Raw genomic sequence first — 57,671 nt, forward strand, 5'->3', positions numbered from 1 at the left:
ATCCCCAGGCCGTAGAGGACAGTGGACACCGCAAGTGCCAGATGACCGGACATGAGCGCGGACACTACGACACGCCTGTGCCGCAACACTTTCGAGCGATATCCCAGGCAACTCTTTCGGGTGAATGCCGGTGAGATTCGATCGGATTCGTCAAGATCGATGAAGTACCTTGCCGCGGTGCGGGAAACGAACATCGTGACGATCGTCTGCGGCACCAGGCCGGAACTGATCAAACTCGCGCCGCTCGTCGAACACTTCGGCAGCGCGTGCACCATGATCTACACCGGCCAGCACTACGACCGCTCGATGTACTCGCTCATCCGCCGCGATGTGCCGGAACCGGGCGGCTTCCACGAACTGCGGCTGGGCGGCCTGCGCCGGGGCGACCAACTCGGCCGTGCCGTCTCGGCCGTGGACGAGGTGCTGGCCGCGGAACGCCCTGCCGCCGTGATCGTGCAGGGCGACACGACCTCCGCGCTCGCCGGCGCGCTGGCGGCCAACGCCTGCGACGTGCCGCTGGTGCACGTGGAGGCGGGCCTGCGCAGCTACGACCGCGCGATGCCGGAAGAGCACAACCGCGTGCTCATCGACCACCTCTCCGATCTCTGCTGCGCGCCGACGTCGTTGAACCGCACCAACCTCCTGGCAGAAGGCGTCGCGGACGGCCGCATCGCCGTCACCGGCAACACCGTCGTGGAGGCACTGGCGCACGCGTTGCCGTCCGCGGACGAGGAGGACGTGGTCCTGGGCGACCTCGGCCTCAAGCACGACCGCTACGTCCTCGCCACGATCCACCGCCCGGAGAACGTCGACGACGCGGGCAACCTGGAGACCGTTCTGCGCGAGCTCGGCCAGCTGCCACTACCGGTCGTGCTGCCACTGCACCCGCGCACCGCGCAACGCGTAGCCGCCTTCGGTCTCGATCACCTGCTGCACGGCCTGCAGGTGATCGAACCCCAGCCGTACCGGACCTTCCTGGCCCTGGCGCACGGATCCGCGGTGATCGTGTCGGACTCGGGTGGCATCCAGGAGGAGGTGAGCGTGCTGAAGCGCCCCGTCGTCGTCGTGCGGCGCAGCACCGAACGGCCGGAGATCGAGGGCACGTTCGGCACGCTCGTTCCTCCCGGCCCGCTGGTGGGCGACTCGGTGCTGGCGTGGCTGGACGACGTGGAAGGGCATCGCGCCGCGCTGCGGGAGATCCCGTCCCCGTACGGCACCGGCTTGCCGTCAGAACTCATCGCCTCGGCCGTGCGCACGATGCTGGCACAGCCGGGCAGGTGAGCTGGGCGGTGTGGCCGCGCCCCCCTTTGCCGCGGCCACACCTGTTTCAGAGCCGCACCAGCTTCATCTGCTGGCCCGGTTCGGCCTCATCGGCGGGAGGTTCTTCTCGCGACGGCAGGCGCAACGCCCGCCCGGTCACGACGACCGACTGCCAGGTGTCCCACACGGCGATGAGCGCCGCGGACAGCACCACCGACGCCGCGACCGCGAGCACGCCGTCGTCCTCGAGCAGCACCACGGCGGCCACGACGGCCCACAGTTCGACGCTGGTGAAGATGACCGCGAACACCACCCGTTCCGTGTGCTTGCGGCGGGCGCGCGCCATCTGCTTGCGGGAGTTGGGTTCCGGCAGAGTGTGGCGCTTCATGACGGCTCCTGGTGAGTGCTCGGTGTCCTGTGCACCAAGGGAATCGCCTTCGGGCCGGAACGTGTGCGTCAAATGCCACAGAGGGAGCGCAGTTCGTCCTCACGTAGAATTTCTATGCTGGTGCGGTGAGTGGCGATGATCCCCGCGTCCCGCAACGTCTTCAACGCCCGCACCGCCGTCTCGCGGGAGATGCCCGCGATGCCCGCGAGCTCGCGCTGACTGAGCGGCACCGTCGTGATCATGTCACTGGTACCCCGATGCGCGAGGTCGAGCAGCACGGCGCCCACGCGGTGCAGTGAAGGGCCGACTCTCAGATCCTGCTGATCGCCCGTGGCCCGCTGGCGCGACACCACGACGCACAGCACCGCCCACACGATCCGCGGGCGCTCCTCGCACAACCTCTTCAACGCACGAGCGGAAATCACCATGCCGCGCACGGCATCCACGGCGGTGAGGGTCGCGGAACGCCGCCCGCCGTCGATGGCGGACATCTCACCGATGATCTCGCCGGGCCCCCGGACGGCCAGCACCGTCTCCTCGCCGCTGAGCGTGAACCGGCTGACCCGCACGCGGCCGTGCGACACGACCAGCATGTTCCGCGACTTGTCACCCTGGTGGCAAATGACCACGCCAGGCTCGAACGCCACGCGGGTCGCCGCGGCGCGCAGGGCCGTCTGGTCCGTGTCGTCGAGCATCTCCCAGAACGACTGGTCGATCCCCATGCTTCCATGATTCACGGGTCGCGGCGGAGATCCGGCTCGTCTCATTGGCTGAATCTCCGAGCGGGCAGGCCCGACCGCTCGTTGGTGTGCTGGTGTAGTTGCGCGCGAACGTCTGCCGGGCGAGATCCCGAGGGGTGGAACTGGGCCTTGTGCGTCAGACAGCACACTGCCCGGCCGGTCGGTCTGGTACACGACAGATCGGCTCGCCGGTAGGTGCCGGCGTGATGTCGTGGGAAGGAAGGTCGTGCCACTTTCGCCACCGACTGAACACCGGACGATCGTCGTGGTCGACGTCGCCGAGTTCACCCGGCCGGACAGAACCGTTCCGCACCAGCTCGCGGTGCAGGAAGGTCTTCACGACGTGCTGAGGGCCGCGCTCGCCGCCGCCGGTGCCGATCCCGCCGGCTGCGCCATCGAGGACCGTGGTGACGGTGCGCTGATCCTGGTGCCGTCCTCCGTGCCGAAGAGCGAACTCGCCGAGAAGCTGCCCGATCGCCTGGTCGCCGAGATCCGACGCCACAACGCGACCCGCGATCGAGGGGCCCAGTTCAAGCTCAGGGTGGGGCTGCACGCCGGCGACATCCGCAGGAACGAGCACGGCTGGGTGGGCAACGCGGTGAATCTGGCCTGCCGGATCCTGGAGTCGGAGGAGGCGAAGGCGGAGTTGGGCAGATCCGAGCAACTGGTCGCTCTCATCGCTTCCTCGCACTTCTACGAGGAAGTGATCGCGCAGGAGCCTGCCAGCGCGCCGGAGTCGTATCGGCGCATCAACGTCGTCGTGAAATCCTTCGAGGGCCACGCGTGGCTGCGACTGCACGGCGAAACGGGGCCGCCGAGCGCGTCCCTCCAGGCCGCGCGGCCATCGGAGGAGGACCGGCTCGTTCGCAGCCTGCTGAACGAGGACGAGCTGAAAGTCCTGCAGGGCCTTCTGTCGGACGTGGAGACCACGCGGTTGCCGATGCTCGTGAGCCGGGCCACGCGCGCTGCGATCCCGGTGCGCCGATTCGGCTCTGTCTGGGACGCATTCGATTACTTGGCCGACGTCAACGCCGGTCCGGACGGTATTCCTCCCGCAATCGAATTCCTGGAACTGCTCGCCGCGGACCTCGGTGACGAGAACGGCTCCGAGCTGACGGCCTGGGTCGCGCAGAAGATTCACACACTGCGGCGCGCCACGGAGCAACAGGAACGCCAGGAGGGCAGATTTCCGGTTCCCGCCGAGCCACGACTGCATCTGATGATCGTGATCGAGCTCGACGCCATCGACGACAGCCGCTGCGTGCTTTCCTGGTGGCGTCAGGACGATCCGCTGGAGTGGCCCCCGTTGCGCGGCGGAGTGTGCGAACTCGCGGCGGACGAGTTGGAGCAGCGAATCGACGACGTGATCATCGAGGCCGAAGGCGTGTGGTCTGACCAGGCTGTTTCAGTCGCATTGGAATTCGTGATGCCGCGCTCCCTCCTGCAATTACCGATCATGGGATGGCGGAAGGAACACCGGTCGGGGGACCCTCGGCCGCTCGTATACGATTATCCCCTCGTGCTCAGGTCTCTGGAACGAATGCGGTCAGCACACTGGCATCGGCTGTGGCGCAGGAGGTGGGATTCGGCGCTCGATGACCATCCCCCATCGCCGCGAAGAATTCACCCATACGGATTAGCGGAAACCAAGGAGAATCCGATCGACGCCGTGCTGAGTGAATCCACGTGGGTTGGGTTGGTCATGGACGAACCACCTTCCGCGCATCCGGATCCGAGCGCCGGGCCCGATGCGCTGACCGCCGCGTTGCGAGCGGGACTGCCCTTGATCCTCTGGCATCCTTCGGCGAGCGCCGAGGACCTGCGTGAGCTCGTCAGCCGGCTCGTCACCGCCGACGGTGGCCTGTCCGGCCTGCCGGGCCGTCATCGGGCAGCCAGGCTGGCCGCGACCGAGGACGACCTCATTCGGAACCTCGTGGTGCTGCTCGACGATCCGGATCGGAAAATCGTTCCCGGCGGACCTTTGTCGCCGACGTCGAGTGGGGGCCGGAAATGAGCGTGCACGAACACGGGACAGCCGACCGGCGGGTGGGTGCCGACGCACCTGACTGGTGGATCTACCGCGGCACCGGACGCGAAATCCACGACATCGATCTGGCGGAGATCCTTCCGCCACCGCCCCCGTGGCGTGATTTCGGTGGCGGACCTCTTCCGGAGAACGACGTGCCGCCGGAGGACGACCGCGAGGCGGATCGCAGGCTCGGCCCGGAAATCCACCTCGCCGAATCGGACGTCGACGCTCACGAACTCGACGTGGTCAACGCCGCTTTGTACCTGCGCAGGCCGCTGCTGCTGACCGGAAAGCCCGGCGTCGGGAAGTCCAGCACCGCCTATCGCATCGCGAGGGAATTGAGGCTCGGACGGGTGCTCAGGTGGTCGATCACCAGTCGCACCACGCTGAACTCCGGCCTTTTCGATTATGACGCGATCGGCCGGGTTCAGGCGGCTGCCACCGGTCAGCCGCGATCAGACGCAGGGGAAGACACCTCCATCGGTGAATTCCTCCGGCTCGGCCCGCTCGGCACCGCGTTCTTGCCGAGCAGGCTTCCGCGCGTCGTTCTGATCGACGAGTTGGACAAATCGGAGTCCGATCTCCCGAACGATCTCCTCAGCATTTTCGAGGACGGCGAGTTCGTCATTCCGGAGCTGGCTCGCGTGCGCAACCAGATGCGCGAGGTCGCGGTCCACACGAACGACCCCAACGGGACGGCGACCGTCGTGGACGGCAGGGTCGGCTGCCGTGCGTTCCCGATCGTCGTCATGACGAGCAACGGTGAGCGCGAGTTCCCACCCGCGTTCCTGCGGCGCGTGCTCCAGCTGGAGATCAAGGAGCCGACCGTCGAGCAACTGGCCGCCATGGTGGCCAACCACCTCCTGGACACCAGGGGAGAACACCGCGAACGGCTCGTGCGCGAGTTCATCGAGAAGAGCCGCGCGGAGGGCGGGCTTCCCGCCGATCGCCTGCTGGACGCCGTTTTCCTGGCCACCTCCGGTGCGTACCAGCCGGACGGCGTCGCGTGGCAGCGTCTGCTGGACGCGATCTGGCGCAGACTGACGACGGGGCAATGACGTGGACGGCCTCGAGGGCCTGGACTGGCCCGAAGTAGCGGACATCGTCTGGCTGGCCGTCGCGATGCGCGGCGGGACAACGGAAAGCCCTGCGCGTGAGCACGGCGATCCCGACCCGCCCGATCCCGTGAAGCCGCCACTTGCCGAGGTCGTGACCGACGAGCCGCCCTCTCCCGCACAGCCGGTTCAGGACGAACCGAAACGCGAACCCATCACCGAGGCGACGCCTGCGGAAACCGCCAAGCCGCCGGGGCGTGACGAGGTGGAGCACGGGGAACTGCCGTCGGCCGCCTTCGCGGGCCCCGCCCTGACCGAGACGCTGGAGTGCTTCCGGGCGTTGCGGCCGCTGAAGCGTGAAGTCGCCTCTTTCCGCGACGGTGCAACGGTTCTGGACGAGGTGGCGACCGCGGAGCAGGTGGCGCGGACCGGCACCTGGTGGCCCGTCACCCGTTCGAGTCCGGAGCGTTGGCTCGATCTGACCGTCGTTTTGGACGACAGTCCCTCCATGTCGCTGTGGCGGCCGAAGGTCGTCGCGTTCATGGAGATGCTCGCGCGACTGGGCGCCTTCCGCACGATCCAGTTCCGCTTGGTCGACGTCGTCCGGAACGAGGACGGCACGGAGGTTCCGGTTTTGCGCGGTGGTACGCCTGGCGCGCCCGCGCGCGACCCCGCCGAGGTGCTGGACGTCTCCGGGCGCCGAGTCGTGCTGCTCGTGACGGACGGGGTCGGGGGCGTCTGGCGGCCGGGCGTGCTGAATCCGATGCTGGCGCGGTGGGCGCGATCCATGCCGGTGAGCGTTCTCCACCTGTTGCCCCAATGGCTTTGGGGCCGCGGCGCGGTACCGCTGCACCGGGCGAACCTCAGCGTGCCGGCCGCGTTGCGTCCCAACAGCCGCTGGACGTTCGACCTGCCGGACGCCTGGCTCGACGAGGACCCGGCGGCGCACCTGAGCGACGGCGCCGTGCCGGTGCCCGTGATCGAACTGCAACCGCGGTGGCTGCGCTGGTGGGCACGGCTGATCACGGCAGGCCACCGCGGGCCGGCCGCGGGGACGGTGCTGCTGGCCACCCAGGAGACGAAGGCCCGAGTGCCGGACGGCGACGTGTCGGCGAAAGAGCACGTCGGCAGGTTCAGAAGCCTGGCTTCACCGCCCGCGCTGCGCCTGGCGACGTTGCTCGCGGCGGTCCCGGTCCACCTCGAAGTCATGAAACTGGTGCGTCAGAGGTTCGTGCCGGAAGCCGGGCCGGAGCACATCAGCGAATTGCTTTTGAGCGGACTCGTACACTATTCTTCGGCTCCCAACGATGGCGAGTCCACTTGGGACTCCGGTGCCTTTGTCCTTCCTGAGAAAGTGCGTGAGCTGTTGCTCAGCGGCGCCCGTCGGTCGGAGACCGCCGGGGTCGTCCAAACGGCCGCTGCCGAATTCGGGGAGCGCATTCCGGTACTCGGACGTCTCAGAGATGCCATCGCGGATCCGGACGGCACGGCGGATCCGACGCCCTCAAGTGCCAATGCTGCAGAAGTCGGGTTGCAGCGCGTGGTGATGAGGGCGTTGTCGGGGCCGTATCTGTCTCGCGCGGATCGACTGGGGAATGCAGCAACGCACGGGATCGTGTCATCTTCTGAATCAATTAAGTCGACAAGGATGGCGAGCGAGGACATGCCCGACACGGCCGAGCGCCCCAGCAAGTCAACGATATCCGAGGCTCCGGCGCATTCCGTATCGGACACGTCGTATTCTGCTCGGCCGCGTGACGTCGACCTTCCCGAGACCAGTGGTGAAACGGCTTATCCCGCGTTCGGCTCTCGGGTGTTCCCCGAACGAAGGTCGGATGATCCGCCCACCATCTGGGGAAATGTTCCGCCAAGGAATCCGAACTTCACCGGACGGGTGGAACTGCTCGAACAACTGGGCAAACGCCTGACCGCAGGTGGCGCCACCGCCGTGCTCCCGTCCGCGCTGCACGGCATGGGCGGTATCGGCAAGACCCAGATCGCGACGGAGTACATCTATCGCCATCTGAACGACTACGACCTCATCTGGTGGATCGAGGCGGCCCGTCCGACCCAGATTCGCGCCGGTCTGACCGAACTGGCCCGTCAACTCGGACTCCCCGGCGCCTCCGAGGCGAACACCGCTGTTCCGGCCGTGCGCGAGGCACTGCGCGTCGGACGCCCGTTCCGCCGCTGGCTGCTCGTCTTCGACGCCGCCGAGAGCCCTGAGGAAGTGCGCCCGTTCTTTCCGGCGAACGGTCCCGGCGAAGTGCTGATCACGTCGCGCAACTCGGACTGGGCCGGGGTGGCCCGGCCGCTGGAACTCGCTGTGTTCGACCGCGCGGAGAGCATCGAACTGCTCGGCAAGCGCGGCCCGGAGATCGACGAGGCGGACGCGAACGTGCTCGCGGACAAGCTCGGCGACCTGCCGCTGGCGATCGAGCAGGCGGCGGCCTGGCGAGCGGTCACCGGCATGCCCGTGAGCGAGTACCTGCGGCTGTTCGACGAGTCGGTCGCGGAAATCCTCGACACGTCCACCCCGACGGACTACGACCTGTCGGTCGCCGCCGCCTGGAACGTGTCGTTCGACGAGTTGAAGGTGCGCAACCCCGCGGCGCACGACATCCTGCACGTCTGCGCCTACTTCTCGCCGGAGCCGATCTCACGCGACCTGTTCACCGGTGTCAGCCGGGTGTCGATCTCTCCCGAACTGGACGACACACTGCGCAACCCGATCAAACTCGCGAGGGCGATTCGCGACATCAACCGCTACGGCCTCGCGAAGATCGACCACGGCAACAACACGCTGCAGCTGCACCGACTGGTCCAGTTGGTGCTGCGCAACCGAGTCAAAGCCCAGCAGGTTCAGGCTCAGATGAAGCACGGCGCGCACCAACTCCTGGCCAGCCTCGACCCCAACGACCCGGAGTCGAACCGCTACTGGCCGCGCTACCGCGAGCTGATGCCGCACGCCTACGCGGCCGACGTCGTCGACTGCGACGACAGCTGGGCGCGTCAACTGCTCATCAATCTGATGCGCTTCCACTTCGCGTGGGGTGACCACGAGGAAGCCGCACGTGTCGCCCAGCGAGCGAGTGCGATCTTCGAGACCAAACTGGGGCCCACACACCCGCAGACGCTCGACGTGGCTTCACGACTCGGCGTTTACCTGTGGGCGCTGGGCCGGTACGAAGAAGCCGCGCGCGTCAACCAGCTCACTCTCCAGCGCCGGATCCAGGTGTCCGGAGAGGACAGTGAAGAAACCCTCGCCCTGCAAACCAACATCGTGATGGACCTGCGGGCGCAGGGTGACTTCGCCGCCGCGACCAAGCTCAGCGACGAGATCCACCACAAGTCCAACCGGCTGTTCGGTGAGGACGATCCGGAAACTCTCAACGCGGCGTACCAGCACGCCATCAGTCTCCGGCTCTCCGGGGAGTACCAGGCGGCGGCCGATCTCGACTTCGACACCGCCAAACGCCGGCACAAGGTGCTGGGGTCGGACCACCAGAAGACGCTCATCAGCAACGCCTCGCTGATCGTCGACCGGCGTGAGGCCGGCGAGTACATGCGTGCCCGGATCGACCAGGAGAAGTTCACCGAACTCTTCCGGGCACGCTATGGCGCGGACAACCCCGACTCCGCGACGTTCGCGTTCCTGTTGTCGGTGGCAAGGCGCAAGGACGGTGACCACGTGCGAGCACTGGAGTTGTCCGCTCCGGCATTCGCGCAGTTCACCCTTGTCTACGGAGCCGGCCACCCGACCACCATGGCGTGCGCGCTGGCGCACTCGATCGACCTCCGTCACAAGGGGGACCTGAGCGCGGCGAAGAAGCTGGGCGAGGAGACGTTCGAGCGCTACCGGGGCAGTCTCGGAGAAGACCACCCGCACACCATCGCGGCCACCGTCGACCTGGCGGTGACCATGCGACTCAAGGGCGAGACGGCCGAAGCGCGGGCACTCGACGAACGAGCACTGGAACTCTTCCGCAGCGGCATCGGCCCGAACCACCCCTACGCGATCATCGCCGCGATCAACCTCGCGAGTGGTCTCGCAACGCTGGGCGAGATCGAGCAGGCGATCGCGCTGGGACAGGACGCCGTGGAGCGCGCCGAGCGAGTGCTGGGTGTCAACCACCCCACCACGTTGGCCGCTTCGCTCAACCTCGGTCACGATCTGCGGGCCGCGGGCCGGCTGGCGGAGTCCGAGTCCTATCGCGGGCCGGTTCTGGAGAAGTACCGCAAGGTGCTGGGCGAGGCGCACCCCGGAACCATCGCGGCGGTCAAGGGAGCGCGAGCCGACTGCGACATCGACCCGATGCTGATGTAGGTGCCGTCATCCCGAGACGAGCTGGCCGAGCCACCAGGCCAGCTCTTCCGGTGTGGGCACCTCACGTGCGGTGCGCCTGAGTACCCGATGCACCGCACGGACCATCTCCGGACAATGCAGCAGTGCGCGTGCGGCGGGGTTCGGGCCGGTCCCGGCGAGGGCGAGCCCCAGCCCGACCAGCGAGGTCGGCTGGTCCGGGTCCGCCCGCAGTTCGGCGCGGTAGCCCTTGGCGGCGTCGGTGGCACGGCCGGTCGTCAGGGCGAAGTCCGCCTCGGTGGCTCCGGGAACCGCCGGCCAGAGCGCTCGGACGTCCGTGTGCCCTGGCTTTCCCAAAGCGAGGCGCACCAGCGTCGAACGGCTTCGTGACCACGGCCCGTCCGGCACCGGTGTGGGCGGGAGATCGGCTGGAGTCAGGAGGACGACCGGTGGCCTCGCCCGTCCGGCCAGCCAGGCCTCCGCTGCCGCGGCGACCATCGCGGGATCCGGTCGCAGGTGCCGCAGCCGCCATCCCGCCCGGTGGTCGGCGGCGAGGGCGTCGGCCAGTTCCAGGACGTCCTCCGGTACCGGTTCGTGCTGCCACGGTTCGAGCACCTCCGCGACACCGGCGAGAAACCGTTGCCCCGCAACGGTCAGCGTGGCATCGCGGCGCAACGTCTGCAGCGTTCGCCAGGTCTGCCCGCGCCAGTGGGCGAACTCGAATCTCGCGCGCCGCGACTCACCGGACTCGGCCCTGGCCAGTGCGCGCCAGAACGCGGTGACGCCGAAGAACGCGTAGACGCCCTGGACAGCGCCACTGAGAGGGCGGGGGTCGTCGCGCCACGGCACGTAGATCCGTTCGGTGCGGTCGTGCTCGTACAGCCGTGCCAGATGGAGGATGCCGCCCAGAACGATGTGCTGGAACTCGTGCACCAAAGTAGCCGCGAGGTCGACGGAGTCCGTGGGCAGCCCGATCACCGCGCTGCCGAAGGCCTCGCCGGTCGACGCGCTCGGGTTCTGGAACGGCACGTTCGGCTTGGGCACCACCGAGTCCAGACCGGCGGCGACCACACCGGCGAGGTCCGGCGTTGCATCCAACAGCAACTCCCATGCTTCGCCGAGCAACTGCCGCCACCTGCCGGCCTCGGCGGTCTCCAGTCGTTCTGGGAGCAGGGGTTCGTGGAGTCCTCGATAGGGGTCGAGGTCATCCAGACTCACCGCGAGCCGAGCGCCATCCGTGCCCACCGCGCACTTCCGCAGGCCCCACCAGCCAGGCGAATCGGAGTCGAGTCTGGCAGGCAGCCGAACCTCGTCGTTCCCGTCGGAGACCACGTACCTGCCGCGCCGGCCCCGCACCTCGGCGGTGGAGAACGGTGCGGAGCCCGGCAGTCGAGCCGTCCCGAGCGGTGGCAGGACCGCGTAGCCCTCCCACAGCGGCACGGAGATCTCGAACTCCAGGTCTGCCATGATCGCCGCGGCCGCCGCGAGCGCGTGCACATGACCGAGATGAATCCACAGTGGACATCTGTCGTCGATGCCGTTGTTCAGCAGCCGGGTCGCGTAGCCTGCCCAACTCCCGGTGTACGGATGCGCGAACGCTCTGTCGAGGGCCGCGGGTGACACGTTCTCGACCCGTGCGAGCAGATCCCACACCGCTTCGAGGGGCGGCAGCGGACCGTACGCTTCCGGCGTTTTCGCGGAGGATTCGAGCAGTGCGTGCAACAACAGCTTTCGCCTGCTGTGTTCGGCTCCGCGCAACCGGCCGATCATGGCGGCATCGCCGTTCAGGCGCGCGAAGGCGTCGAAGTCGTTCCACCGCATGCGGTGGAACGGGCTGGAATGAGGCATGATCAGTCGATCCGCTCACCGCCGGAGGCGTTGGTGCTTCTGTAGCCCGTGCTGACGTGGCCGGCTCGTTCGACGACGTGGCGCAGCGACTGGCGTAGAAGATCGCTGTCCAGCTCGCGCAACCTGGTGAACGGAACGCCTTCCAGGTCGATCAGTGCGGATTCCAGGTCCGGCTCCAAGCCTGATGAGCTCATGGTGTCGATTCCCCTCGCGCCGCGTGCCGGTCAGTGCAGGCAATCTCATGATGACGCAACAATGAGCGGTTCAGGTAGGCCGTTGCCTGGCGTTTCCTTGCGCCGAAACGACCAACAGCCGTGGAGTTCGAGCGCCGGACGGCACTTCTGGGCTGGAATTGGCCAGAAAATGGAAACTATTTGGCCGAAGGGGGTCCGGCGTCGTGCGACCTGCCTTCCGCTCGGTGCCGTCGCAGACCAGCGTGAGTGGCGTTGATGTTGGTCGTACTGGGAGGAGCGGACCGTGAAGCGTTTCGCGAAGCTGGCCGGTGAGCGGCTCGTCGGACTCGTGCTGCCGAGCATCGATGCAGGTGCACGAGCAGTTCCGTGCCTCGCTGGCCTCGCTGGTGCCGTTGCCTGCCCGCGTGGCTGCCGTCGCGGTGCTCAGAGCGGGAGGCGGTGGTCGTTGTGCTGCTCGTACCGTTCTGCGGCGGGATCGTGCTGGCCACCGGCGGCTTGAAAGCCTTGCAGTGCAACTGTTCTAGCGCGGTTGGCGACGTGGTGATCAGGCTGTTCTCGGTCGTGGAACACAAAGCGTGGAGCTCACCGAGGCCGGTGTCGCAATTGCTATCCTTTGTGGACGGTGATACGAGTGATCTCGAGGCGACGGCAGGCAAGAGCACTCTGGTGAAGCTGTGTCGGTTCTACGACGACCCGCGGCGGGTTCGATCACTGGGGACGACCTGGATCTTCTCGTCCTGTTCGACGCCGAGCCCCGTCCTGCCCCTGAGGTCATCCAGACTCCCGTGCAGTGGGCGTCTCCTCTTCAGTCCGCTGCTCGCCGCGGCCACGAGGCTGATCATCACCAGTCCGAAGCTCACGAGGCCGAGTGCGAGGACGATGCCGCCGTGCAGCACGACGGCGAGTGCGAGGCCGATGCGGCGCAGCCTCGAATTGCCGAGCACGCAGACCACGATCGCCGATTCGAGCAGGATCGTGCCCCACGTGACCGACGTTGTCAGGACGTTCCATTCCAGTAAGCCCGTGAGTTCGGAAGCGACTCCGAAATACGCGTCCTGCATGACATGGCGCATCGCGCTGCCGTCACGCCATTCCGGCTCGACGACTTTGAGCCAGACCGCCTGTCCGTAGACGAGCACGACCTGCAGGCGGATTGTCAGATGAGTGACGTAGGCGCTGCCTCGCGACCACTCAGGTAACGGGGTGGCGGGACGTCTCCAGTGCCAGATCCGGTCGTCGGCGAGGCACAGCGGGACGAGCAGCAGAGTGAGGAATCGGGCCACGTTCTCGCCGCCGTTGGGCACGTGAATCGCGGCCGCCAGGCTGAAGGTGGCGTACCAGTGCGGAATGCACGTCCAGCGCGGGCGGTAACCCGAGGCGGCGAGCACGAGTGCGGCGATGGTCACGAACCGGGAAATGGTCTGGGCGGTCGCCGACGAGTCGAAGCACCACAGAGAAAGGACGCGCAAACCGTCGCAGCGAGGGCCCGTTGGTCCATTCGGCACGACGGGGAACAGGTCGGTGTCCGAGGTGAACACGAGTACGGTCAACTCGGCGATCGCGACCAGTGAACGGGCGATGCCGAACGCCGGCGTCCTGGGTTCGAACGCCAGCGCGCGGGCTACCGGGGTGCGCACGTGAGGTCCACGGCGGCGACGCGGACGACGTGTCGCGACGAGGTGTCCCGGCTCGGACGCTCGATCGCGAACACCGTCGGTCCGCAGGGTGTATCGGTGGGAAAATAGCTGGTCAAAGCTGCTATCGGGGCCTGGGAGAGAACGGCGGCGCAGTCGGAGACGGTCGCCGCCGCGCAGTCCTGCCAGGACTCGCCGGGAAGCTCGTCCACGGTGGCCAGCAGCCTGGTCAGGTCGGCGTACGACCCTCGGTCGAGACCTGCCAGGTAGTCCCGGTCGCCCGCGGTCCGGGTGATCGGGACGAACGTGCCTGCGGCTTTGTCGTGGTGGTACGCGACCGTGAACTCACGCCCCGCCGCATTCGTGAAGAGCTTCATTCCCTGCGGCCAGAACAGCCGGAAAACATCCCGCTGGGCGCCTATGTGCGGCCCGACGACATCGGTGGGCAGCTGGGCGACGGTGGCCGCGAGGAGAAGTATCCCGAGTGCGGCACCGGTGAAGGCCATGCCTTTCGCGGCACGAGCCTGGGAATCCATTTCGGCGGACATCGGACCGGTTTCCCGGTCGGTCAGCACTCGCCTGTCGTGCAGGGCCCGATGATGAGTGCGGTCCTGTTTCCTGAATCAGTGGGTTGAACGTCCGACGCGGAACTCGCGATGGTCACGGCGACAAGTGCCGCGGCAGCCAGCAGCGCGCCAAAAAAACCGGCCCGTCTCATCTTTCCTGATCCCCTCGTGGATGCGACGAGGAACCTCCCTTCCTCATCGCTGCGGAGGGAATATGGCAGCGTTTGTCCACTTCGTCAACTGATAACGGGCCGTGTTCGACCGGCTGCTCTGCGTGATTCCACGTGACACTGAATCGGTACAGGGAATCGGGCGTATCTTTCCGCCTCAAGCCGACTCTTAAAGGTGATATCTCATATCACCGCTGCGGTGCCACTGGTGTCTCCGCCGGCTCCACCGTCGTACTCCGAGATGGAAGCGTGCGTCCGAATGGATTATCGCATTTTGGGCCCGCTGGAACTGCGGTCCGCCGGGCGCCCCGTCGCGCTCGGCGGAGAACGTCAGCAGAAGCTGCTGGCGCTCCTGCTGCTCGGCACGGGCACCGTCGTGTCCTTCGACCGCCTGATCGACGAACTGTGGGAGGACCCGCCGCAGACCGCGCGCCGCCAGGTCTGCAACGCGGCGGCCGCGGTGCGCCGCGTCGTCACCAGGGGCGGCGGCCGGCTGACCACCAGCACCCACGGCTACCGGCTCGACCTGCCGGACGGGCGGCTCGACGCGGATCTGTTCCGCGCCCAGGTCCGTGACGCCGAGGTTGCCGCACGGGAGGGCACGCCGGCTCAGGCCGTGGCGCTGCTGCAGAGCGCGCTCGACCTGTGGCGAGGACCGGTGCTGGCCGGGCTCGGCTCCGCGTCGATCGACGCGGCGGCGGAGGGACTGCGCGAACAACGCCTCCAGGCCGTCGAACGACTCGCGGCACTGCGCCTGGAACTGGGGGAGGTCGCCTCGCTGCTGGGCGAGCTCACGGGCCAGGTCGCCGAACATCCGCTGCGGGAGTCGTTGCGCGCCACACTGATGCGCGCACTGGACCTCGCCGGTCGCCGGGGCGACGCGCTGACGGTGTTCGAACAGGGGCGGCGAGCGCTCGCCGAAGAACTGGGCGCGGATCCCGGTCCCGAGCTCCGGAGCCTGCACGCGGAACTCCTCCGCGCGGAACCGAAGCCGGAACCGCGAAGACCGGCCGCGCAGATCAGCCGGTCGTCGCTTCCGTTCGACATCACCGACTTCACCGGCCGCGAGTCCGAAGTGGACTCACTGGTCGAGGCGATCGGCACGAGGTCGCCCGCGATCGTCACCATCGAGGGCATGGGCGGCATCGGCAAGACCGCGCTGGCCGTGCACGTGGCACACCGGCTGGAGAACCGCTTTCCGGACGGGCGCTGCTACGTCGACCTGCGCGGGTTCACCGCGGACACGCCGCCGATGACCGCGGGTGCCGCGCTCGAATCGCTGCTGCGCCAGATCGGCGTGCCACCGGAGGAGATCCCGGCCGATCCGGAGGCGCGCCGCGACCTCTGGCTGACCGAGACGGCACACCGGCGGGTGCTGGTGGTGCTGGACAACGCGGCGGACGCCGGTCAGGTCAGGCCACTGCTGCCCGGTGCGCCCGGCGCGGTGGTGCTGATCGTGAGCCGGTGCCACCTCATGGCGATCGAGGGTGCCGTCCCGGTGTCGCTCGACGTGCTCCCCGCCGCCGACGCGGTGGCGCTGTTCCACCGGATCGCCGGCCCCGAGCGGGCGGACGCCGAACCGGAGGCGGTCGCGGACGTGATCTCGTTGTGCGGCAGGCTGCCGCTGGCGATCAGGATCGCCGCCTCCCGGTTCTGCCGAAGACCGTGGAGCGTCGCCCACCTCGCCGAGCAGCTGCGTGACCGGCAACGCCGTGCCCGCGCGTTCACCGCGAACGACCTGAGCGTGGCCGGCGTGCTCGCGCTGTCGTACCACCACCTCGCCGCGGACCGGCAGAAGCTGTTCCGGTCGCTGGCCCTGGTTCCCGGCGCCGACTTCGACGCGTACGCGGCGGCGGCGCTCGCCGGGGTGCCGGTCCACGACGCGCAGGACGTGCTGGAGGAACTGGTCGAATGCAACCTGCTGATGCAGCGCAGGTCCGACCGCTACTGCCTGCACGACCTCGTGCGCGACTGCGCCCGTGACCTGGCCGACGCGGCGGATCCACCGTCCGAACTGGACACCGCTCGCCGCCGGTTGTTCGACTACTACCTGCACTTGGCGGACGTGCGCGGCCGGCGCAGCCTGCCGGGACGGCGTGGCTTCGAGACCGGGCTCACGTGGGAGCCGGAGATCCCCGCCTCGGCGTCCGAAGAGGACGACATCCGCCAGCTTCGGTGCGAGTACAAGAACATGGTGGCGGTGGCCGACTACGCGAGCGCGCACGGCTGGCACGTGCACGCGTGGCAGCTGCCGTGCCTGCTCACGCCCTACCTGACCCGCGTCGGACTGCGTTCCGGTGTGCTCGAACTGTCCCGCAACGCGTTGAAGGCCGCGCAGGCGCTGGGCGATCGGTGCGGCGAGTCCATGGCGCTGACGAACATCGCGTTCGCACTGCGGGAAGCCGGTCGGCACGGGGAGGTGCTGGAGTTCCTCGACCGGGCCATCGCGATCAGCCGCGAGCTCGGCGACCTGCCCGCGGCGATCGGCGGCCTGCGCGACCTGGGCGCGTCCCAGGTGCAGGCGGGCATGCTCGACGACGCGGCCACCAGCTTCGCCGAGGCGGTCGCGCTCGCGCGGTCGATCGACGACCAGCGGGCCGAGGTGAACTCGACCATCGACCTCGGGTTCGTGGACTGCAACCTCGGCCGGTACCGCGAGGCCGACGCACGGTTCCGCGACGCGCTCGCCATGCACCAGCTGGGCGGTTACGTCGGCGGCGAAGTGGTGGTGCTCATCAACATCGGCTGGCTCGCGCAGCTGCGGGGACGCGACGCGGAGGCGGCCGTCGCACTGGAACGGGCTGTGCGGCTGAGCCGGGAGATCGGCATGAGCCGGGGCGAGGGGATCTCCTTGGCGTGGCTGGGAGTCACGTACCGGCGGCAGGGCAGGATCGCGGACGCCCTTGCCGTGGGCAGGGAAGCACTGGAGTCGGCGCGGCGCATGGACCTGCGAGAACCCGAGGGCGACGCGCTGAACGGGCTCGCGGAGACCTGCCTCGCGGCCGGACGGCTGCGCGAGGCGGAGGCGTTGCTGTGGGACGCCGAGGAACTGGCGATGGCCGGCGCCTTGCCGATGGTGCGGGCGCGGGCTCATGAGGGACTCGCCCACGTCGCCGCCCGGCGTGGGGATCAGGACTGGGCCCGCACGCACTGGGAGCGGGCTGTCGCGCTGTATCCGGACGGTGCCGTGGACGCGGAGAACCCCCGCGCGCACCTGGATGATGCCGGCGCACAGTGCATGCGCTGTGTCAGCGGCCAGGAGACGCCGAGGGCACTGACGGTCGTGCGCGAGATCGCGTCAGTGGGCTGACCAGGCACGACATCCGTGCATCGGTCGTCGATGCGGCACGGATGCAAGGCATTGATGCACTCCTCGCAACAGGTTGAACGGCGAGGAAGTGGTGTTCGAAGATGCTGCAGCCCGCGTTACCCGCATGGCTGGTGGACAGGCCCGCGCTGATCGCGACGCTCGACGCCGCGTCCGCCCACAAGGTGGTCGTGGTGAAGGCAGGACCTGCTTGGGGGAAAACGACTTCGGTGGCCGCGTGGGCGGCGACGCGACGTGCCTGCTGGTTGAACGCCGCGGACGCGGGCACCTCGCTCGAACGCCTGTCGCGCGGACTGCTGGGGGCCTTGCGCCAGCGGTTGCCGCGCCTGCCCGCGGAACTGATCACGACCACCGCCCAGGGCGCGGACACGGTCGCGAGCCTGATCCGAGGGCTGTTGGACGTGCACCTCGACGAGCCCGTCGTGCTGGTGGTGGACGACGCCGGGGCGCTGTCCGCCGGTGGTGACGCCGCCCGGTTGATCGAGTCGTTGTGCCTGCGCGGCCCGGAACTCCTCAGCGTGGTGCTGCTGACCCGCGGCGAGCTGGGGTTCGATCCCGGACCGGCCGTGGTGCTGACCGGCGAGGGCCACAGCGAGGACGAACTCGCGGCGTCCACGCTCGCCGCGGAACCCGAGGAGAACCGGGAACTGTTGCGTGCCATCGCAACGCTCGGCCGGGTGAGCACGGCGCTGTGCGTGGCGCTCGGGTTCACCGACGTCCGGGAGACGCTACGAGGACTCGCCCGGCGCGGTCTGCTGACCGGCCCGGACTGGAGCGTCGTCGAACCGATCGCGGAGTTGGTGCGCCGCGACACCGAGGACCCGGAGATCCGCGTCAAGGCCGCCCTCTTCTGCGAACGCACCGGCGCGCACGCCGAAGCCCTCAGACACCTGGTCGCCGCGCGGAAGTGGGATCTGGTCGCACAACTGCTGCTGCGCAGGGACGAGCGGATCGTCGCGGGCGGTGACACCGACGCGGTGCTCGCGGCCCTGGAACAGCTGGAGATCGACGACTCCCGCCTGTACCTGGTGTGGGGTTTCGCCCTGCAGCACAAGGGCGACTGGCTCGGGTCGCTGCACTGCTACGAACAGGCGGGCGAACGCACCGTGAGGTCGTCGTGGCGGATGGGGCAGCTGCACGCCCTCACCGGGCACACCGACAAGGCCGTCGAGGTGTTCGAGCGCACGGTGTTCGACGACGTCGCGTCGCTGGACGAGGTGCGGCTGCTGTCGCTGGCCGTGCGCTGGTTCCGCGAGACCGGGCGGCACGAGAAGGCGCGGGAGCTGGCCGGCAGGTGTGCGGAGGCTGCGCGCCGGTGCGGTGGCCACTCCGCGTTCGCCTGGAGCAGCAGGGCTTGCGGGCTGCTCGCCGGGTTCGACGGCGACCGGGCGGCGTTCGAGATGCACTACAGGCAGGCCGTGGACCGGGCACGACGGGCGGGCTGCCGGATGCTGGAGCTGACGATCCGGTCCGAACGGGCGTGGTTCCTGGCGGGCGAGGCCGGTCCGGCGCAGGCGCTGGCCGAGATCGACGAGGTGCTGGTCCTCGGCAGGCAGGCGGGTCTCACGGGCCACGAACCGGACTGCCTGGGCATCCGGGCGCTCGCCGCGGTCAGGCTGGGGAGGTTCGACGAGGCTCTGCGCGACGCCGGCCAGTGCCCGCGCCACCTGGTGATCAGGGCCGAGGTGCACCGCCGCCGTGGCGAGCCCGGCCAGGCGCAGGCGTTGCTGGACGAGGCGATGGCGCTGCCGGGCACCGATCCGCTCGTCTGCGCCACGCTCGCCAGGGTCGTGGCGGCCGAGGACCTGGACCGGGCACGACAGCTCGCGGAACAAGCCGTTGCCACCAGCCAGGTTCTGCGGTTGCGGGAAGTGCCCGCGTTGCTCGCCCGCGGCTGGGTCGCCGTGCTGGCGGGCGATCGGGAGACGGCGCGGGCGGACGCGGCCACCGCACGGGCGTTGGCGGGCCGTCGCGGCGACAAGGCAGGACTCGCGGACGCGTTGCAGCTGGCGGCGGCGACATCGGCCGATGGGAAGGCGTTGCTGGCCGAGGCCGTGATGGTGTGGCGGGCGGCGGACGATCCGGTCGGCGCCGCGACCGCGGAACTCGCGGTGGCCCGGCTGACCGGGGTGGACGTGGCCCGGTTCGAGAACGTGGTGCACGCGCACGGAGTTCGCACCGGCGTGTCGATGGCCGACGTACTGGGTGCGGGGGCGCCGAGGAGCGCGCGGATCGTCGTCCGGACGCTCGGCGGGTTCCAGGTGCTGCGCGACGGTGTTCCGGTGCCTTCGGCGTTGTGGCAGTCGAAGAAGGCGAGGGATCTGCTGAAGATCCTGGCGGGCAACAGCGGGCGGCCGGTGCCCCGGCCGCAGCTGGTGGAGCTGCTGTGGCCGGATGACCTTTCGGACCGCAAGGCGAACCGGCTGTCCGTGCTGCTCTCGACGTTGCGGACCGTGCTGTGCGTGCCGGGGCTGCCCGCCGACGCCGAACCGCTGGTCGCCGACCGCGACACGGTGTCGCTCGACCTGTCCCTTGTGGACCTCGACGTGGCTGCGTTCCTCGGCGCCGCGAGCACCGCGCTGGTGGCGCACCGGCGAGGCGACCAGGCCGCAATGCCTTTGCTGATCGCCGCGGACGAGCTGTACCTCGGCGAGTTCCTGGCCGAGGAGCCCTACGAGCAGTGGGCGATCCAGGTGCGAGAGGAGGTGCGGGGCAGGTACACCGCCGTGCTGCGCGCGTTGGTGCAGCTCGTGCGCGATCCCGATCAGCAGGTCGGGTACCTGATCCGGATGCTCGAACTCGACCGCTACGACGAGGGTGCCCATGTGCGGCTGGTGAGAGCGCTCAGGGCGGCCGGTCGGCACGGCGAGGCGCGCCGGCGGTATCAGGTCTACCTGGAGCAGATGCGCGAGATCGGCGTGAGGCCCACGGAACCGGATCTGTTCGGCGACCGGACTTCTGAGGTTCTCCGGGCGGGCTGAGCTGCGCTTTTCGGTGGCGGTAAGGGAACCATCACGTTTCCCGAAGGCTGCGCTAAGGGGCACTTCGTAACTTCCTCGCGGTGAAGGAACACGGGGGTGTTACGGGTGGGGAGTAGCTGGCTGATCTGTCCTCGGCCTCGGCCGGAGGCGGCACTGCGGGTGGTGTGCGTTCCGTACGCCGGCGGTGGTGCGTCGGCCTTCTGGGACTGGCCGGACCTGCTGGGCGATTCCGTCGAGCTGTGGAGCGCGGTGCTGCCGGGCAGGGAACGGCGGTTCGGCGAACCCGCGGTCACCGACGCGGCGCTGATCGCCGCGCCACTGGCCGAGGCGATCCGCGCGGAGGTCCCGAAACCGCTGGTGTTGTTCGGCCACAGCATGGGCGGGCTGCTCGCGTTCGACCTCGCCCGCAGGCTCGGCGACCAGGTCGGGCACCTGTTCGTGTCCGCGGCCAAAGCCCCGCACCTGGCGTTCGGTGGCGAGCCGCACCTGCTCGACGACGACGGCCTGCTCGACTGGATGACCACGCTCGGCGGTGTGCCTGCGGACCTGCTGGTGCACAAGGAGATGCTCGGCCTGCTCCTGCCGACGTTGCGTGCCGACCTGACCGTGTGCGCCGGATTTCACGGCACACGAGACATGATCGACGTGCCCATCACCGCGTTCGCCGGCACCGACGACCCGCTGGCGAGCGTGGCCGACGTCGCCGCCTGGCAGCACCACACCGTCGCGGGCTTCGACCTCGTGGTCCGGCCCGGCGGCCACTTCTACCTCAAAGACGATCCGGCAGCGGTGACGAGCGTCCTGCGTTCGGCGACCGCCAGGGAAGGTGTGCAGTGACCCAGCAGCACCCCGCGGCCACCCGCGGTCAGCAGCAGATCTGGTTCTCCGACCAGCTCGCGCCGGACGCCACGTTCAACACCGTGCCGGTGTACGTGGAGATCACCGGCGAGCTGGACACCTATGCGCTCGCCGCCGCGCTGACCGCGGTGGTGAACCGGCACGAACCGTTGCGCACCAGCTACCGGCTCGACGGCACCGAGCTCGTACCGGAGATCGCGCTGGAAGCGCACGTGTCGATCGCGACGCGCGACCTGCGTGCTCTTCCGCCCGCCGAACGCTCGGCACGCGCGGAGGCGTTGGTGGCGGCCGAACTCGCCCGCCGCGTCGACATCTCCAGCGGACTGCCGCTGCGCATCGTGTTGCTGCGCCTGGAGGACGACCGCCATCAGCTCGTCCTGCTGGTGCACCACATCGCGATCGACGGCGCGTCGGTCGCGGTGATCCAGGACGAGTTGCCGCGCTGCTACCAGGCCGCGGTGGACGGACTGGAAGTTTCGCTGCCCCGGCCTTCGGTCGCCTTCCGCGACATCGCGCCGTTGGCCGGAGAGGTCGAGCACTGGTGTTCGGAACTGGCCGATCTGCCGGAACCGCTGGAGCTGCCGGGGATTCGCACCCGCCCGGCCCGGCCCGACTTCGCCGCCGAGGCACTGCCGCTGGTCGTGCCGGAGGAGCTGGCGAACGCGGTGCGGCGCGCGGCGAGCACGCACCGGTCGTCGTCGTTCATGGTGCTGCTGAGCGCGTTCTCCGTGCTGTTGCACCGGTTGACCGGTTCGTCGGACATAGTGGTCGGCTCCCCGTCCGCCGGACGTGAGCACGCCGACACCCACGACCTGGTCGGCTACTTCGTCAACATGCTCGCCTTGCGCGTACGGCTCGGCTCCGACCCGACGTACCGCGAGGCGATGGATGTCGTCCGCGACACCGTTCTCGACGCGCTCGACCACCGCGACGCTCCGTTCCACCAGGTCTGCGAGGCGCTCGGGCAGACCGGCGACGTCGACCGGCACCCGATCTTCCAGGTGGTCTTCGCGTCCCCGCCGCCGCTGGCCGGTCCGCTGGCCGCCGGTGGCTGCGTCTTCACGTTCACCCAGGGCACCAGCGATCAGGGGATCTACGACCTCGAACTGCAGCTGCCCGACTCCGGCAGCGGCGAGATGCGCGGCTGGGTCAAGTTCCGCACCGCGCTCTACCGGCGTGCCGACGTCGTCGACCTGACCGAGCGCTTCGCCACCGTGCTCGGCCAGCTCACGACCGCACCGGACGTGAGGCTGTCGAACCTCTCGCTGCTCTCGTCCGACGAACGCGGCCGGATCGTCCGTGACCTCAACGCGAACGCGACGGCGTACCCGGCTGACGCGACGCTCGTCGAGCTGTTCGAGCAGACCGTCGACAGGTACTCCGGCGACATCGCCGTCGAGTTCGGCGGCGTGAAGCTCACCTACGCGGAACTGGACCAGCGGGCCAACCGGCTGGCCGCGCACCTCGGCACGCTCGGGGTCGGCACGGGAACGCCCGTCGGCATCTTGATGGACCGCGGCGTGGACTGGATCGTCGCCGCGATCGCCGTGCTGAAGGCGGGTGGCGCGTACCTGCCGCTCGACCCGGCGTACCCGCTCGACCGCCTGCAGGCGTTGTGCGGCGACGCTTCCGCCGCTGTCGTCGTCGCGGACCGGTCCGTCGAGTTGCCCGGCGTCGAGCTGGTCGACCTGCTGGCCATGGTCCTCACCTGTCCCGCTGACCGTCCACAACGGACTCTGGTCGCGGACGACCTAGCGTACGTGATGTACACGTCTGGTTCGACCGGCATGCCGAAGGGCGTGTGCGTCAGCCATCGCAACGTCGTCCGGCTCGTTCGCGACACGAACTACGTCGACTTCGCGCCTGGTGACCGGGTCGCGCAGGCGTCCACGACCACGTTCGACGCGGCGACGTTCGAGATCTGGGGCGCGTTGCTGAACGGCGGCCGGCTGATCGGGCTGCCCAAGGACGTCGCGCTCGACCCGGCGGCGCTGGGGGAGTGGTTGCGGGCCAACGAGATCGACACGTTGTTCCTCACCACCTCGGTCGCAATGCACGTGGCACGGGAGATGCCCGGCGCGTTGTCGGGGTTGCGCTACTTCGTGTTCGGCGGCGAACAGCCCGACGAGCACGCGATCGCCACCCTGATCGCGCATCCCGGCGGTCCCCGGCACGTCGTGAACGGCTACGGGCCGACCGAGACCACGACCTTCGCGTCCAGCCACGAATGTGAGCGCGCGGAGGGCCGAATCCCGTTGGGGCGCGCGCTGAGCAACACGCAGCTCTACGTGCTGGACCAGTACCTCGAGCCGGTGCCGCCGATGGCCGTGGGCGAGCTGTGCGTCGGTGGTGACGGCGTCGGCCGTGGTTACGTCGGCAATCCCGCTCTGACCGCCGAGAAGTTCGTGCCCGACCACCTCGGTGGCAAGTCCGGCGCGCGGTTGTACCGGACCGGTGATCTGGCGCGGCTGTTGCCCGACGGGACGTTCGAGTACCTGGGACGGGCCGACCGGCAGGTCAAGATCCGCGGGTTCCGGATCGAGCCGGGCGAGGTCGAGGCCTGCCTGCACTCGTCGGGACTCGTCCGCCAGGCCGTGGTCGTGCCGCGCGAGGACGCCGCTGGGGACGTGAGCCTGGTCGGCTATGTCGTGCTGGAGCAGCCGGCCGAGGAGCAGCTCGACGAGCTGATGCGGCACGTGCGGGACGCGTTGCCCGCCTACCTGGTGCCGTCCGCGCTGGTTCCGCTGGACGCGTTGCCGTTGACCCGCAACGGAAAGCTGGACCTGCGGGCGCTGCCGGACGCGGAGATCGCCGCCGAGGTGCTGGAGGAGCCGCAGACGCTCACCGAGGTCGCGGTCGCGAACCTGTGGCGGCAGGTGCTCGGCGCGGAGTCGATCGGCCGGGACAGCGACTTCTTCGACCTCGGCGGACATTCGCTGAAGGCCGCCCGGATCCTCTCGCGCATCGAGAGCGAACTGGGGGTCCGGCTGCCGATGCGGTCGTTGTTCGACCACCCGACCGTCGCCGGCATCGCCACCGAGGTCGATCGCCTGCGTGACAGCACACCCGTATCCGTCGGTGCGATCCGAGCCGGGGCCAGGCCCTCGCTCTCCGTCGCCGACCTGCTCGATCTGTGAAAGAGGGGGAAGTCGTGCAGGACGTGTTGCGGCGCTTGAAAGCGCTGGATCCCGACAAGCGCGCGGCCGTGTTCGCGCAGCTCGCCGAGCGGGGTGAGGACTTCGGCGTGTACCCGGTGTCGTCCGGGCAGCGCCGGCTGTGGCTGCTCGATCAGTTGCACCCCGGCAGCCCCGTCTACAACGTGCCGTACGCCTTCCGGCTGCGCGGGACCGTGGACAGCGACGCGTTGGCGGCCGCGCTGCTGGAGATCGGCCGGCGGCACGAGGTGCTGCGGACCGTGTTCCTCGACCTCGACGGCGACCCGCGGCAGGTGATCCTGCCGGAGCCGCAGTTCTCGCTGGTCGTCACCCACGTCGACGTCGCCGACCGTGACGGCTTCGTGGTCGCTCGTGCCGCTGAGGCCGCCCAGGAACCCTTCGATCTGGCGGACGGTCCGTTGCTGCGGGCCGAACTGGTGGTGTTCGACGAGACCGACGCGTTGTTGCTCGTCTCGATGCACCACATCGTCTGCGACGGCTGGAGCACCCAGCTGCTGTTCGCCGAGTGGCGGGCCGCCTACGAGTCGCGGGACCTCGGCCCGGCGCCGACGCAGTACCTGGACTTCAGCCGCTGGCAGACCGAGTGGCTCGGTGGTCAGGACGGCACTCGGCTGCTGGACTACTGGACCACGCAGCTCGCCGGGGTGCCGCCGGTGCTCGAACTGCCGACGGATCACCCGCGTCCGGCCGTGATGAAGATGCGGGGCGGTGCCGTCGAGTTCGCCTGGCCCGCCACGCTCAAGGAGCGGCTCGACGCGTTCTGCCTGGCTGAGCGCGTCACGCCGTTCATGGTGCTGCTGACCGCGTGGAACGTCCTGCTGCACCGGTACTCCGGCGCGGACGACATCGTGGTCGGCACCAACGTCGGCAGCCGCAGGGCCGAGATCGAGAACGCGATCGGCTTCTTCGTCAACACCGTCGCCATCCGGTCCAGTGTGGACTCCGCCGCGACCTTCCGGTCGTTGCTGCACCAGGTGCGGGACACGACGCTGGCCGCGCAGCAGCACCAGGACCTGCCGTTCGAACGGGTCGTCGAGGCCCTCGCCCCGCCGCGCAGCACCGCGCACCAGCCGGTGATCCAGACGATCGTCGGCATGGAGGACAGCCAGCACGAGATCTTCGCGCTGCCCGGTGTCGCCGTCGAACGGGTCGCGTCGCACTCCGGGACCGCGAAGTGGGACCTGGAACTGGGCGTCACGTCCACCGAGGGCGGGATCACCGGCCTGCTGGAGTTCGACAGCGCGTTGTACGAGCCCGCGACCGCGCGTCGCCTGCTCGGCCACCTGGAAACGCTGCTCACCGCCGGTCTCGCCGACCCGTCGTGCCCGATCGGCCGGCTGACGATGATCACCGCCGCTGAGCGCGCGCAGATCGTCGAGGACTGGAATCCACCGGCCTCCGCGCGGCTGGACGGCGTGCTGGTGCACGAACTGGCCGAGGCCTCCGCCGACCGCACGCCCGACGCCGTGGCGCTGGTGTTCGAGGACCAGCGGCTCACCTACCGCGAGCTCGACGAGCGGGCGAACCGGCTCGCGCACCTGCTGCGGGCACGCGGGATCGGCCGCGGCGACTTCGTCGGCATCAGCCTGCCGAGGTCGCTGGACCTCGTGGTGGCGCAACAGGGTGTGCTCAAGTCCGGAGCGGCCTACGTGCCGCTCGACCCGGAGTACCCGGCGGATCGGCTGGCGTACATGGTCTCCGACTCAGGCCTGCGCGTCGTCGTGACGCTGGCGGCGCTGGCCGGACGCTTTCCCGGTGTGCCGACGATTCCGTTGGACGAGACCGACTTCTCGGGCGTTCCGGACGCGCGCCTGCGACGGAGCGTGGAACCGGACGACCTGGCGTACGTGATCTACACGTCCGGCTCCACGGGCAAGCCGAAGGGCGCCATGCTGCCGCACCGGGGCGTGGTGAACCTCGCGGACGAGCTGGCCCGGATGCTCGGCATCGGGCCTGGCAACCGGATGTTGCAGTTCGCGTCGTTCAGCTTCGACGTGTCCGTCGCCGACATCATGGTCACGCTGCGCTCGGGCGCCACCGTGGTGCTGGCCGCACAGCACGACCTGCAGCCCGGCCCCGACCTGGCCCGCACGATCACCTCGCAGCGCGTCGACATGGCCTGCCTGCCGCCGACCGTGCTGCGGCTGACCGACCCGGCACTCGTACCGGGCCTGCGCACGCTGATGGCCGGCGGTGAGGCCTGCCCGGACGAGGTCGCCGCCGCGTGGGCGCCGGGCCGCCGGTTCGTCAACGTCTACGGGCCGACCGAGGCGAGCATCTGGATCACCGCCGCGGAGTGCGACGGCACGGAGAGCCCGTTGCCGATCGGCCGTCCGATCACGGGCAGCACGGCCTACGTGCTGGACGAGAACCGGGAACCGTTGCCCGTCGGAGTGCCGGGGGAGCTGTACCTCGGCGGAGTGCAGGTCGCCCGCGGCTACCTGAACCGGCCGGAGCTCACGGCCGAGCGGTTCGTGTCCGACCCGTTCAGTTCCGGTCGCCTGTACCGGACCGGTGACCTCGCGCGGTTCCTGCCGGACGGGCAGGTCGAGTTCCTGCGGCGGATGGACGACCAGATCAAGCTGCGCGGCTACCGCATCGAGCTGGGCGAGATCCAGACCGCGGTGAGTCAGCACCCTTCGGTGCGCGCGGCCGTGGTCATCGCTCGCGAGGACGTGCCGGGTGACGTGCGGCTGGTCGCCTACGCGGTGGCCGCGGACGGGTGCCGGATCGACGGTGCGGAGCTGCGGGCGCACCTGCGGCGCGGGCTGCCCGAGTACATGGTGCCCTCGGCGTTCGTCGAGGTGCCGACGATTCCGCGCAATCCCAACGGGAAGCTCGACCACCGGGCGCTGCCGAAGCCGGAGTCGGTGCGCACCGAACGGGTCGTGGTGCCCGCCGGCAACCAGACCGAGCGCGCGATCTCCGACGTGTGGCGCGAGGTCCTGCGGATGGACCGGGTCGGCGCCGACGACAACTTCTTCGACCTGGGCGGCAACTCCGTGCTGCTGGTGAAGGCGCGGAGCAGGTTGGCCGAGTTGTTCGCACGGGAGGTGCCGACGGTCACGTTGTTCACCTACCCGACTGTTCGGGCGCTCGCCGCTCATTTCGACGGAAGCGGCCAAGTGGAGACGCGGGCCGCCGGTGGCCGGAAGGCATTGCTGGCAAGGGGGAGAAAGTGACCGAGTACACCGGGCTGGAGATCGCGGTCGTCGGCATGGCCGGCCGCTTCCCCGGATCGTCCACCGTGGATGAGTTCTGGGCCAACGTGCTCGCTGGTGAGGTCGGCGTGCGCCGCTTCACCGACGAGGAGCTCGACGCCGCGGGCGTGTCCGTGGAAAGGCGCGCGGAGCCGGGTTTCGTGCCCATGGGCGGCGCGCTGGAGGGCATCGAGTTCTTCGACGCCAAGCTGTTCGGCTACAGCCCGCGCGACGCGGCCGTGCTGGACCCGCAGCAGCGGGTGTTCCTGGAGTGCGCCTGGCACGCGCTCGAACACGCCGGGCACCTCGGCGGTGGGCAGGACGTCGGCGTCTACGCGTCGGCGAGCATCGACACCTATTTGCTGCGGCACCTGTGGAACAACCCCTCGGTGCCGGGCGGGTTGCAGCCGCTCGACCTGCTGCTGGCCAACGACAAGGACACGCTCGCCAGCCGCGTCGCCTACCACCTCGACCTGACCGGGCCCGCGATCACCGTGCAGACGGCGTGCTCGTCGTCGCTGGTCACGATCCACGTGGCCTGCCAGGCGTTGCTGGGCCGCGACTGCGACGTCGCACTCGCCGGCGGCGTGTCGATCAGGCCGCCGGTGCACGAGGGCTACCAACACACCGAGGGCGGCATCCTCGCCGCAGACGGACGCTGCCTCCCGTTCGACGTGGACGCGCACGGCGTGGTCGCGGGCAACGGTGTCGCGGCCGTGGTGCTGCGCCGCCTGGAGGACGCGATGGCCGACGGCGACACGATCTACGCCGTCGTGAAGGGCACCGCGGTCAACAACGACGGTGCGGACAAGGTGGGCTTCACCGCTCCCAGTGTGAACGGCCAGGCACGAGTCATCAGAGCCGCACACGATCTGTCCGAAGTGGACTCCTCGACGATCGGGTACGTCGAGGCGCACGGCACCGCCACGCCGCTCGGTGACCCGATCGAGGTGGCCGCACTGACGCAGGCGTTCGTCAGCCCGCCCGAGGCCTGTGCGCTGGGGTCGGTCAAGGCGTTGATCGGGCACCTGGACGCGGCGGCCGGTGTCGCCGGGTTCGTCAAGGCCGCGCTCGCCGTCCAGAACGGTGTGGTGCCGCCGAGTCCGTACTTCACCGCGCCCAACCCCGAGACCGGGCTGGAGAACAGCCCGTTCTTCGTCAACCGCGAGGCACTGCCGTGGCCGGGATCGGGGCCGCGCCGGGCCGGGGTCAGCGGGTTCGGCATGGGCGGCACGAACGCGCACGCCGTGCTGGAGGAGCCGCCGTCGCCCGAACCGATGCCGTCGAGCAGGTCACGGCACCTGCTGGTGCTGTCGGCCGCGAGCGAGAAGTCGTTGGAGGAGAGCCGCGAGCAGCTCGCCGACCACTTGGCCGTTGGGGGTCAGGAGCTCGCGGACGTCTCGCACACCTTGAGGACGGGTCGGCGGGTGCTGAGGCACCGGATGGCCGCTGTCGTGGGGGAGAGCACGGCACACGCCGCGCTCTCCGAGGCGTGGATCGGCACTGGTGATCGGCGCGACACCGTCTTCCTGTTCCCCGGCCAGGGTTCCCAGTACGCGGGCATGGCCTCCCAGCTCGCGGACGAGGAGCCGGTGTTCCGGGCCGCGCTGGACGAGTGCGCCGCGCTGCTGCCGTTCGACCTGAACGAGGTGCTCGCCGACGCGGACCGGCTGACCCGCACGAAGTACACCCAGCCCGCGCTGTTCGCGGTCGAGTACTCGCTCGCGAAGCTCTGGGAACACTGGGGTGTGCGGCCGAGCGCCATGCTCGGGCACAGCGTCGGCGAGTACGTGGCGGCGTGCCTGGCCGGGGTGTTCTCCCTGGAGGACGCGCTGAAGCTGGTGGCGGCACGCGGTGAGCTGATGGACGCGCTGCCCGCGGGCGCGATGCTGTCGGTGCCGCTGGGGGCCGACGATCTGGTGCTGCCGGAGGACGTGTGCCTCGCGGCGAGCAACGCGCCGAACATGAGCACGGTCGCGGGCACGTTCGAGGCGATCGAGCGGTTCGAGGCGGGGCTGAGCGTCACCAGCCGCCGTTTGCACACCTCGCACGCGTTCCACTCGTCGATGATCGACCCGATGCTCGGCGAGTTCGCCGCGCTGGTGAGCCAGGTCGAGCTGCGCGCGCCGCGGATTCCCTTCATCTCCAACGTGTCGGGCACGTGGATCACCGCGGAGGAGGCCACCGAGCCCGGCTACTGGGCGCGGCACGCCCGTGCCGCCGTCCGGTTCAGCGAAGGACTTCGGGCGATGCTCACCGAATCGGTCACCGTGCTGGAGGTCGGGCCCGGCAACGTGCTGACCACCCTGGCACGCCAGCACGATCTCGGCGGCGCGAAGGCGTTCGGGTCGCTTCGGCACCCGCGTGAGGACAAGCACGACCTCGACACGATGCTGGCCGCGGCCGGCAGGCTGTGGATCGCTGGCGCCGAGGTGGATCTCGGTGCGCTGACGGCGGACGAGCGCAGGCGCCGGGTTCCGTTGCCCCAGTACCCGTTCGAGCGGGCACGCCACTGGGTCGATCTTCCCGGTACGGCACCGCGCGAGATCGAAGTCATCGAGGTGCTGTCCCAGGCGGCCGACACCGCTGTGGGCGGCGACCTGGCCGTGATCACCGGCATCTGGCGGGAACTGCTCGGCATCGCGCACATCGGCCCGAACGACGACTACTTCGAGCTGGGCGGGCATTCGTTGCTGGCCACGCAGATCCTCGCGCGGATCACGGCCGAGCTCGGCGTCACGCTGCCCGCGGCCGCGATCTTCGAGGCACCAACGCCTTCGAAGCTGGCAGCCAGGATCGACCAGTTGCGCGCCGACGCCGCGCCGGCGCAGGACGACGAGTTCGCGCGGCTGCTCGCCGAGATCCGCGACATGTCACCGGAAGAGCTGCGGGCCGAACTGGACCGCGAGCGGGACGCCCAGGAGATCTCCCAGTCATGACAGACCACCTGACCAGCTCACTGACCGAGGAACAGCGCCAGCTGCTGGCCCTGCGGCTGCGCAACGCCGACCGCTCGCAGCCGGTGTCGTTCACCCAGGAACAGCTCTGGTTCCTCGACCGCCTCAACCCCGGCAACCCCGCCTACGCGATCCCGTTCGGGCTCAGGCTCACCGGGCCGCTCGACCGCACCGCCCTCGAACTGGCCGTCGGCCGGGTCGTGGACCGGCATTCCGCGCTGCGCACCACGTTCTTCGAGCGTGACGGCGAGCTGCGGCAGCGGGTGCGCGACACCGTGTCGATCGCCATCGAGGTCACCGACCTGTCGGAGTACCCCGAGCGGGCCCAGGAGATCGCGCTGGAGCACGCCCGGCACGTGTTCGACCTGAGCGCGGGACCGCTGGTGGCGTTCCGGCTCGTGGTGCTCGGCGAGCAGGAGCACCTCCTGCTGGTGACCGCGCACCACATCGTGTTCGACGCGGCGTCGGCCGAGGTCTTCGGCGCCGACCTCGTCGCGTACTACGGCGGCGAGACGCTGCCCGAACTGACCACGTCGTTCGGCCGGTACGCGGCGGCCGAACGACGCAGGCTGACCGACGACGTGATGGACGAGCACCTGGCCTACTGGCGGGAGAAACTCGCCGGCAGCCCGGCCCGGTCCACCGTGCCGTCCGACCTGCCGCGCCCGGCCGTCCAGACGCACACCGGGGGACGGCACCACTTCGTCGTCCCGAAGGACCTGACCGAGCGGCTCGCCGCGAAGGCTCGTGAGCTCGGTGTGTCGCTGAACGCCGTGGTGCTCAGCGGGTTCGCGGCGCTGATCGGGCAGGAACGGGTGCTGCTCGGCATGCCCGTCAGCGGTCGCGGGCGTCCAGAGCTGGAGACGATGATCGGCTCGCTGGCGAACATGCTGGTGCTGCGGGTCGATCTGGACGGTGACTCGAGCGAGGTCGTCCGGGGCACGCACCGCGCGATCAGCGAGGCCTACTCGCATCAGGACGCGCCCTACGCACGGGTGGTGGAGGCCGTCGACCCGCCGCGCGACCCGAGCCAGAACCCGTTGTTCCAGGCCATGCTCAGCCTCACCGAGGCGCCGGCCGCACGGGTGGCGAACGGTGTCGAGTTCAGCCCGTTCGAGGTCGACAACGGCCTCACCGACTTCGACCTGTTCGTCGTTCTGTCCAGAGTGGACGGCGAACTGCGCGGGGTCCTCGGCTACAACGCGGATCTCTATCTCGGCGAGACCGTCAGCGAGCTGGGCGAGCAGTTCCTCACCGCGCTGACCGGGCTGGTGTCGGGGCAGCCGCTGAGGAACAGGGAACGGATCTCGATCGCGGCCACGTTCACCGCGGATCCCGTGCGCGAGCCGCTCGACGTGCTCAACGGCGTGCTGCGGCTGCCCGTCGACGTCGAACTGGCGCCCTACCAGCAGATCGTGCGGCACCTGCTCGCCGGTGACGGCGGCAGGCTCGCCGACGTCGTGCTGCTGCGCTGGCAGGACTGGCTGCGGCACGGCGACGCCGTAGAGGCGAACTGGCAGGATCTGGAGACCGCGGTCACGGCCTACCGGCAACGGTCGGACGCGCCGCTGTTCCTCGTCGTGTGCCCGTCCGAGCAGACGTTCGGTCACCTCGACGACCGGCTGGCGGTGCTCGCGGACCAGACCGAGGGCGTGCACGCCGTGTGGTTCACGGACTGGGCCAAGGCGCTGCCGGTCAGCGGCACGTTCGACCCGCAGGCCGACAAGCTCGGGCACGTCCCCTACACGCAGGAGATGTTCGCCGCGCTGGCGATCCTGCTGACCCGCAAGCTGCACCCCGGCGCGAATCGCCTGCACCTGCTGGAGACCGCGCTCGGCGACCCGGCGTCGCTGGCCGGCCGTGCCGCGCCCGCCATCAGGGCCGTCGCGATCGACACGCCCCCGGTTGCGCCGCGGACGAGGACCGAGGAACGGCTCGCGAAGGTGTGGCGGGAGGTGCTCAAGCTCGACGAGGTCGGCGTGACGCACGACTTCTTCGCGCTGGGCGGCCACTCGTTGCTCGCGACGCAGCTGCTGTCGAAGGTGTTCGCCGAGTTCGGCGTCGACGTGTCGCTGCACGCGCTGTTCACCCACCCGACCGTCGAGGCGCTGGCCGCGCTCGTCGACGAGCCGCAGGAGACCGGGCATCCGCTGTCGCCGGTCTCCCGCGCCAACGCTCTCGAACTGTCGGCGATCCAGCAACGCATGTGGGCGGCGACCCAGCTCGACACCACCACGACCAGGATGAACACGACGTTCGCGGTCCTGCTGCGCGGCTCGCTGGACGTTCCGGCGTTGCGCGGTGCGGTCGCGGAAGTCGTGCGCAGGCACGAGATCCTGCGCACGACGTTCGCTGAGCAGGACGGCCGGCCGGTCATGGTCGTGCATCCGGACATGGACTGCTGGCTGCCCGAGTCCGTCGGCTCGCCCGAAGAGTTCCTGGTCGAGCACACGAATCACGTGTACGACCTGGAGAACGGGCCGCTGCTGCGAGTACGGCTGGTGCGGACCGGTGCGAACGAGCACCACCTGCTGCTCGGCATGCACCACATCGTCTGCGACAACACGTCCTGGGGCGTGCTGCTCGCCGAGCTGTCCGCCTGCTACGCCCAGGGCGACCTGCCCGAGCTGGCGGTCCAGTACGCGGACTACGCGGCGTGGCAACAGGAACTCCTCACCGAGGACGCGCTCGAACCGCACCTGAACCACTGGCGCTCGTACCTCGTCGACGCCCCGTCGCAGCTGGAGGTGCCGGCGGAACGTCCCGAGCGCAACGAGACACGCCGCACGTCGTCCGAGGTGCCGGGAAAGGTCGCGGAGGCGCTCAAGGAACTGGCCCGCGCCGAGGGCAGCACGCCGTTCGCCACGCTGCTCGCGGCGTACGCGGTGGTGCTCTACCGTCGCAGCGCGCAGCCCGACGTCGTGCTGAGCGTGCCGCAGCAGGGCAGGCCGCGTCCCGAGGTCGAGCACCTGATCGGCTGCTTCACCGACCTGCTGCCGATCCGCGTCGACCTGGCCGGACGCCTCACGTTCCGGCAGATCCTGCAACGGGTGCACCGCTCGATGGTCGACGGCTACCAGCACGCCGACGTGCCGTTCTCCAGCGTCGCCCACGTGCTGCCGCGGCAGAAGGGGCGGCACCCGGTCTACCAGTGCGCCTTCAACTACGCGGACCTGCCCGAAGACGCCATGTCGTGGCCGGGGCTCGACCTCGTGCCGCTGGAGGTGCCGGTCACCAGCCTCGACTTCGACCTGTTCCTCACGCTGACGACCGAGAACGGCGAGCTGGCCGCGACCCTGGAGTACAGCGCCGACCTGCTCACGCCCTGTGGAGCGGACGAGCTGCTGGAGTCGTTCGTCTCGCAGCTCACCGAGCTGGTCGAGGCACCGGACGCGCAGATCGTCGTCGAGCGGGTCGAGTCCACTGTGGATGGCTGCCCGCTGAGCATCGTGTCGTCGCGACCGCTCGACGGCGTGCTGCCGGTGCTGTCGACGTGGGCGGACAAGCTCGACCTGCCGATGACGGTCCGCACCACGCCGGCGGGTCAGGTCCTGCGACCGCTGCTGGACCCGGAGGCCGGGCTCGACGGTGTGGAACGCGAGACGACCGCGCTGGTGCTGCGCTGGGAGGACCTGTTCGACGGCGGCGTCGGCGAGTTCGAGAACGCCTTCGCGCGGCTGTGCTCGGCGATCGAGCGGTGGACCGGGCGCACGGGCTCGGGGCTGGCGGTGCTGGCCACGTCCGAGCGTGACGAGAAGCCGTGGCCCGGTGTGTTCGGGCACGCGACCGACCGCCTCGCCCGGCGCTTCCCGGCGGTGTCCGTCGTCGACCTGCTGACGGCCGAGGGCGACCAGGACGTCGTGCTGGGCACCGCACTCGCCCGGCTCGTGCACTCGGGCGAACTGCCGGAGGACACGAGCACGACCGAAGCGCCGCGCACCGACGAGGAACGCGCGCTCGCGGCCGTGTGGTGCGAGGTGCTGAAGCTGTCGGAGGTCGGTGTCCACGACGACTTCTTCGCGCTGGGTGGCGACTCGATGACCGCGATTCAGGTGGTGTGGCTCGCGAACCAGGCCGGGATCAAATTCACCCCGGCCCAGCTCACCGCGAAGCGGACGATCGCCGAGTTGCTGCGGGTGCCGATGTCCGAGGAGCAGCAAGCGCTTGCGGCCGTGTGGTGCGAGGTGCTGAAGTTGTCCGAGGTCGGGCCGCACGACGACTTCTTCGCGCTGGGCGGCGACTCGATGACCGCCATTCAGGTGGTGTGGCTCGCGAACCAGGCCGGGATCAAATTCACCCCGGCCCAGCTCACCGCCAAGCGGACGATCGCCGAACTGTGCGCTTCGGAGGCACCACAGCAGGTCGCGAACCAGGGACCCGTCGAGGGCGACTTCCCGGCGACCGGTGCCCAGCGCTGGTTCTTCGAGGCACTGGCGACGTCGATGGTCGCGCCCGCCCACTTCAACCACCCCTACTACCTGCAGTTGCGCGTCCCGGCCACGCCGGAGCAGTTGGAGCAGGCCACGAACGCGCTGGTCGCCCACCACGACGGAATGCGTCTGCGGTTCCGGCGTGAGGGCATCGACTGGCACGCCTCGCACGGCCCGGTCGAGGGCGCGATGCCGTTCGTGTCGTTCGACGTCTCCGGCGCCACCGACCACGAACAGGCCATCGAGGACCACCTCAACGAGGTCCACCCGACGCTGGACGTCGCGGACGGCCCGCTGGCCAAGGTCGTCCACTTCGGACTCGGCGGGCACGGGCCCGACCGCGTGATGGTCATCTGCCACCACCTGGTCACCGACGGCATCTCCCGCAGCCTGATCCTGGAGGACTTCCAGAACGCGCTGCGCCAGGTCCTCGCGGGCCGCAAGGCCGACCTCGGCCAGAAGACGACGGCGTTCAGGGACTGGGCGCTGAAGATCGACGAGTACGCCCGCGGCCCGAAGCCGTTGGAGGAGCTGGAGTACTGGGAGCGCCAGGCCCCCGGAACCGAGGAGATCACCGCCGACCTGCCCGGCCGGAACACGTTCGGCGTCATGCAGGACATCCACACGACGATCGACGCCGAGACCACCGCGCGCCTGCGCGAGCTGGCCAAGGCACACCAGGTCGGCGTGAGCGACCTGCTGGTGTGGGCGTCCGTGCGGATGGCCTCCGACCGGTTCGGCAGTCCTGAATGGACGATCGCGACCACGGGACACGGCCGGGAGGCGTTGTTCGACGGCCTCGACCTGTCCCGCACGGTCGGCTGGTTCCAGGTCATGTACCCGGTCCGGCTCACGCTGCCCGACGCGGGCGACACGGCCGCGATCGTCTCCCTCGCGGACCAGCTCAGGCGGGTGCCGGTCAACGGCATCGGCTACGGCCTGCTCCGCTACAACAACCCGGATCCCGCTGTGCGGCAACGCCTGGAGACGCCGAACCCGCAGCTGACCGTGAACTACGCCGGCGCGTTCGGGTTCACCGACCTCTCCAGCGCCGACGAGCTGTTCGACCTGTGCCAGTCCGAACTCGGTGTCCTGCAGGACAAGGGAACGGTGTGGCCCGGCCGGATCGACGTCGTCGGATCGCTCGTCGACGGCCGGATCCGCGTCGAGATGAACTACGGCACCGAGATGTACCTGCCCGAGACCGCGCGCCGGATGCTCGGCGACATCGAAGAGCTGCTTCGCCGGCTCGTTGACCAGAACAGGATGAGGTAATGCCCAAGCCTTCGGGATTCGGCGCGTTCACGATCATGTGGGTAGGACAGCTGCTGTCCGCGCTCGGCACCCGCATGACGAACTTCGCGCTCAGCATCTGGGTGTGGCAGCACACCGGTTCGGCCACGGCGATGGCGCTGATGATGTTCTGCGGCTTCGGCTCGACGGTCCTGTTCAGCCCGATCGCGGGCAGCCTGATCGACAGGTGGAGCCGCAAGACGTCGATCATCGTCAGTGAGATCGGGTCGATCGCCGTCACGTTCATCCTGCTGGCGCTCTTCCTCACCGACTCGACCCAGCTGTGGCACCTCTACCTCGTGAACGTGCTGACCGGCGCGTTGCTCGCGATCCAGGGGCCCGCGTTCGGGGCGACCATCGCGCTGATGATGGAGAAGGGCAAGTTCCTGCGGGCCAACGCGATGATGTGGTCGGTCAAGAGCTTCCCGGTGATCTTCGCGCCGGCGTTCGCCGCCACCCTGCTCGGGCTGACCGGCATCAAGCTGATCCTGCTCGTCGACGGGCTCACCTACGTGGCCGCGATCATCACGGTGCTCGTGGTGACCATCCCGCGGGTGCCGGGGCAGGACCGCGAGAAGACCACCTTCTGGCAGGACTGCGTGTTCGGGTTCCGCTACATCGTCGAACGCCCGCCGCTGCTGGCCGTGCAGATCGTGCTGTTCTCCATCAGCCTCCTGGCCGCGCTGGCGTGGGCGTTGATCGTGCCGCTGGTGCTGGCCCGCACGCTGGGTGACGAGGGCACGCTCGGCCTGGTGCAGAGCATCGGCGCGGTCGGTGGTGTGCTCGGCGGTACGTTGCTGGCCTTCATGAAGCCGCCCCGGCGCAAGATGCTGGTGGTGCTCGGCGCGATCCTGGTGTTCAGCATCGTCGGCCGGATCCTCTACGGCGTCGGTGACGGCCTGATCGCGTGGGCCGCGGCGATGTTCTTCGTCGAGCTGACCATCCCGTTCATCGACGGTCTCGCGCAGACCATCTGGCAGGAGAAGGTCGACCCCGCGGTGCAGGGCCGCGTCTTCGCGGCGCGCAACTTCTTCGAGAACCTGTCGGTCCCGATCGGTTTCGCCGCGGCGGGCCCGTTGGTGGACAAGGTGCTGGAACCGGCGATGCGCGGAGACACGGCACTGGCCGACACGTTCGGCTGGCTGGTCGGCACCGGACCGGGTTCGGGCATCGGGCTGCTGTTCGTGGTCGTCGGCGTGCTCGGCGCGGGTGTCGGTGTCGCGGGCTTCTTCAGCCGCAACGTCCGCGAGGTCGAGACCCTTGTCCCGGACCACGAGCCGGAGCCGGAAGCCAAGCCGCTCGACCGCCAGCCCGCGCTGGCCGACTGAGGAGCCGACATGACTCATCGAGTCGTCATCAACGACGAAGAGCAGTACTCGCTCTGGCCCGCGCACAAGGACAACGCGCCGGGGTGGCGGGACGCGGGGGTCAGCGGAACGAAGGACGAGTGCCTGGCGCACATCGGTCGCGTGTGGACGGACATGCGCCCGCTCAGCCTGAGAGGACGGTCATGACGTTCACCGATGTGGTGGCCGGAGCGCTGGACGTCGATCCGGCGCACGTCACCGACGACGCCGGCCAGGACACGCTGGCGAGCTGGACCAGCATGCGCCACATCCAGCTGATCGTGATGCTGGAGGAGGCCTACGGACTGTCGTTCGACTATGAGGAGATCGCCGACGCGCGCACCGTCCGGGACGTCCGGGAAGTGCTGCGGGCCAAGGGGGTCGAGGTCTGATGGACGTGCGTCTGCGCTGGCAGGAGATCGCGAAGACCGAAGTCCGCCCAGTCGTGAGTGTGGGGCTGCTGGCGAGCTACACGATCGACCCGCTGATGCCGTACGTCGGTGTCGCACTGCACGACGCCGGACTGCCGGTCTCTTTCAGCACCGCGCCGTTCAACCAGATCGTGCGGCAGTGCCTGGACGACACGTCGGCGATGGCGCTGGCGAGGCCGGACGTGCTCGTCGTGGCTCCCCGGTTCGAGGAACTGGGTGACGAGCTCCAGACCGCGGTCGACGCCGCGCTGTCGGCGGCACGGCGCTGGAAGTCGTTCCTGGTCGTCGTGCTGCCCGCGGTGCCGGAGGAACGGGCGTTCGGGCACCTCGACGACGGGCGGGCCGCGGGAACGGCCGCCGCGGCCCACGAGGGCAGGGAAGCGATCCGGGCCGAGCTGGCAGGTCGTCCGGACGCCTGGGTGGTCGACGCCGAGCAGGCGATCCGCGCGGTCGGCACGGCCAAGGCCCATCACGCCGCGATGTTCAAGTTCGCCAAGATCCCGTACACCGAGGCGGTGTTCGGCGAGCTGGGAGCTCAGCTCGCAGGCGTGCTCCGGGCGGTGTACGGGCTGACGCCGCGGGTCGTCGTGGTGGACCAGGACTCGGTCGCCGCGTTCGACGAGCCGGTGAACCGGCTGCGCGAGTCCGGTGCCAGGGTCGTGGTGCGGACGGGCACGGAGGAGGTCGCGGCGCTGGCCGTGGCGGCCGGTGTCCCCGCCGAGTCCGCGGTCCTGTTGCGGCTGGGCGCCAAGCCCGACGCGTGGCGGGACGAGCTCGTCCGGTCCGGGCTGCTGGACCGCCTTCCCGCCCCTGAGGTCACCGTCCAGCGCGTTCGGCGCACCGCCAGGGAGACGGTCTCGCTGGACGACTTCATGGCGGGACTGAACGTCGAGGTCGACCTTCAGCCCGTGGGGCCCGACTCGGCCGCCAAGGTCGTCGAGGTCGTGTCCAGGGCCAAGGACTTCACGCTGGGCAACGAGAAGCTCGACCTGTCCGAGGACCGCGAGGTGTTCGCGGTGCGCGTCAGCGACAAGTTCGGCTCGTACGGCGTCAGCGGCGCCGTTGGCATCACCGCGGACGGCGTCGTGGACGTGTTCTCACTGTCCTGCGTCGTGCTCGGCAAGGGAGTCGAGGACGTCGTGCTCCAGCGGCTGCGCGAAGAACACGGCGACATCGCCTTCCGGCACCGCCGCACCCCGCACAACCAGATCACCGCCGGATTCCTGACGGACGCCGGAGCCAGAATCGAGGAGATCCCGTGACCGTCCACTTCGGAATCATGTCGCTCGGCCACGTTCTCGGGGATCCCGTGGACGTGGCGTCCGCCGCCGCCGGCTACACCGGCGACGTCGACCGCGTGCTCGGCTGGGGCTACCGGACGTTCCACCGCGCGAAGGACGGTGTCGGCCTCACCGACCTGGCCGCCGAGGCCGGTGCCAAGGCGCTGAGCAACGCGGGCGTCCAGCCGCACGAGGTCGACCTGATCGTGCTGGCGATGTCCGACCTGTCCGAGCACCTGTACTGGGACGCCGCGGGCGCCACCCAGGCCAAGATCGGCGCGAACGGGTCGGAGAACGTGCTGCTGACCCAGGCGTGCGGCGGGGGAGTGGCCGCGTTCGACGTCGTCGCCGGCAAGTTCGCCACGCACCCGGACTACCGCACGGCGCTGATCATCGGCGCCAACCGGGTGTGCGAGCCGTACTGGAACCGGATGGAGATCAACACCAGCATCTTCTCCGACGGTGCGGCGGCAGCGGTGGTCCAGCGTGACCACCCGCGCAACCGGTGGCTGAACACCGAGATCATCAGCGACGGCCGGTACGCCGACTTCATGATGATGGACGTCGGCGCCGCGGCCAGGCCCTTCGCCGGGCAGGCGGACGTGGGCGTGAAGAGCCCGCAGAAGCGGCTCGAGGAGTTCTTCGCGGGCGACATCCGCAAGATGTTCGAGTTCGTCTCGACGATCCGCACGAACAACCACGAGGTCGTGCGCCGGGCCTGCAAGCGGGCCGGCATCACGCCCGCCGACCTGCGCAAGCTCCTGCACCTGCACGACAGCGTGCCGGCGATGACGTTGCTGGCCAAGGACCTCGACCAGGGTCCTGAGTGGACGAACACCGAGGTCTCGCAGGCGTACGGGCACGTCGGGTGCGCCGACCAGCTGATGTCGCTGGAGCACTACCTCACGACGGAGGAGCTCACCGAGGGCGACGTCGTGGCGCTGACCAGCACGGCCAGCGGCATGCACTGGCTGTGCACGCTTCTGGCGATCTGAGGGGGAGAACATCGTGGAGACCAAAGAGATCCTGGCGCGGATCCGCCAGTTGACGAGACCGGACGCCGCCGCCGACCCGGCGCTGCTGACCGATCTCCAGCAGTTGAGGGACATTCCGGCGTTGCTCGAAGCCGGGCGGCTGCTCGCGAAGGTACCGGCGGGGCTGCTGGGCGAGCTCAAGCCGGTGAAGATCGCGATCACCGGCACGTTCACCGCGTCCGGAGTCGCACCGCTGTTGCGGGTCGCGTTGCTGGGCAAGGGGATCGCGCCGGAGATCCACGTGTCCGGCTTCGACCAGCTGGCCGTCGACCTGAGCAGCCCCGACTCGCCGCTGGCGTCGTTCGCACCGCAGGTGACGCTCTGCCTGCTGCACGACGACTGGTTCGTCCCGGCGGAATGGGACGACGTGGAGTCGTTCGACAACAACGTCCGCGGCCGCTCGTCGATGTTCGACAACCTGGTCCGCGCCTTCACCGAACGCTCCGGCAGCGCGGTTCTCGTGCACACCGTGCCGTTGTCGCCGGTGGAGATGCGCGGTGTCGTGGCGTTCGACTGCAGGGCCGCGCTGGGCCGGGCCTGGCGCGACCTGAACAGCGACCTGCTCGGCATGGCCCTGCGCCACGACCAGGTGCACGCGCTGGACCTGGAGGCGTACCTGGTCGACGCCCCGGCTCGGCTGCGCGACGAACGGCTGTACCGGTTCGCCAGCGCGGCCTGGACACCCGAGGTCGAGCAGGTCTACGCCGCCGAAGCCGCGAACTTCTGCCGCGCGTTCCTCGGCCTGGCCAAGAAGGTCCTGGTGCTCGACCTGGACAACACGCTGTGGGGCGGTGTCGTCGGTGACGACGGCCCGAGCGGCATCCAGATCGGCTCGATGTACCCCGGCAACGCGTTCCGCGAGATGCAGCGCCGTGCCGTCCAGCTGCGCAAGCAGGGTGTGGTGCTGGCGCTGGCCAGCAAGAACGAGGCCGCGATCGTCGACGAGGTCCTGAACGACCACCCGGACATGGTGATCCGCCCCGCCGACATCGCGGCGAGCGCGGTCGACTGGCAGCCCAAGGACCACAACATCCGCGGGCTCGCGAGCCGCCTCAACCTCGGCCTGGACAGCTTCGTCTTCGCCGACGACAGCACGTTCGAGACGCAGCTCGTCCGCGGTTCCATTCCCGAGGTCACCGTCGTGCACCTGAACGGCGATCCGGCCGACCACGTGACGGCGTTGCAGCGCAACGGTTCGTTCGACGTGCTGACCACCACGGCGACCGACCGCGACCGCACGCAGCTTTACAAGGCCCGTGCCGAACGCACCGAGTTCGCCGGCTCGTTCAGCTCGGTGCAGGACTACCTGCGCAGCCTGGAGATCCAGGTCTCGGTCCGCGAGGCCGACGAGTTCAGCCTGCCGCGGCTCGTCCAGCTCGGCCAGCGCACCAACCAGTTCAACATGATCGGCACCTCGCACGCCGAGTCCCGCACGCGGGAGATGGCCGCGTCCGAGGACCACGTCGTGCTGGTCTTCGAGGTCGCGGACCGGTTCGGCGCCGAGGGCATCGTCGGCGGCGTCTGGGTGTCGAAGCACCACGACCACTGGCTCGTCGAGAACTTCGTGATGAGCTGCCGGGTCTTCACCCGCGGCGTCGAGCACACCGTCGTGCAGCACATCGCCGACCGCGCCGCGTCCTCGGGCGCCGTGCGGCTGGAGGCCGACTTCGCGGCCACCGACCGGAACAAGGCCGCGGCCGCGTTCTACCCGGACGCCGGTTTCGAACGCCTGGCGGAAGGCCGTTTCGCACTGCCGCTGCAGCCGCGGCCGCAGATCAGTCCCGCGTGGACGAACCTCGTCGTGGAAAGGGAGTCGGCCGATGTCTGAGGTTTTCGTGGAGGTCGCGGACCTCGTGGGCCAGGTGACGGACCTGCCGGCCGAGGACATCTCGGCCGACGCGCGGTTCGACGCGCTCGCCAACTGGACGAGCTACGACGCGTTGCGCCTGCTCACCGGCATCGAGCAGAAGTTCGCGGTGCGCCTCGACCTGCAGGAGTACTTCGCGATCAAGGACGTCGGCAGCCTCGTCGCCGCCGTGTCGAGCGCGCAGGAGAAGTCGGGATGATCCTGCGCATCGACCACGTCGGCGTGGTCACCAACGACATCAAGGCCGCCGCGTCCGGCATGGGCCTGATGGACCTGAAGTGCACCTACGAGGACGACGTCGACGTCTACGGCGTGGCGACCTCGTTCTGGCAGTGCCCCGGCGACACCACGTCGATCGAACTGGTCGCGCCGGTGCGTCCCGACGCCGCCGTCCACGGACACCTCGCGCGGCTCGGCCCAGGCCTGAACCACGTGGCGTTCGAGGTGGACGACATCGACGCGGACCTGGCGGCGCTGCAGGACCGCGGCGCGATCCTCGTCGACGAGAAGCCGTGCCAGGGTGGACGGCCCGGGCTGCGGGTGGCGTTCGCGCACCTCGGGCCGTCGACGGGCCTGCTGGTCGAGCTCGTGGACTACGGCAACCGCGCCTGAGTCGACTCGGAGGCCTCAGACCCCGTCTGAGGCCTCAGTTCGCTCTTGCGGCGCGTCAGCACCAACGGCCCGTCCTCGGTGATCGCGACGGTGTGCTCCGAGTGCGCCGTGCGCGACCCGTCGGCCGAACGCAACGTCCAGCCGTCCTCGTCGTAGATGATCTGGTCGGTCGTGGCGGCGAGCCACGGCTCGATCGCGATGGTCAGCCCGGGCTTGAGCTTCATCCCGTGCCGCCGACGCCCGTTGTTGGCCACGTGCGGCGCCTCGTGCATGGTGCGCCCGATGCCGTGCCCGCCGAACTCGAGGTTGGGCGTGTACCCGAGCCCGGTGCAGACCTCACCGATCGCCGCGGAGATGTCCCCGATGCGGTTACCGGCCTGCGCCACCTCGATCGCGGCCGCCAGCGCCACCTCGGTGGCCCGGACCAGCCGCAGGTCCTCCTCACGCGGTGTACCGACGACAACGGTCATCGCCGAGTCAGCCGCCCACCCGTCGACGGTGACCGCGATGTCCATCGTCAGCACGTCACCGTCCTCCAGCACGTAGCTCTTGGGCAGCCCGTGCAGCACCGCGTCGTTGACGGCCAGACAGGTCACGTTGCGGAACGGCCCACGCCCGAACGACGGCGAGTAGTCCCAGTAACAGGACACGGCGCCGCGCTCCTCGATCATGTGACGCGCGTGATGCTCGAGGTCTAGCAGGTTCACGCCCACCGCGGCCCTGGCGGAGAGCTCGTCGAGCACCTCCGCGATGAACTGGCCGGTGACATGCATGCGCTCGATCTCCGCGGGCGACTTGAGCTCGATCAACGTGTTCCTCCATCAGCGGGTGCCGGTATAACTATACCGGCTTCGCGGAACCGGCTGAACAACACCACCCAGGAGAGGGACGCGCGTTGCGCCGGCGGCCCGGCGTCACCACAGTGCCTGGTCATGAAGCAGGTGTTGCAGCACAGGATCGACTCGACCTTCGCCCACTACGACGTCAACCGCAACGGCGTCATCGAACTAGCGGACATCTACGCCCTGGCGAACCGCCTGCTCCAGGCGTTCGGCGAGCCAGCGTCCTCGGAACGGGGTCGCGAACTCATCGAGGCCTACGACCGCTTCTGGGAGATGCTGGCCGACCACTGCGACACCGACCGCGACGGCCGCGTCGGGCCCGATGAGTACCGCGAGGCCATGATCGAGGCGTTCGTGGAGGGTGGCCCGATCGCCATGGACTTCCTCGAGGTCGTCCAATCCCTCCTGGTCATCATGGACACGAACGGTGACGGCCGCGTGGACTCCGCCGAGTTCGGCGTGCTGCTGAAGGCGCGCGGCCTGGCCGATGCCGACTGCGCGACGGCGTTCGCGCACCTCGACACCGACGGCGACGGGGCGATCAGCGTGCACGAATACGTCACGGCCGTGCGGGACTACTACACGAACCCGGCGGAGGACACGCCCGGTAGCTGGCTGTACCCGAAGGCGTTGCAGCGCGTCTGACCTGGGAACGGGGGCCGACGCGCCCACGTCGTCGGCCTCCGCTCGCCTTGTACGCTTCGCGCCATGAGCCGCCGTCCTCGGCAGACAGTCGCAGTCACCGCCGACCTCGTGATCCTGACGATCCGCGGCGGCGTTCTGTGTGTGCTGGTCGTGGAACGCGGCAACGATCCCTTCGCGGGACAGCTGGCGTTGCCGGGCGGCTTCCTGCGCGGCGAGGAGAGTCTCGATGAGACGGCGGAGCGAGAGCTCGCCGAAGAGACCGGCCTGGATGCGAAAAACCTTCACCTGCAACAGGTCGGGGTGTACTCCGCGCCTGATCGCGATCCTCGTCGCCCGCGCGTGGTGACGTGCGCCTACCTGGCCATCGCCCCCGACCTGCCGCTGCCTGCCGCGGGCACCGACGCGCGCGCCGCCCACTGGCTGCCGGTGACCGGCGTGCAACGCTCCGGCCTGGCATTCGATCACGGCGAGATCCTGCGCGACGCCGTCGAACTGGCCCGCGCCGAACTGCAGTTCCGCACGATCGCGACGGCGTTCTGCGCTGACGAGTTCACCATCGGCGAGCTTCGCGAGGTGTACGAGGCGGTCTGGGGCGTGGACCTCGACAAGCCGAACTTTCACCGCAAGGTCACCGAGTCGGCTGGGTTCGTCGAGCCGAGCGGGGCGAAGCGGCCGAGCCTGAACGGCAGGCCCGCCGCGCTGTACCGCGCGGGTGGCGCGGTCACGCTGTCGCCGCCGATGATGCGGCCGCGACCTGCGGGCTCCTGACGCCTGTCCTTTCATGTCGGTTTGACAATTGGCTTCCTGAGGCGAAGTCATGCTGTCAAACCACTTGATGTCGATCTGACAATAACCTAATCTCCTCGGTATGGCTGATGACACGGAACCCGGCCGCGGTCGGCTCACCGCGGACGTCGTGTTGTTCACGAAGCAGGGAGGTGTGCTCGCGATTCTCCTGGTGCAGCGCGGAAAAGAGCCGTTCTTCGCTGCTCTCGCGCTGCCTGGTGGATTCGTCGAACCGGGGGAGCGCACGGCCGACGCGGCGGCGCGCGAGCTCGGCGAGGAGGCCGGCATCGTGGTGACGCGCGATCGGTTGAAGCGGTTCGGGCGCTACAACACGCGCGGCCGTGATCCGCGAGGTGCCATCGAGAGCGTGGCGTTCCACGGTTACGTCGCAGGGGCGCCGGCTCCGGTGGAAGGGGGTGACGCCGCGGCTGCCCGCTGGGTGGGGCTGGGCGAGTTCTTCGACGTGAACACCGCGGTCGCGTTCGACCACCGTGACATCGTCTCGGACGCGATCGCCCACAGGTTCGGCTTTCGCTATCGCGTGGAATCCGCGTCAGATGTCCACTTTCCGGGCTTCTGAACGTCCTTTGAGGACTTCTGGACAATCCGGCGGAAAAGTTTGACGCGAAACGTGCGACGGGGTTAGTCTCCTCCGCGCCGCGGGCCGATGCCCCGCGATCCCTCGAACGACACCCACTCGCACTGGGTGCTGTCTTCACCTTCTCCACCTGAACGAACCGGCCGTGTCGCGGACTCGCCCTCCGCTCTTTCGTCGCGCGTAGAAACGACCCGCTGTGGCGGATCGTGTTGGGGTGAAACGATGATCGTGATTCTGACCGCGTTGCCGGTCGAGCAGGAAGCGGTGCTGGAGCACCTGGTGGACGTCCGCGAGCACCGGCACGCCCAGGGCACGTTGTTCGATGTCGGTGCGCTCGTCGGCCGGCCGGACCGGCAGATCGCCCTCGGCGTGACCGGACAGGGAACGCTGGCCGCCGCCACGCTCACCGAGCGCGCGATCGCCGAGTTCTCGCCGTCCGCCGTGCTGTTCGCCGGGATCGCGGGAGGCTTGCGGGCCAAGCTCGGCATCGGCGACGTCGTGGTGGCGACCAAGGTCTACGCCTACCACGGCGGCAAGAGCGAGAACGACGAGTTCCTGGTGAGGCCCCGATCTTGGGAGATCTCGCACGACCTGGAGCAGCTCGCGCGCCGGGTCCGCCGCCACCGCGCGTGGTGCGGACCGCTCGCGCCTCCCGGTGAGGCACCCACCCCGGAGGTGCACTTCGAGGCGATCGCCGCGGGTGACGTGGTGCTGAACTCCGCGACCTCGCCGATCGCCAACGTCTTGCACCACAACTACAACGACGCCGTGGCGATCGAGATGGAGAGCGCCGGGTTCGCCCTCGCGGCGCACCTCGCGGGCCGGATCGCCACGGCGACCATTCGCGGCATCAGCGACCGCGCGGACGGCACCAAGTCCGTCACGGACGGCCAGGGCAGCCAGCGACTCGCCGCGCGCAACGCGGCGGCCTTCGCTGTCGCCCTCGCCGCCGCGGTCCACGAGGACACCGGCACGAAGAGCGGTTCCCCGAAGCCCCTGTCACCGATTCGCAACCGGAACATCGCACGAGAAGGCGCCACCGTCGGTCAGCAGAACGGTGTGAACACGGGCGCCTTCACCATGAACGTGACGCGGGAGAACCGATGAACTACCCGCCAGGCAGCCACAACTTCGCCCAGCCGGGCGCCAACGTCGGCCAGCAGAACGCCGTGAACTACGGCGACACGGCCGTCCACGTCGAGGCGATCTACCACGTCAACCAGGGCGACCCGCCCGAGCATCGCCACAACGTCGCCCGCAACTTCCTCGCCGCCGGTGTAGCGCGAGAGGCCGAACGCCTCTTCGGCGACCTGTTGCGAGAAGGTCAAGTCACCACGCAAAGGGCCTACTACTACGCACTTTCTGTCGTCAGCGGACGTTCGTGCGGCGAGGTAGGCGGCGAACTGTTCAAGAACGTCCGCGACGCGCGCAAGATCGCGCAGTCGCTCCCGGACGACACGTGGCAGGACGCCTTCACCGTGGTCTGGCGTCTGTTGCACCTCGTGCGAGGCGAGACCGCGACGGATCGTCCCGGTGAGAACGTGGACGACGTTCTCGCGGCGTTCGGCACACTGCCCCCGGACCGACAGGAGGAGATCACCCAGCATCTGGCCACGATTCAGGACGGCGTCACGCAAGCCAGTCTGGAAGGCGCGTACGCACACCGCGTCGTGACCCAGCGGATGTCGAACAACCGCGTCCAGCGGGCCTGGAAGTTCTTCGAAGCGGAACCCGCGCCGCCGCGCCCGTTCGTGGCGGCCGAGACGAGGCCCGAGCAGAGGCATTGGCTTCCGGTCGTCTTCGGCGGTTTCGCCGTCCTCATCGGCCTGCTCAGCAGCTTCACGGGCACGTCGTTGCCCGGAGTCCTGCTCGCACTCCCGATCGTGGCCGGCGGCGGCGTTCTCCTGGTCCGCCACGGCGCACAACGGTTGGGAGCGACGATGTGGGGGCAGATCCGGCTCAGCCAGGTCACCCCGCCGCCGTACCAGCCAGAGCCGCGCTCACCGGGTCACTGGGTGCGGACCGACTTCGTCCAGGAGATCCACCGGATCGTCGACAGCCGGTTCACCGAGGCACGGCCGCACGTCGCCGGAGACTGGCCCACCTACACCGCGGGCATCCGGGCACACCTCAAGCACCGTTTCGTGGCCCTCTACGGCAATGCCCAGGTTCCGGCGGGCGGGGTGAGCTGGCTGGCCCGCTGGCACGCCCGCAAGGTGGCGGAGGGCTGGAGCAGCAACGCGTTGTTCCAGACCGCCGTGCGATCGACGGAACGCGACACGCTCCTGTACCGCGTGGGCATGGGCGTCGCCATCGCGGGACTGGTCGTGCTGACCGCCTCCGGTGCGATCGCGGCGGTCATCTTTCTCGCTCCCGGCTTCTTCTTCCTCGTCAACGGAATCATCCGGATTCGTGGCCTGCAGAAGATGAGCGCACTGGCTCGCGCCCACGACGAGCACATCTTCGCCGCGGAGACGCAAGGGTACGAGGACTGGCTGCGGGTGATGGCCGACCGCCCGTCCGACGGCGAGATGGCCCGCTGGCTGTCGATGGACAAGATCTGCCTGAAGAACGACCTGGTGCGGCGCAACAACCTCACGACCCATGACCTCGTGACGCACGTGGTCATGACCGAGGGAGCGAACGGTGCGAACCGCGCCCGCGTGCTCCACGGTCCGCCGCGCTACTCGAAGTACGAGGTGCAGATCTTCCTCCTCACCCGCAGCGGCGTGCGCGAAATGAGGGTGGAACTGGACTTCCTCACCGCGGAGGCGCGCAACGAGCGGCGCAACCTCTTCCGTTACGACGCTCTCGCGTCCGCCAGCGTGACCGAGGTGGGCCTGCGTACCACCCGCGGCGAGGGTGACGGCACCAGGGAGGTTGAGAAGCTGCGCAGCCGCAAGTTCCGCCTTACCCTCGTCAACGGCGCGGACATCACCGTCGTCGCGGAGAACTTCCGCAACGCCGACGACGCCGTGCTGGAGGACGAATCCGAGCTGTACCTCGTGGCGCTGCAGACCTCCGGCATCGACGCCGCACTGCCCGTTCTGGAGGCGGTGGCGGCGGAGGGCAGCGACTGGATCGACCGGGAGCAGGAGCGGCGCGAACGCTGGTCCCGCGAGTGGTACGAGTGACGACCATGCCGGGCGCGACCGCGCCCGGCACGAGCCGCGTCAGGATCGGATGAACTCCAGCAGGTCGGCGTTGATCACGTCCGCGTGAGTAGTGGGCATCCCGTGCGGGAAGCCCTCGTAGACCTTCAACGTCCCGTTCTTCAACAACGGCGCCGACAACAACGCGGAGTCGGCGATCGGCACGATCTGGTCGTCATCCCCGTGCATGACCAGCACAGGAACGGTGATCTTCCGCAGATCCTCGGTGAAGTCAGTCTGCGAGAACGCGACAATCCCCTCATAATGGGCAAGCGCGGACCCCATCATCCCCTGCCGCCACCAGTTCCGGATCAGGGCCTCGCGAGGTTCGACCCCGTCCCGGTTGAACCCGTAGAACGGCCCGGACGGCAGCGCCAGGTAGAACTCCGAGCGGTTGGCGGCCAACTGGGCCTGCAGGTCCTCGAACACCGAGAGCGGCAGCCCACCGGGATTGGCGGGAGTCTGCACCATCAACGGCGGCACGGCCGCGAGCAGCGCAGCCTTCGCCACGCGGGACTCGCCGTGCCGCGCGATGTAGTGCACGACCTCGCCGCCGCCCGTCGAGTGTCCGATGTGGACGGCGTCGTGCAGGTCGAGGTGCTCGGTCAGCGCGGCCAGGTCGGCGGCGTAGTGGTCCATGTCGTGGCCCGTGGCGACGTGGGACGAACGGCCGTGGCCGCGGCGGTCGTGCGCGATGACCCGGAAGCCCTGCCGCACGAAGAACAGCATCTGGGCGTCCCAGTCGTCCGACGACAGCGGCCAGCCGTGGCTGAACACGATCGGCTGTCCGGTGCCCCAGTCCTGGTAGAAGATCTCGACGCCGTCGGGGGTGGTGATCGTGGGCATGTCGTTTCTCCGTCCTGTGTCGCCTTCGGAAGCTACTCCTCGATTTAGTAATATATCGTGACTATCATGATGAGTGACTAGTTGGGAGATGTGGAGGGTCACCACGCTCGATCGGTGCGGGTCAACGAGGTGCTGCGTGAGCGCTACGTGGTGTCCCCGCCGTTCGAGCACGCGGGCACGCCGCTCTAGGGCATGGAGGTCCGCAAGGTCAAGGCGCCGGACGTGTTCATCCCGACCGTGGTCCTGCCGGGTGCCGAGAAGTTCCCGAGCGTCTGGCGTGGCCAGGTCGAGGAGTTCACGCGGGTGTCCGAACAACGCCTCTGGATCAACAGGGCGCGCACCGCGCTGGTCATCGAGCACGTGCGGCTCGACCACGAGAACCGCCGCGCGATCTTCGTGGGCGACGAGCGGTTCGAGGCTCCGGACAGCCGCGTGTTCACGGCCGGACCGGGCAGCCGATCTTCCACGTCGAGCACTCGAAGTCCACCTGAGGGAGGTCCTCGGCCGCGTGCTGGTCCGTCGTTAGGGTGTTCCGATGGTCACCCGCGCGGAACGCAACGCCTTGAATCCCGATCTGGGAGTCCTGTCGGGCCGCCTGCTGTTCGCGGTGCAGCGCGAACTCTTCCAGACCCTCGCCGAGCTGGGGTTCGGTGACCTGAAGCACCGCCATGGCGCGGTGCTGGCCTATCTGGACCCGGAAGGGGTGCGTGCGACGGACCTCGCGCACCTTTCCGGGCAGCACAAGCAGATCATCGGCACGCTGATCGACGAGCTTGAAGCGCTCGGCTACGTCGAACGGCGGCCGGACCCGAGCGACCGCAGGGCGAAGCTGATCTGCCCGACCGAGCGCGGGCTCGCGCAGATGCGGGCGGCGGACCACATCATGGCCGCCATGCAGGAACGGCACGCCGAACGCGTCGGCAAGGGCGAGTACGCGCGCTTCATGCGCATGCTGGCCGACATCACCGAGCACCAGCGCCTCGCCGGCCGGTCCACACAGGACTGACCGGCCAGCCGCTCACGCTTTCGCGGCGCGCAGGATCACGTCGGCGACCAGGTCCGGGTTCGACGCGCCACTGGACCTTTCCCGTGTGGCCGTCGTGGGTCACTCGGCCGGTGGGTGCGCCCGGCCTGTCCGACCCGGCCTGTACGCGGTCACGTCGCCGGTGGAGATGGCGGACGGCGGTGTGCCGGTGCTCGCGATCCACGGTGCCGCGGACGAGGTTGTTCCGGCGGAGTTCAGCCGCACGTGCGCGAAGTCGCACGCTCTGGCGGAGTTCGTGGAATCGCCCGGTGGCGACCACTTCAGCGTCATCGAACCCGACGGGCACGCGCGGAAGTGGTTGAGGGAGAAGCTTTCCTGACGATGGTCAGATCCGGCGGTCGACCGCGATCCAGTTCGTCTCCCACGTCGTTCCGCCGTCGCCGGAGAAGGCCTGTTCGAACCTGGCCCTGTCCTGCCCCTGGCGGAACACGAGGAACCGCACCTTGATCGGGCGGCCGCCGAGCTGGTCGTCGCCGTAGAACTCGCCCGCGCCGTCGCGGAAACCGCCGAACACCGCCGGCGTGAGCAGCCCGTCGCGCAGGCTGACGAAGCTCAGGCTCCAGCGGTTCGCCTGCGGTTCGAACAGCCGCAGGTTCATGCCCTCGATGCGGCCGCTGTCGCCCGCGATCTTGAGCTCGACGACGTTCGCCCGCCGGTCCATGAGGGGACGTACGAGGCTGGTGCCGGTGAACTGGAGCCATTCGTCGGCGGACTCCGACAGCGGTTCGGCGAGCACGCGCACGCTGGTGCGCCAGTTGCCGATCTCCCAGTCGAAGTCGCGCTGACCGTCGGTGGCCTGAGGTTCGGCGGCGGACGCGGCCGTCGCGGCCACCATGAGGAACGACAGGACCGCGATCAGGATTCGCTTGTGTGGCAAGGTCATGGTCTGACTATCCGAGCGGAGTGCGGCCATGGACAAGAAGGCACCTTCGGGTAACCCCTCGCGCCCCAACGCGTTGCCCGGCTGCCCGATGGCCGCCGCGTTCGCCGCGATCGGCGGGAAGTGGAAGCTGACCCTGCTCTACTGGCTGGCTCACGGGGAGTCCCACTTCGCCGGGCTGCGCCGCCGCGGCGCGCCCATCACGCCCAAGGTGCTGGCCGAGCAACTGCGCGAGCTCGAAGCCGACGGGCTCGTCGAACGCGTGGAGACCGGACCCGTTCCGGCGCCGGTCATCTACCGGCTCACGTCTTACGGGGAAACGGTTCTGCCCGTCGTCGAAGGGGTCCGGGTGTGGGGTGAGGCGCATCTCGTGCGTACTCACGGCGAGGCCGCGCCGACCGACGCGATGAGCTGTGGCGGTTCACTCAGGGGGCGATGACGACCGGGGACGGCGACGAATTCCGCCGCCGTCCCGAACGGCCGGTCCGACCTAGACGCAGCGGTAGCTGGAGGCCGCCTTCGGGTCGCCGTGGACGTACCGCGAGGTCTTCGGGTACGCGCACAGGTTTCGGGTCGAGTCGGCCGTGGCGGCGGTCAGCGTCGCGGGAGCCTTGCCGCGCTCGACCCAGTCGACGAGCTGCCCCAGGGCGTTCGTGGGCTGCGGGCCGTTGCCGCCGAGGCAGTGGTCGACGCCGGGCGCGGTGAACAGGCGGTAGAAGTCGTTCACGTAGCCCATGCGCCGCTCGACCTGGTCGCGGTACTGCAGCGTGCCGCCGGGCGGGATCAGCTGGTCGTTGGTGCCGACGAACGTGATCAGCCTGCCACCCGAGCGCCGGAACGCCGACAGGTCGGGGTCCGAGGTGCCGATGATGCCGTCGAACTCGCGGACCGACTGCCGGAACAGGTCGCGGTACTGGGCGTAGGTGAGCTTCGAGGTGTCGAAACCGGGCTGCTTGAGCAGGAAGCTCTGCACCCACTGCGCGGCGACGGGGAAACCGGGGCCGGGGAAGCCGGGAATCGTGCCCGCCAGCCAGACCGGGTCGGCGCCCTTCGGCAGACCTGGCCAGAGGTTGCGGCCGCGTTCGTCGGTGGGGCCGTCCCAGATCTTGCGCATGACGTCGGCGTCGGCCTTGGACACCGTGACCTCGTTGCCCTCACACAGGATCTTCGCGCCGATGAGCTGACGCGGGTCGTAGCCGCACCGGTCCGGCCGGTCGACGATGCCGTTCGTGACACCGTCCTGCGCGTCGCACGCCTCGACGGCCGCCTTCTGGAACGCCTGCAGCACGCAGTTGCCGACGACGTGCCCGTCGTTGCCCTGCACGACCTGCGGCCACAGCGTCGCGACGGCGAACTGGGACCAGTTCACGGCGGGAGCGTTGGCGAGGACGCCGTCGTAGTCGTCCGGGAACCGCTGCGCCTCCGCGTAACCCTGGCGGCCACCGGTCGAGCAGCCGCTCCAGTAGGAGTAGCTGACCGAACGCTGGTAGTGCTTGCGCACGACCTGCTTCGCGATCACGGCCGCCTCGTGCACCGACCGCGTGGCGAAGTTGGTGAGCAGCGTGCGGTCGATCTCGCCGTTCTTGAGCGCCCAGCTCGTGTTGAGGCCGTCCAGCACGCCCGCGTCGGTCGTCACGGCCGCGTAGCCGTCCTTCACGGCCTGGGTGAACGGCGCGCCGGTGTCACCTGCGGCGTACGCACTGCCGCCGACGCCCTGCAGCCGGCCCGTCCAGCCGGTCAGCGGGAGACCGACGACGACCTTCACGTGGTCGTCGGCGTGCGTGAGCGTCACGGTGATCTCGCAGTGCTCGGGACGGCTCACGGCGTCCACGGACTCGATCTTCGCACCGGCGGGGGCGGTGACCGCGACCGTCGTGCAGTTCGGGGTGCTCGCCGATGCCGGCGCGAGGGGCGCCAGCCCGGTCAGGAGCAGCGTTGTAGCCAACAGCTTCGTCAGTCGTCTCACGCCGCGCGACGTTAAGCGGGGCCTCCGGCCCGTCGCGCCCGTCAGGTGACGCTGCTCGTGTACGTCACTGGACCGGGTGAAAGACTGCCGCGCATGCGCGAGGTGGGCAACAGACGCTACCGGCTGGAACGCGAGCTGGGCCGGGGTGGCATGGGGGCCGTGTGGCTCGGAAAGGACACCGTTCTCGGGCGCGACGTCGCCGTGAAGGAACTGCTGCTGCCCGTGGGCGTGCCGGCTCAGGAACGCGCCGTGTACCAGGAACGCGTGCTGCGCGAGGCACGCATCGCCTCGCAACTTCAGGACCCGGCCGTGGTCACCGTCTACGACCTCATCTCCGAGGACGACCAGACGTTCATCGTGATGGAGCTGATCAACGCTCCGACACTGGAGTCCCTGGTCGAAAGCTCCGGACCGCTGAGCGTCCGCGCGGCCGCGACGCTCGCGGGCCAGCTGCTGAACGCGCTGGAGGCGGCGCACTTCTCCGGCGTCGTGCACCGGGACGTCAAGCCCGGCAACGTGATGGTGCCCGGCAGGGGCACCGCGAAGCTCACCGACTTCGGCATCGCCCAGTCCGTCGACGATCCCCGGCTGACGGCGACCGGCACGTTGATCGGCTCGCCCGCCTACATGTCCCCGGAACGTCTCGCGGGCGGCGAGGCCTCGCCCGCCTGGGACCTGTGGGCGTTGGGGGCGACGCTGTTCTTCGCGGTGGAGGGACGCGGCGCGTTCGACCGCGCGACCACCTCGGCCACGATCCTCGCCGTGATGAGCGAACGCCCGGTGCCTGGGGTCGCGGGCCCGCTCGGCAAGCTGATCACCGGCCTGATGGAACCCGATCCCGCGCGCAGACTCGGTGTCGCCCAGGCACATCGGCTGATCGACCGCGCGCTCGGGGACCTCCACCCGGCCCGGCCTTCGGTGGACGGCACCCCGACCCTGGCCGTTCCGACGCTGAAGGTGGACGTCGCGGCTCCGCCCACGTCCGGCCCCGTGGTCATCGGCCAGTTCGCCCCCGCCCCGGTCTTTCCCGTTCCCCCGCGCCGGAAACGCCCGGTCGGACTGATCCTCTCGGCGACGCTGGTCCCGCTGTTCCTCGTCGGCGCGCTGGTCCTGGTGTACTTCACCGTGTTCAAGCCGATGTTGACGAACATGGGCGTGGGCGTGCCGGACGGCCCGGCGAGCACCGCCGCGATGCAGCCGGTACTGACCCTCGGCCCGGACGGCGACATCAAGGGCGACACCCTGATGGCGTTCCGCAACTCCTGTCTCACCTGGCTGCCCGCCAAGGACGCGCGGAAGATCCAGACCAAGGACCGCGTCGGCTGCTACGCCGAGCACGACGTCGAACTGCTCGACACCGTGCTCGCCAGCACCGAGATCGAGAAGGACGTGGCGTACCCCGGTGCCGAGCAGCTGACCAAGCTCGGCGGCACCGGGTGCACGCGCACGTTCCTGTCGGACAAGGTGACCGGCCAGGAGAAGGAGAAGACCCTGCGTTACTGGGTGATCATCCCGACCGCGGAGGCGTGGAAGGTCAAGACGGAGAACGGGTACCGCAGCTCCAGCCGCCTCATCCACTGCTTCGTGGGCAGGGCGGACGGCTCGAAGCTGGTCGAGCCGCTGATGAAGCAGTAGTTGTCACATCCTCGTGGGCAATCCGGTCTTCCTGGTGAAGGAACCCACGAGCAAGGGATGAACACCATGTCCTACCCCGAGAAGGTCTACTTCGGCGAAGCCGGCGAGGTGAGCGCGCGCTACCGGCCCGCGAGCACCCCGATCGACAACGGTGTGCCCGGCAGCGGCATCCACTACCTCGCGACCACCGAGACCACGCGCGGCGAGTTCGGCCTGTACCGGGTCGTGATGAGGCCGAAGGCGGGAGGTCCGGCGACGCACTTCCACCGGAGGATCTCCGAGTCGTTCTTCATCCTCGACGGCACCGTGCGCCTGTACAACGGCGACAAGTGGGTCGAGGCGGGGGAGGGCGACTTCCTGCACGTTCCGCAAGGCGGGTTGCACGCCTTCCGCAACGACTCCGACGCACCGGCCGAGATGTTGCTGCTGTTCACGCCCGGTGCGCCGCGCGAGGAGTACTTCGAGCGGCTCGGCGAGGTCGCGGCGGCCGACCGCGCCGCGTTCCTCGACGAGCACGACTCGTACTTCGTGGAGAACTGAGCTCAGTCCTCCACCGCGATCGCCGAAGCCGGGCACACGGCGGCCGCGTGCCGGACGTCAGCGAGGCGCTCCGACGGCGGGCTGGCGTCCAGCAGGTCCACCAGACCGTCGTCGTCGCGCTGGTCGAACACGTCGTCCGCGGCCAGCACGCACTGCCCGGCGCCGACGCACTTCCCCTGATCCACCGTTACCTTCACGGCCTACCTCCAGGTGACGGGCAGCTCGGCGACGCCACCGGTGAGCGTCGCGCGGACCTGCAGCTGGTCGAGGTCCTTGGCGAGCCTCATCGACGGCAGGCGCTTGGCCAGCGCGGCGAACACCACGCGCAGCTCGGTGCGGGCCAGGGAGGCGCCGATGCAGAAGTGGGCGCCGTGGCCGAAGCCGAGGTGTGTCCTTTCCGGACGGTCCGGGTTGAACTCCTCTGCCTCGGAGTACACGGAGGCGTCGCGGTTGGCCGCGTTGATCGAGAGGACCAGCGCGTCACCGGCCTGGATGGTCACGCCCGCGATGTCGACGTCCTCCCGCGCGTACCGCAGCAGGCCCAGGTCGCCGGGCGCGCCGAGGCGCATGACCTCCTCGACCACCGCGTCCACGCGGCCGTCCGGGTCGGCGACGAGCGCGTCCCAGCGCGAGCGGTCGGTGAGCAGGAACAGCACGCCCAGGCCGATGCGGTTGACGGTGGTCTCGTGGCCCGCGAACAACAATCCGACGCAGAGCCGGACCATCTGCACGTAGTCGTACGCCGCGTCCTCGGCCTGGGCGCGCACGAGGTCGGAGATCACGTCCTCGCCCAGTTGCCCGCGCTTGGCCTCGACGAGCCCGACCATGTAGTGGAAGAACTCCTCGCGCGCCTTGTGCGCCTCCTCGCCGATCTCCGTGCCCGCCATGCGTTCGGACAGCGACGCGAACTTCTCGTTGTCCTCCTCCGGCACGCCGAGCAGCCGGCAGATCATGGCCACGGGCAACGGGAACGCGAGGCCGTGGTGCAGATCCACCACGCCGGTCTTCTCGTGCTCGGCGATCAGCTGGTCGATGCAGGCGTCGACCAGCTCTTCCATGTTGTCTCCCAGCATGCGCATCCGCTTGGCGGAGAACGCCGGCGTCAGCAGCCGCCGCATGCGCGTGTGGTCGGCCTCCTCGGTCGCGTACTCGCCGGTCGGGCCGTCCTGGACGGCGGCGGTCGAGATGCGGGAGGCCTTCTCCGGTTCCGGGTGCGAGCGGCCGAAGCGCTTGTCGCCCAGCAGGAGGCGGACCTCCTCGTACCGCGTCACGAGCCAGGCGGGGTCGCCGGCCGGTGTCGTCACGGGCGCGATCGGCGCCTCGCGTCGCAGCACCTCGTAGAGCGGAGCGAGATCGAGGACGTTCGGCCTGGCCAGCGGCAGCTTCAGGCGCTCTGCGTCAATGCTCATGCACCGACCGTAGCGCTTATTGGCAGATGGTGCCAATAAATGTTCCCGGCCGGATGACGTGCTTAAATCGCCCGATGACGGACGTTGCGACAGAAAAGCCTCGCCGGGGCAGGCCACCGGTCAGCGACGAGCAACGTCAACGTCAGCGCCTCGACATCTCGCGCCACGCGGTCAGGTTGTTCGCCGACCAGGGCGTCGCCGCCACCTCGGGCGAGCAGATCGCGCAGGCCGCCGGCGTCTCCGAACGCACGTTCTGGCGCTACTTCCCGCACAAGGAGAGCTGCGTCGAACCGCTGCTCACCAAGATGGTCGACGCCTTCTGCGCGGTGCTGCACGACTGGCCGCGC

The 57,671-nt window shown here is 69.3% G+C and carries 44 protein-coding genes (2 of these 44 running past the window's edge); 30 read left to right on the forward strand and 14 right to left on the reverse strand.

The genetic code is table 11. From position 1 onward, the window contains the following. Positions 1-53 carry the start of a hypothetical protein gene (locus ACIRG5_RS06820; RefSeq protein WP_402901305.1) on the reverse strand. Its footprint begins 775 nt before the window's first position, so only the first 53 of its 828 coding nucleotides appear in the window; the start codon lies at positions 51-53; the stop codon falls past the left edge of the window. Positions 54-177: 124 nt separating this feature from the next. Here ACIRG5_RS06820 and wecB point away from each other — a divergent pair, with 124 nt between their 5' ends. Next, a complete protein-coding gene (gene wecB, locus ACIRG5_RS06825; protein ID WP_402901308.1) occupies positions 178-1,281 on the forward strand; it encodes a non-hydrolyzing UDP-N-acetylglucosamine 2-epimerase in 1,104 nt (367 codons plus the stop codon). 46 nt (positions 1,282-1,327) lie between these two features. Here the strand turns inward: wecB and ACIRG5_RS06830 are convergent, their stop codons facing one another. After that, positions 1,328-1,648 carry a hypothetical protein gene (locus tag ACIRG5_RS06830; protein WP_402901311.1) on the reverse strand — a complete coding sequence of 107 codons (321 nt, stop codon included), beginning with the start codon at positions 1,646-1,648 and terminating at the stop codon, positions 1,328-1,330. A gap of 68 nt (positions 1,649-1,716) precedes the next feature. Then, the gene (locus ACIRG5_RS06835; RefSeq protein WP_402901314.1) at positions 1,717-2,370 is read right to left on the reverse strand and encodes a Crp/Fnr family transcriptional regulator; all 654 of its coding nucleotides are present in this window, start codon (positions 2,368-2,370) and stop codon (positions 1,717-1,719) included. Between the two features lie 229 nt (positions 2,371-2,599). Between ACIRG5_RS06835 and ACIRG5_RS06840 the strand changes: the two genes are divergently transcribed. Genes ACIRG5_RS06840 through fxsT form a run of 3 tightly spaced genes read left to right on the forward strand, consistent with a single transcriptional unit; the run spans position 2,600 to position 9,799 of the window. After that, complete coding sequence (locus ACIRG5_RS06840) at positions 2,600-4,402, forward strand: hypothetical protein (protein WP_402901317.1); 1,803 nt, start codon at positions 2,600-2,602, stop codon at positions 4,400-4,402. Beyond that, a complete protein-coding gene (locus tag ACIRG5_RS06845) occupies positions 4,399-5,475 on the forward strand; it encodes an AAA family ATPase (RefSeq protein WP_402901320.1) in 1,077 nt (358 codons plus the stop codon). Before ACIRG5_RS06840 ends, ACIRG5_RS06845 begins: the two co-directional genes overlap by 4 nt. Position 5,476: 1 nt before the next feature. Then, complete coding sequence (gene fxsT / locus ACIRG5_RS06850) at positions 5,477-9,799, forward strand: FxSxx-COOH system tetratricopeptide repeat protein (protein WP_402901323.1); 4,323 nt, start codon at positions 5,477-5,479, stop codon at positions 9,797-9,799. 6 nt (positions 9,800-9,805) lie between these two features. Here fxsT and ACIRG5_RS06855 read toward each other — a convergent pair whose 3' ends face one another. The 4 genes from ACIRG5_RS06855 to ACIRG5_RS06870 form a co-directional block, all read right to left on the reverse strand. Next, positions 9,806-11,623, reverse strand: coding sequence for an HEXXH motif domain-containing protein (locus ACIRG5_RS06855; protein WP_402901325.1), 1,818 nt, complete (start codon positions 11,621-11,623; stop codon positions 9,806-9,808). Between the two features lie 2 nt (positions 11,624-11,625). Next, positions 11,626-11,817, reverse strand: a complete 192-nt coding sequence (locus tag ACIRG5_RS06860) for a hypothetical protein (protein WP_402901328.1) — start codon at positions 11,815-11,817, stop codon at positions 11,626-11,628. A gap of 683 nt (positions 11,818-12,500) precedes the next feature. Next, positions 12,501-13,454 (reverse strand): sporulation-delaying protein SdpB family protein, encoded by a 954-nt coding sequence (locus ACIRG5_RS06865; protein ID WP_402901331.1) that lies wholly within the window; start codon positions 13,452-13,454, stop codon positions 12,501-12,503. After that, the gene (locus ACIRG5_RS06870; protein WP_402901334.1) at positions 13,439-13,999 is read right to left on the reverse strand and encodes a hypothetical protein; all 561 of its coding nucleotides are present in this window, start codon (positions 13,997-13,999) and stop codon (positions 13,439-13,441) included. Before ACIRG5_RS06870 ends, ACIRG5_RS06865 begins: the two co-directional genes overlap by 16 nt. Before the next feature lie 447 nt (positions 14,000-14,446). On the opposite strand from ACIRG5_RS06870, the gene ACIRG5_RS06875 reads away from it, so the two are divergent. The 15 genes from ACIRG5_RS06875 (at position 14,447) to ACIRG5_RS06945 (ending at position 42,980) form a co-directional block, all read left to right on the forward strand. Then, positions 14,447-17,497, forward strand: coding sequence for a BTAD domain-containing putative transcriptional regulator (locus ACIRG5_RS06875; protein ID WP_402901337.1), 3,051 nt, complete (start codon positions 14,447-14,449; stop codon positions 17,495-17,497). 101 nt (positions 17,498-17,598) lie between these two features. Next, a complete protein-coding gene (locus ACIRG5_RS06880; protein ID WP_402901340.1) occupies positions 17,599-20,496 on the forward strand; it encodes a BTAD domain-containing putative transcriptional regulator in 2,898 nt (965 codons plus the stop codon). 105 nt (positions 20,497-20,601) lie between these two features. Then, positions 20,602-21,333, forward strand: coding sequence for a thioesterase II family protein (locus ACIRG5_RS06885; RefSeq protein ID WP_402901343.1), 732 nt, complete (start codon positions 20,602-20,604; stop codon positions 21,331-21,333). Then, the gene (locus ACIRG5_RS06890; RefSeq protein WP_402901346.1) at positions 21,330-24,491 is read left to right on the forward strand and encodes an amino acid adenylation domain-containing protein; all 3,162 of its coding nucleotides are present in this window, start codon (positions 21,330-21,332) and stop codon (positions 24,489-24,491) included. Before ACIRG5_RS06885 ends, ACIRG5_RS06890 begins: the two co-directional genes overlap by 4 nt. 14 nt (positions 24,492-24,505) lie before the next feature. Continuing rightward, complete coding sequence (locus ACIRG5_RS06895; RefSeq protein ID WP_402901349.1) at positions 24,506-27,712, forward strand: amino acid adenylation domain-containing protein; 3,207 nt, start codon at positions 24,506-24,508, stop codon at positions 27,710-27,712. Beyond that, a complete protein-coding gene (locus ACIRG5_RS06900) occupies positions 27,709-30,669 on the forward strand; it encodes a type I polyketide synthase (RefSeq protein WP_402901352.1) in 2,961 nt (986 codons plus the stop codon). Before ACIRG5_RS06895 ends, ACIRG5_RS06900 begins: the two co-directional genes overlap by 4 nt. After that, positions 30,666-36,392, forward strand: coding sequence for a condensation domain-containing protein (locus tag ACIRG5_RS06905; RefSeq protein ID WP_402901355.1), 5,727 nt, complete (start codon positions 30,666-30,668; stop codon positions 36,390-36,392). Before ACIRG5_RS06900 ends, ACIRG5_RS06905 begins: the two co-directional genes overlap by 4 nt. After that, positions 36,392-37,738 (forward strand): MFS transporter, encoded by a 1,347-nt coding sequence (locus tag ACIRG5_RS06910; RefSeq protein ID WP_402901357.1) that lies wholly within the window; start codon positions 36,392-36,394, stop codon positions 37,736-37,738. Before ACIRG5_RS06905 ends, ACIRG5_RS06910 begins: the two co-directional genes overlap by 1 nt. Before the next feature lie 9 nt (positions 37,739-37,747). Continuing rightward, positions 37,748-37,924, forward strand: a complete 177-nt coding sequence (locus tag ACIRG5_RS06915) for an MbtH family protein (RefSeq protein ID WP_093588364.1) — start codon at positions 37,748-37,750, stop codon at positions 37,922-37,924. After that, complete coding sequence (locus ACIRG5_RS06920) at positions 37,921-38,148, forward strand: acyl carrier protein (protein ID WP_319973562.1); 228 nt, start codon at positions 37,921-37,923, stop codon at positions 38,146-38,148. Before ACIRG5_RS06915 ends, ACIRG5_RS06920 begins: the two co-directional genes overlap by 4 nt. Beyond that, positions 38,148-39,449: a hypothetical protein gene (locus ACIRG5_RS06925; protein ID WP_402901360.1), complete on the forward strand. Its 1,302-nt coding sequence runs from the start codon at positions 38,148-38,150 to the stop codon at positions 39,447-39,449. Before ACIRG5_RS06920 ends, ACIRG5_RS06925 begins: the two co-directional genes overlap by 1 nt. After that, a complete protein-coding gene (locus tag ACIRG5_RS06930) occupies positions 39,446-40,462 on the forward strand; it encodes a 3-oxoacyl-ACP synthase III family protein (protein ID WP_402901363.1) in 1,017 nt (338 codons plus the stop codon). Before ACIRG5_RS06925 ends, ACIRG5_RS06930 begins: the two co-directional genes overlap by 4 nt. Before the next feature lie 13 nt (positions 40,463-40,475). Next, a complete protein-coding gene (locus ACIRG5_RS06935; protein WP_402901365.1) occupies positions 40,476-42,329 on the forward strand; it encodes an HAD-IIIC family phosphatase in 1,854 nt (617 codons plus the stop codon). Further along, on the forward strand, positions 42,322-42,567 hold the full coding sequence (locus ACIRG5_RS06940) for an acyl carrier protein (RefSeq protein ID WP_093588359.1): 246 nt from the start codon (positions 42,322-42,324) through the stop codon (positions 42,565-42,567). The genes ACIRG5_RS06935 and ACIRG5_RS06940 overlap by 8 nt, the downstream gene beginning before the upstream one ends. After that, a complete protein-coding gene (locus tag ACIRG5_RS06945; protein ID WP_093588358.1) occupies positions 42,564-42,980 on the forward strand; it encodes a VOC family protein in 417 nt (138 codons plus the stop codon). The genes ACIRG5_RS06940 and ACIRG5_RS06945 overlap by 4 nt, the downstream gene beginning before the upstream one ends. On the opposite strand, the gene map is transcribed toward ACIRG5_RS06945, so the two are convergent. After that, positions 42,962-43,789 (reverse strand): type I methionyl aminopeptidase, encoded by an 828-nt coding sequence (gene map, locus ACIRG5_RS06950; protein ID WP_402901368.1) that lies wholly within the window; start codon positions 43,787-43,789, stop codon positions 42,962-42,964. The two genes, ACIRG5_RS06945 and map, sit on opposite strands and share 19 nt — an antisense overlap. Positions 43,790-43,912: 123 nt before the next feature. On the opposite strand from map, the gene ACIRG5_RS06955 reads away from it, so the two are divergent. The 5 genes from ACIRG5_RS06955 to ACIRG5_RS06975 all read left to right on the forward strand — a co-directional run bounded on the left by ACIRG5_RS06955 (position 43,913) and on the right by ACIRG5_RS06975 (position 48,985). After that, complete coding sequence (locus ACIRG5_RS06955) at positions 43,913-44,467, forward strand: EF-hand domain-containing protein (protein WP_402901371.1); 555 nt, start codon at positions 43,913-43,915, stop codon at positions 44,465-44,467. A gap of 63 nt (positions 44,468-44,530) precedes the next feature. Beyond that, the gene (locus tag ACIRG5_RS06960; protein WP_402901374.1) at positions 44,531-45,235 is read left to right on the forward strand and encodes an NUDIX domain-containing protein; all 705 of its coding nucleotides are present in this window, start codon (positions 44,531-44,533) and stop codon (positions 45,233-45,235) included. A 100-nt stretch (positions 45,236-45,335) separates the two neighbouring features. Continuing rightward, complete coding sequence (locus ACIRG5_RS06965) at positions 45,336-45,833, forward strand: NUDIX domain-containing protein (protein ID WP_402901377.1); 498 nt, start codon at positions 45,336-45,338, stop codon at positions 45,831-45,833. Positions 45,834-46,073: 240 nt separating this feature from the next. After that, complete coding sequence (locus ACIRG5_RS06970) at positions 46,074-46,958, forward strand: hypothetical protein (protein ID WP_402901379.1); 885 nt, start codon at positions 46,074-46,076, stop codon at positions 46,956-46,958. Further along, complete coding sequence (locus ACIRG5_RS06975) at positions 46,955-48,985, forward strand: hypothetical protein (RefSeq protein ID WP_402901381.1); 2,031 nt, start codon at positions 46,955-46,957, stop codon at positions 48,983-48,985. Before ACIRG5_RS06970 ends, ACIRG5_RS06975 begins: the two co-directional genes overlap by 4 nt. Positions 48,986-49,024: 39 nt before the next feature. Here ACIRG5_RS06975 and ACIRG5_RS06980 read toward each other — a convergent pair whose 3' ends face one another. Beyond that, positions 49,025-49,849, reverse strand: a complete 825-nt coding sequence (locus ACIRG5_RS06980) for an alpha/beta fold hydrolase (RefSeq protein WP_402901383.1) — start codon at positions 49,847-49,849, stop codon at positions 49,025-49,027. 185 nt (positions 49,850-50,034) lie between these two features. Next, the gene (locus ACIRG5_RS06985) at positions 50,035-50,325 is read right to left on the reverse strand and encodes a hypothetical protein (RefSeq protein ID WP_402901386.1); all 291 of its coding nucleotides are present in this window, start codon (positions 50,323-50,325) and stop codon (positions 50,035-50,037) included. A 59-nt stretch (positions 50,326-50,384) separates the two neighbouring features. On the opposite strand from ACIRG5_RS06985, the gene ACIRG5_RS06990 reads away from it, so the two are divergent. Next, entirely contained in the window at positions 50,385-50,855 is a 471-nt protein-coding gene (locus ACIRG5_RS06990) for a MarR family winged helix-turn-helix transcriptional regulator (protein WP_402901389.1), read from the forward strand. Positions 50,856-50,940: 85 nt separating this feature from the next. Continuing rightward, positions 50,941-51,213 (forward strand): hypothetical protein, encoded by a 273-nt coding sequence (locus ACIRG5_RS06995; protein WP_402901392.1) that lies wholly within the window; start codon positions 50,941-50,943, stop codon positions 51,211-51,213. A gap of 6 nt (positions 51,214-51,219) precedes the next feature. Here the strand turns inward: ACIRG5_RS06995 and ACIRG5_RS07000 are convergent, their stop codons facing one another. Next, complete coding sequence (locus tag ACIRG5_RS07000) at positions 51,220-51,777, reverse strand: hypothetical protein (RefSeq protein ID WP_402901395.1); 558 nt, start codon at positions 51,775-51,777, stop codon at positions 51,220-51,222. Between the two features lie 28 nt (positions 51,778-51,805). Here ACIRG5_RS07000 and ACIRG5_RS07005 point away from each other — a divergent pair, with 28 nt between their 5' ends. Then, positions 51,806-52,213, forward strand: coding sequence for a winged helix-turn-helix transcriptional regulator (locus ACIRG5_RS07005; protein WP_402901398.1), 408 nt, complete (start codon positions 51,806-51,808; stop codon positions 52,211-52,213). Between the two features lie 51 nt (positions 52,214-52,264). Here ACIRG5_RS07005 and ACIRG5_RS07010 read toward each other — a convergent pair whose 3' ends face one another. Next, the gene (locus ACIRG5_RS07010; RefSeq protein ID WP_402901401.1) at positions 52,265-53,740 is read right to left on the reverse strand and encodes a tannase/feruloyl esterase family alpha/beta hydrolase; all 1,476 of its coding nucleotides are present in this window, start codon (positions 53,738-53,740) and stop codon (positions 52,265-52,267) included. 93 nt (positions 53,741-53,833) lie between these two features. Between ACIRG5_RS07010 and ACIRG5_RS07015 the strand changes: the two genes are divergently transcribed. Together ACIRG5_RS07015 and ACIRG5_RS07020 are read left to right on the forward strand one after the other, a co-directional pair. Continuing rightward, complete coding sequence (locus tag ACIRG5_RS07015) at positions 53,834-55,375, forward strand: serine/threonine-protein kinase (RefSeq protein ID WP_402901402.1); 1,542 nt, start codon at positions 53,834-53,836, stop codon at positions 55,373-55,375. A gap of 66 nt (positions 55,376-55,441) precedes the next feature. After that, on the forward strand, positions 55,442-55,915 hold the full coding sequence (locus tag ACIRG5_RS07020) for a cupin domain-containing protein (RefSeq protein WP_402901405.1): 474 nt from the start codon (positions 55,442-55,444) through the stop codon (positions 55,913-55,915). 2 nt (positions 55,916-55,917) lie between these two features. Here the strand turns inward: ACIRG5_RS07020 and ACIRG5_RS07025 are convergent, their stop codons facing one another. Together ACIRG5_RS07025 and ACIRG5_RS07030 are read right to left on the reverse strand one after the other, a co-directional pair. Next, positions 55,918-56,112 (reverse strand): ferredoxin, encoded by a 195-nt coding sequence (locus ACIRG5_RS07025; RefSeq protein ID WP_402901407.1) that lies wholly within the window; start codon positions 56,110-56,112, stop codon positions 55,918-55,920. A 3-nt stretch (positions 56,113-56,115) separates the two neighbouring features. Beyond that, positions 56,116-57,324, reverse strand: coding sequence for a cytochrome P450 (locus tag ACIRG5_RS07030; protein WP_402901410.1), 1,209 nt, complete (start codon positions 57,322-57,324; stop codon positions 56,116-56,118). Positions 57,325-57,398: 74 nt separating this feature from the next. On the opposite strand from ACIRG5_RS07030, the gene ACIRG5_RS07035 reads away from it, so the two are divergent. Further along, positions 57,399-57,671, forward strand: partial view of a TetR family transcriptional regulator gene (locus ACIRG5_RS07035; protein WP_402901413.1) — the beginning only. The gene runs 366 nt beyond the window's last position; only the first 273 of its 639 coding nucleotides appear in the window; it begins with the start codon at positions 57,399-57,401; its stop codon lies off the right edge, out of view.

Origin of the sequence: Lentzea sp. NPDC102401 (assembly GCF_044765805.1) — a bacterium.
Taxonomy (GTDB): domain Bacteria; phylum Actinomycetota; class Actinomycetes; order Mycobacteriales; family Pseudonocardiaceae; genus Lentzea; species Lentzea sokolovensis.

Excerpts from the sequence above, each read along its gene's own strand:
- ACIRG5_RS07005 (WP_402901398.1), top strand. The coding sequence starts at position 51,806 with ATGGACAAGAAGGCACCTTCGGGTAACCCCTCGCGCCCCAACGCGTTG.
- ACIRG5_RS06835 (WP_402901314.1), bottom strand. The coding sequence starts at position 2,370 with ATGGGGATCGACCAGTCGTTCTGGGAGATGCTCGACGACACGGACCAG.
- ACIRG5_RS07000 (WP_402901395.1), bottom strand. The coding sequence starts at position 51,777 with ATGACCTTGCCACACAAGCGAATCCTGATCGCGGTCCTGTCGTTCCTC.
- ACIRG5_RS06920 (WP_319973562.1), top strand. The coding sequence starts at position 37,921 with ATGACGTTCACCGATGTGGTGGCCGGAGCGCTGGACGTCGATCCGGCG.
- ACIRG5_RS06880 (WP_402901340.1), top strand. The coding sequence starts at position 17,599 with ATGCTGCAGCCCGCGTTACCCGCATGGCTGGTGGACAGGCCCGCGCTG.
- ACIRG5_RS07020 (WP_402901405.1), top strand. The coding sequence starts at position 55,442 with ATGTCCTACCCCGAGAAGGTCTACTTCGGCGAAGCCGGCGAGGTGAGC.
- ACIRG5_RS07030 (WP_402901410.1), bottom strand. The coding sequence starts at position 57,324 with ATGAGCATTGACGCAGAGCGCCTGAAGCTGCCGCTGGCCAGGCCGAAC.
- ACIRG5_RS06855 (WP_402901325.1), bottom strand. The coding sequence starts at position 11,623 with ATGCCTCATTCCAGCCCGTTCCACCGCATGCGGTGGAACGACTTCGAC.
- ACIRG5_RS06990 (WP_402901389.1), top strand. The coding sequence starts at position 50,385 with ATGGTCACCCGCGCGGAACGCAACGCCTTGAATCCCGATCTGGGAGTC.
- ACIRG5_RS06975 (WP_402901381.1), top strand. The coding sequence starts at position 46,955 with ATGAACTACCCGCCAGGCAGCCACAACTTCGCCCAGCCGGGCGCCAAC.
- ACIRG5_RS06830 (WP_402901311.1), bottom strand. The coding sequence starts at position 1,648 with ATGAAGCGCCACACTCTGCCGGAACCCAACTCCCGCAAGCAGATGGCG.
- ACIRG5_RS06945 (WP_093588358.1), top strand. The coding sequence starts at position 42,564 with ATGATCCTGCGCATCGACCACGTCGGCGTGGTCACCAACGACATCAAG.
- ACIRG5_RS06875 (WP_402901337.1), top strand. The coding sequence starts at position 14,447 with ATGGATTATCGCATTTTGGGCCCGCTGGAACTGCGGTCCGCCGGGCGC.
- ACIRG5_RS06970 (WP_402901379.1), top strand. The coding sequence starts at position 46,074 with ATGATCGTGATTCTGACCGCGTTGCCGGTCGAGCAGGAAGCGGTGCTG.
- ACIRG5_RS06955 (WP_402901371.1), top strand. The coding sequence starts at position 43,913 with ATGAAGCAGGTGTTGCAGCACAGGATCGACTCGACCTTCGCCCACTAC.
- ACIRG5_RS06965 (WP_402901377.1), top strand. The coding sequence starts at position 45,336 with ATGGCTGATGACACGGAACCCGGCCGCGGTCGGCTCACCGCGGACGTC.
- ACIRG5_RS06860 (WP_402901328.1), bottom strand. The coding sequence starts at position 11,817 with ATGAGCTCATCAGGCTTGGAGCCGGACCTGGAATCCGCACTGATCGAC.
- ACIRG5_RS06940 (WP_093588359.1), top strand. The coding sequence starts at position 42,322 with ATGTCTGAGGTTTTCGTGGAGGTCGCGGACCTCGTGGGCCAGGTGACG.
- ACIRG5_RS06980 (WP_402901383.1), bottom strand. The coding sequence starts at position 49,849 with ATGCCCACGATCACCACCCCCGACGGCGTCGAGATCTTCTACCAGGAC.
- ACIRG5_RS06910 (WP_402901357.1), top strand. The coding sequence starts at position 36,392 with ATGCCCAAGCCTTCGGGATTCGGCGCGTTCACGATCATGTGGGTAGGA.
- ACIRG5_RS06915 (WP_093588364.1), top strand. The coding sequence starts at position 37,748 with ATGACTCATCGAGTCGTCATCAACGACGAAGAGCAGTACTCGCTCTGG.
- ACIRG5_RS06845 (WP_402901320.1), top strand. The coding sequence starts at position 4,399 with ATGAGCGTGCACGAACACGGGACAGCCGACCGGCGGGTGGGTGCCGAC.
- ACIRG5_RS06905 (WP_402901355.1), top strand. The coding sequence starts at position 30,666 with ATGACAGACCACCTGACCAGCTCACTGACCGAGGAACAGCGCCAGCTG.
- ACIRG5_RS06960 (WP_402901374.1), top strand. The coding sequence starts at position 44,531 with ATGAGCCGCCGTCCTCGGCAGACAGTCGCAGTCACCGCCGACCTCGTG.
- ACIRG5_RS06925 (WP_402901360.1), top strand. The coding sequence starts at position 38,148 with ATGGACGTGCGTCTGCGCTGGCAGGAGATCGCGAAGACCGAAGTCCGC.
- ACIRG5_RS07015 (WP_402901402.1), top strand. The coding sequence starts at position 53,834 with ATGCGCGAGGTGGGCAACAGACGCTACCGGCTGGAACGCGAGCTGGGC.
- ACIRG5_RS06870 (WP_402901334.1), bottom strand. The coding sequence starts at position 13,999 with ATGTCCGCCGAAATGGATTCCCAGGCTCGTGCCGCGAAAGGCATGGCC.